This window comes from Chryseobacterium sp. BGARF1, from assembly GCF_001677955.1.
Classification (GTDB): Bacteria; Bacteroidota; Bacteroidia; order Flavobacteriales; family Weeksellaceae; genus Chryseobacterium.
On record NZ_LELA01000057.1, the window covers coordinates 57,672 to 115,342 of the forward strand.

General features: G+C 33.8%; 51 protein-coding genes (2 of these 51 cut by a window edge). 30 read left to right on the forward strand and 21 right to left on the reverse strand.

The genetic code is table 11. The features are described 5' to 3' along the window. From AB671_RS11515 to AB671_RS11525, 3 genes are all read left to right on the forward strand, one after another. A protein-coding gene (locus tag AB671_RS11515; protein WP_157444195.1) for a hypothetical protein crosses the window boundary here: on the forward strand, window positions 1–429 show its 3' portion. The gene continues 297 nt to the left of window position 1, outside the view; only the last 429 of its 726 coding nucleotides appear in the window; its start codon lies beyond the left edge, outside the window; its stop codon occupies window positions 427–429. Window positions 430–468: 39 nt separating this feature from the next. Then, window positions 469–1,203 carry a LytR/AlgR family response regulator transcription factor gene (locus AB671_RS11520; RefSeq protein WP_066676126.1) on the forward strand — a complete coding sequence of 245 codons (735 nt, stop codon included), beginning with the start codon at window positions 469–471 and terminating at the stop codon, window positions 1,201–1,203. Window positions 1,204–1,709: 506 nt separating this feature from the next. Continuing rightward, complete coding sequence (locus AB671_RS11525; protein WP_066676128.1) at window positions 1,710–2,249, forward strand: lipocalin family protein; 540 nt, start codon at window positions 1,710–1,712, stop codon at window positions 2,247–2,249. A gap of 141 nt (window positions 2,250–2,390) precedes the next feature. On the opposite strand, the gene AB671_RS11530 is transcribed toward AB671_RS11525, so the two are convergent. Beyond that, window positions 2,391–2,867 carry a hypothetical protein gene (locus AB671_RS11530; protein WP_066676130.1) on the reverse strand — a complete coding sequence of 159 codons (477 nt, stop codon included), beginning with the start codon at window positions 2,865–2,867 and terminating at the stop codon, window positions 2,391–2,393. Between the two features lie 117 nt (window positions 2,868–2,984). Here AB671_RS11530 and AB671_RS11535 point away from each other — a divergent pair, with 117 nt between their 5' ends. Continuing rightward, on the forward strand, window positions 2,985–4,235 hold the full coding sequence (locus AB671_RS11535; protein ID WP_066676131.1) for a CinA family nicotinamide mononucleotide deamidase-related protein: 1,251 nt from the start codon (window positions 2,985–2,987) through the stop codon (window positions 4,233–4,235). Between the two features lie 180 nt (window positions 4,236–4,415). Further along, window positions 4,416–6,470, forward strand: a complete 2,055-nt coding sequence (locus AB671_RS11540; protein WP_066676132.1) for a M13 family metallopeptidase — start codon at window positions 4,416–4,418, stop codon at window positions 6,468–6,470. Between the two features lie 116 nt (window positions 6,471–6,586). Here AB671_RS11540 and lipA read toward each other — a convergent pair whose 3' ends face one another. Further along, window positions 6,587–7,453, reverse strand: coding sequence for a lipoyl synthase (gene lipA, locus AB671_RS11545; protein ID WP_066676133.1), 867 nt, complete (start codon window positions 7,451–7,453; stop codon window positions 6,587–6,589). A 107-nt stretch (window positions 7,454–7,560) separates the two neighbouring features. On the opposite strand from lipA, the gene AB671_RS11550 reads away from it, so the two are divergent. Continuing rightward, window positions 7,561–8,193: a hypothetical protein gene (locus AB671_RS11550; protein WP_066676135.1), complete on the forward strand. Its 633-nt coding sequence runs from the start codon at window positions 7,561–7,563 to the stop codon at window positions 8,191–8,193. A gap of 48 nt (window positions 8,194–8,241) precedes the next feature. Here AB671_RS11550 and AB671_RS11555 read toward each other — a convergent pair whose 3' ends face one another. Further along, window positions 8,242–8,802, reverse strand: coding sequence for an RNA polymerase sigma factor (locus tag AB671_RS11555; protein ID WP_066676137.1), 561 nt, complete (start codon window positions 8,800–8,802; stop codon window positions 8,242–8,244). A 294-nt stretch (window positions 8,803–9,096) separates the two neighbouring features. On the opposite strand from AB671_RS11555, the gene tyrS reads away from it, so the two are divergent. Then, window positions 9,097–10,392 (forward strand): tyrosine--tRNA ligase, encoded by a 1,296-nt coding sequence (gene tyrS / locus AB671_RS11560; protein WP_066676139.1) that lies wholly within the window; start codon window positions 9,097–9,099, stop codon window positions 10,390–10,392. Between the two features lie 71 nt (window positions 10,393–10,463). Here tyrS and AB671_RS11565 read toward each other — a convergent pair whose 3' ends face one another. Both AB671_RS11565 and AB671_RS11570 read right to left on the reverse strand, forming a co-directional pair. Next, window positions 10,464–10,877 (reverse strand): hypothetical protein, encoded by a 414-nt coding sequence (locus AB671_RS11565; RefSeq protein WP_066676141.1) that lies wholly within the window; start codon window positions 10,875–10,877, stop codon window positions 10,464–10,466. A 241-nt stretch (window positions 10,878–11,118) separates the two neighbouring features. Further along, on the reverse strand, window positions 11,119–11,538 hold the full coding sequence (locus tag AB671_RS11570; protein WP_066676143.1) for a hypothetical protein: 420 nt from the start codon (window positions 11,536–11,538) through the stop codon (window positions 11,119–11,121). Window positions 11,539–11,733: 195 nt separating this feature from the next. On the opposite strand from AB671_RS11570, the gene AB671_RS11575 reads away from it, so the two are divergent. From AB671_RS11575 to AB671_RS11585, 3 genes are read left to right on the forward strand one after another with little or no spacing between them, the layout of a single operon-like run. Beyond that, window positions 11,734–13,719 carry a sensor histidine kinase gene (locus AB671_RS11575; RefSeq protein ID WP_066676145.1) on the forward strand — a complete coding sequence of 662 codons (1,986 nt, stop codon included), beginning with the start codon at window positions 11,734–11,736 and terminating at the stop codon, window positions 13,717–13,719. Beyond that, complete coding sequence (locus AB671_RS11580) at window positions 13,706–14,347, forward strand: response regulator (protein WP_066676147.1); 642 nt, start codon at window positions 13,706–13,708, stop codon at window positions 14,345–14,347. Before AB671_RS11575 ends, AB671_RS11580 begins: the two co-directional genes overlap by 14 nt. A 36-nt stretch (window positions 14,348–14,383) precedes the next feature. Then, window positions 14,384–14,989 (forward strand): hypothetical protein, encoded by a 606-nt coding sequence (locus tag AB671_RS11585; RefSeq protein ID WP_066676149.1) that lies wholly within the window; start codon window positions 14,384–14,386, stop codon window positions 14,987–14,989. Between the two features lie 347 nt (window positions 14,990–15,336). Here AB671_RS11585 and AB671_RS11590 read toward each other — a convergent pair whose 3' ends face one another. The 5 genes from AB671_RS11590 to AB671_RS11610 all read right to left on the reverse strand — a co-directional run bounded on the left by AB671_RS11590 (window position 15,337) and on the right by AB671_RS11610 (window position 21,584). Next, window positions 15,337–16,914, reverse strand: a complete 1,578-nt coding sequence (locus tag AB671_RS11590) for a DHA2 family efflux MFS transporter permease subunit (RefSeq protein WP_066676151.1) — start codon at window positions 16,912–16,914, stop codon at window positions 15,337–15,339. Window positions 16,915–17,249: 335 nt separating this feature from the next. Beyond that, on the reverse strand, window positions 17,250–18,353 hold the full coding sequence (locus AB671_RS11595) for an HlyD family secretion protein (RefSeq protein WP_066676153.1): 1,104 nt from the start codon (window positions 18,351–18,353) through the stop codon (window positions 17,250–17,252). A gap of 19 nt (window positions 18,354–18,372) precedes the next feature. Further along, window positions 18,373–19,686, reverse strand: a complete 1,314-nt coding sequence (locus AB671_RS11600) for a TolC family protein (protein WP_066676155.1) — start codon at window positions 19,684–19,686, stop codon at window positions 18,373–18,375. Beyond that, window positions 19,670–20,296 carry a TetR/AcrR family transcriptional regulator gene (locus AB671_RS11605; RefSeq protein WP_066676157.1) on the reverse strand — a complete coding sequence of 209 codons (627 nt, stop codon included), beginning with the start codon at window positions 20,294–20,296 and terminating at the stop codon, window positions 19,670–19,672. The genes AB671_RS11600 and AB671_RS11605 overlap by 17 nt, the downstream gene beginning before the upstream one ends. A gap of 169 nt (window positions 20,297–20,465) precedes the next feature. After that, the gene (locus tag AB671_RS11610) at window positions 20,466–21,584 is read right to left on the reverse strand and encodes an ATP-binding protein (RefSeq protein ID WP_066676158.1); all 1,119 of its coding nucleotides are present in this window, start codon (window positions 21,582–21,584) and stop codon (window positions 20,466–20,468) included. Between the two features lie 215 nt (window positions 21,585–21,799). On the opposite strand from AB671_RS11610, the gene AB671_RS11615 reads away from it, so the two are divergent. From AB671_RS11615 to AB671_RS11625, 3 genes are read left to right on the forward strand one after another with little or no spacing between them, the layout of a single operon-like run. Next, entirely contained in the window at window positions 21,800–23,074 is a 1,275-nt protein-coding gene (locus AB671_RS11615; protein WP_066676159.1) for a hypothetical protein, read from the forward strand. A gap of 2 nt (window positions 23,075–23,076) precedes the next feature. Then, complete coding sequence (gene lptC / locus AB671_RS11620; RefSeq protein ID WP_066676160.1) at window positions 23,077–23,673, forward strand: LPS export ABC transporter periplasmic protein LptC; 597 nt, start codon at window positions 23,077–23,079, stop codon at window positions 23,671–23,673. A gap of 3 nt (window positions 23,674–23,676) precedes the next feature. After that, entirely contained in the window at window positions 23,677–24,726 is a 1,050-nt protein-coding gene (locus AB671_RS11625; protein ID WP_066676161.1) for an anhydro-N-acetylmuramic acid kinase, read from the forward strand. 29 nt (window positions 24,727–24,755) lie between these two features. Here the strand turns inward: AB671_RS11625 and AB671_RS11630 are convergent, their stop codons facing one another. Then, window positions 24,756–25,145 (reverse strand): orotate phosphoribosyltransferase, encoded by a 390-nt coding sequence (locus AB671_RS11630; RefSeq protein WP_066676163.1) that lies wholly within the window; start codon window positions 25,143–25,145, stop codon window positions 24,756–24,758. A 29-nt stretch (window positions 25,146–25,174) separates the two neighbouring features. On the opposite strand from AB671_RS11630, the gene AB671_RS11635 reads away from it, so the two are divergent. Then, window positions 25,175–25,786: an NUDIX hydrolase gene (locus tag AB671_RS11635; RefSeq protein ID WP_066676165.1), complete on the forward strand. Its 612-nt coding sequence runs from the start codon at window positions 25,175–25,177 to the stop codon at window positions 25,784–25,786. Here AB671_RS11635 and AB671_RS11640 read toward each other — a convergent pair. Both AB671_RS11640 and gldJ read right to left on the reverse strand, forming a co-directional pair. Then, window positions 25,779–27,050, reverse strand: coding sequence for a UDP-N-acetylmuramoyl-tripeptide--D-alanyl-D-alanine ligase (locus AB671_RS11640; protein ID WP_066676167.1), 1,272 nt, complete (start codon window positions 27,048–27,050; stop codon window positions 25,779–25,781). The genes AB671_RS11635 and AB671_RS11640 overlap by 8 nt on opposite strands. Window positions 27,051–27,195: 145 nt before the next feature. Beyond that, on the reverse strand, window positions 27,196–28,797 hold the full coding sequence (gldJ, locus tag AB671_RS11645; RefSeq protein WP_066676169.1) for a gliding motility lipoprotein GldJ: 1,602 nt from the start codon (window positions 28,795–28,797) through the stop codon (window positions 27,196–27,198). Window positions 28,798–28,962: 165 nt separating this feature from the next. Here gldJ and porU point away from each other — a divergent pair, with 165 nt between their 5' ends. From porU to AB671_RS11660, 3 genes are all read left to right on the forward strand, one after another. Next, window positions 28,963–32,859 (forward strand): type IX secretion system sortase PorU, encoded by a 3,897-nt coding sequence (gene porU, locus AB671_RS11650; RefSeq protein ID WP_066676170.1) that lies wholly within the window; start codon window positions 28,963–28,965, stop codon window positions 32,857–32,859. Between the two features lie 56 nt (window positions 32,860–32,915). After that, window positions 32,916–34,082, forward strand: coding sequence for a type IX secretion system outer membrane channel protein PorV (porV, locus tag AB671_RS11655; protein ID WP_066676172.1), 1,167 nt, complete (start codon window positions 32,916–32,918; stop codon window positions 34,080–34,082). 168 nt (window positions 34,083–34,250) lie between these two features. Further along, window positions 34,251–36,515, forward strand: coding sequence for an FUSC family protein (locus tag AB671_RS11660; protein ID WP_066676173.1), 2,265 nt, complete (start codon window positions 34,251–34,253; stop codon window positions 36,513–36,515). Here AB671_RS11660 and AB671_RS11665 read toward each other — a convergent pair. Further along, window positions 36,496–37,110 (reverse strand): 4'-phosphopantetheinyl transferase family protein, encoded by a 615-nt coding sequence (locus AB671_RS11665; RefSeq protein ID WP_066676174.1) that lies wholly within the window; start codon window positions 37,108–37,110, stop codon window positions 36,496–36,498. The two genes, AB671_RS11660 and AB671_RS11665, sit on opposite strands and share 20 nt — an antisense overlap. Window positions 37,111–38,051: 941 nt before the next feature. Continuing rightward, window positions 38,052–38,582, reverse strand: coding sequence for a HugZ family protein (locus AB671_RS11670; RefSeq protein WP_066676175.1), 531 nt, complete (start codon window positions 38,580–38,582; stop codon window positions 38,052–38,054). A gap of 162 nt (window positions 38,583–38,744) precedes the next feature. On the opposite strand from AB671_RS11670, the gene ahcY reads away from it, so the two are divergent. From ahcY to AB671_RS11705, 7 genes are all read left to right on the forward strand, one after another. Further along, a complete protein-coding gene (gene ahcY / locus AB671_RS11675; RefSeq protein ID WP_066676180.1) occupies window positions 38,745–40,058 on the forward strand; it encodes an adenosylhomocysteinase in 1,314 nt (437 codons plus the stop codon). 358 nt (window positions 40,059–40,416) lie between these two features. Continuing rightward, window positions 40,417–40,809 (forward strand): inner membrane protein YiaA, encoded by a 393-nt coding sequence (yiaA, locus tag AB671_RS11680; protein ID WP_066676182.1) that lies wholly within the window; start codon window positions 40,417–40,419, stop codon window positions 40,807–40,809. Between the two features lie 71 nt (window positions 40,810–40,880). Next, entirely contained in the window at window positions 40,881–42,446 is a 1,566-nt protein-coding gene (locus tag AB671_RS11685) for a BspA family leucine-rich repeat surface protein (RefSeq protein ID WP_066676184.1), read from the forward strand. Window positions 42,447–42,465: 19 nt separating this feature from the next. Further along, window positions 42,466–44,238: a BspA family leucine-rich repeat surface protein gene (locus AB671_RS11690; RefSeq protein WP_185114068.1), complete on the forward strand. Its 1,773-nt coding sequence runs from the start codon at window positions 42,466–42,468 to the stop codon at window positions 44,236–44,238. 19 nt (window positions 44,239–44,257) lie between these two features. Continuing rightward, window positions 44,258–45,808, forward strand: coding sequence for a BspA family leucine-rich repeat surface protein (locus AB671_RS11695; protein ID WP_082987293.1), 1,551 nt, complete (start codon window positions 44,258–44,260; stop codon window positions 45,806–45,808). A gap of 89 nt (window positions 45,809–45,897) precedes the next feature. Beyond that, window positions 45,898–47,406, forward strand: coding sequence for a BspA family leucine-rich repeat surface protein (locus AB671_RS11700; RefSeq protein ID WP_066676189.1), 1,509 nt, complete (start codon window positions 45,898–45,900; stop codon window positions 47,404–47,406). Window positions 47,407–47,425: 19 nt separating this feature from the next. Continuing rightward, the gene (locus tag AB671_RS11705) at window positions 47,426–49,141 is read left to right on the forward strand and encodes a BspA family leucine-rich repeat surface protein (protein WP_066676190.1); all 1,716 of its coding nucleotides are present in this window, start codon (window positions 47,426–47,428) and stop codon (window positions 49,139–49,141) included. 103 nt (window positions 49,142–49,244) lie between these two features. On the opposite strand, the gene purE is transcribed toward AB671_RS11705, so the two are convergent. Further along, the gene (purE, locus tag AB671_RS11710; protein ID WP_066676194.1) at window positions 49,245–49,748 is read right to left on the reverse strand and encodes a 5-(carboxyamino)imidazole ribonucleotide mutase; all 504 of its coding nucleotides are present in this window, start codon (window positions 49,746–49,748) and stop codon (window positions 49,245–49,247) included. A 138-nt stretch (window positions 49,749–49,886) separates the two neighbouring features. On the opposite strand from purE, the gene AB671_RS11715 reads away from it, so the two are divergent. Both AB671_RS11715 and AB671_RS11720 read left to right on the forward strand, forming a co-directional pair. Next, the gene (locus AB671_RS11715) at window positions 49,887–50,795 is read left to right on the forward strand and encodes a DMT family transporter (RefSeq protein WP_066676195.1); all 909 of its coding nucleotides are present in this window, start codon (window positions 49,887–49,889) and stop codon (window positions 50,793–50,795) included. A 39-nt stretch (window positions 50,796–50,834) separates the two neighbouring features. Beyond that, on the forward strand, window positions 50,835–51,422 hold the full coding sequence (locus AB671_RS11720; RefSeq protein ID WP_066676812.1) for a hypothetical protein: 588 nt from the start codon (window positions 50,835–50,837) through the stop codon (window positions 51,420–51,422). Window positions 51,423–51,613: 191 nt separating this feature from the next. On the opposite strand, the gene AB671_RS11725 is transcribed toward AB671_RS11720, so the two are convergent. Together AB671_RS11725 and AB671_RS11730 are read right to left on the reverse strand one after the other, a co-directional pair. Then, window positions 51,614–52,723, reverse strand: a complete 1,110-nt coding sequence (locus tag AB671_RS11725; protein WP_066676810.1) for a 5-(carboxyamino)imidazole ribonucleotide synthase — start codon at window positions 52,721–52,723, stop codon at window positions 51,614–51,616. Window positions 52,724–52,761: 38 nt separating this feature from the next. Beyond that, a complete protein-coding gene (locus AB671_RS11730) occupies window positions 52,762–53,310 on the reverse strand; it encodes a DUF1543 domain-containing protein (RefSeq protein WP_066676808.1) in 549 nt (182 codons plus the stop codon). Between the two features lie 87 nt (window positions 53,311–53,397). Between AB671_RS11730 and AB671_RS11735 the strand changes: the two genes are divergently transcribed. Both AB671_RS11735 and AB671_RS11740 read left to right on the forward strand, forming a co-directional pair. Then, window positions 53,398–54,228: a sulfite exporter TauE/SafE family protein gene (locus AB671_RS11735; protein ID WP_066676806.1), complete on the forward strand. Its 831-nt coding sequence runs from the start codon at window positions 53,398–53,400 to the stop codon at window positions 54,226–54,228. Next, the gene (locus AB671_RS11740) at window positions 54,225–54,608 is read left to right on the forward strand and encodes a DUF1634 domain-containing protein (protein ID WP_066676804.1); all 384 of its coding nucleotides are present in this window, start codon (window positions 54,225–54,227) and stop codon (window positions 54,606–54,608) included. The genes AB671_RS11735 and AB671_RS11740 overlap by 4 nt, the downstream gene beginning before the upstream one ends. A gap of 68 nt (window positions 54,609–54,676) precedes the next feature. On the opposite strand, the gene AB671_RS11745 is transcribed toward AB671_RS11740, so the two are convergent. Next, complete coding sequence (locus AB671_RS11745; protein ID WP_066676802.1) at window positions 54,677–55,054, reverse strand: VOC family protein; 378 nt, start codon at window positions 55,052–55,054, stop codon at window positions 54,677–54,679. A gap of 7 nt (window positions 55,055–55,061) precedes the next feature. Next, a complete protein-coding gene (locus tag AB671_RS11750; RefSeq protein ID WP_066676800.1) occupies window positions 55,062–55,499 on the reverse strand; it encodes a nuclear transport factor 2 family protein in 438 nt (145 codons plus the stop codon). A gap of 117 nt (window positions 55,500–55,616) precedes the next feature. Here AB671_RS11750 and AB671_RS11755 point away from each other — a divergent pair, with 117 nt between their 5' ends. Further along, window positions 55,617–56,699, forward strand: a complete 1,083-nt coding sequence (locus AB671_RS11755; RefSeq protein WP_066676798.1) for an endonuclease/exonuclease/phosphatase family protein — start codon at window positions 55,617–55,619, stop codon at window positions 56,697–56,699. Between the two features lie 26 nt (window positions 56,700–56,725). Here the strand turns inward: AB671_RS11755 and AB671_RS11760 are convergent, their stop codons facing one another. Next, window positions 56,726–57,412 (reverse strand): phosphatase PAP2 family protein, encoded by a 687-nt coding sequence (locus AB671_RS11760; RefSeq protein WP_066676796.1) that lies wholly within the window; start codon window positions 57,410–57,412, stop codon window positions 56,726–56,728. Between the two features lie 154 nt (window positions 57,413–57,566). On the opposite strand from AB671_RS11760, the gene AB671_RS11765 reads away from it, so the two are divergent. Continuing rightward, a protein-coding gene (locus AB671_RS11765) for a hypothetical protein (RefSeq protein WP_066676794.1) crosses the window boundary here: on the forward strand, window positions 57,567–57,671 show its beginning. 315 nt of this gene lie beyond the right edge of the window; 105 of the gene's 420 nt are visible here — the first part of the coding sequence; the start codon lies at window positions 57,567–57,569; its stop codon lies beyond the right edge, outside the window.

The window sequence follows — 57,671 nt, forward strand, 5'->3', positions numbered from 1 at the left end:
ACAGAATTTGACTCTGACGCCATTATGTTGGATAGTTTTACAATAGATACAGGTATTTACAAGCTTAATTCTACTATTCGTGCTTTTGGTATTACTGCAAATTATCGAGGAAGCAGCAAGCCCAATCCTTATTCATCTTCCGATATTTCATTGTATTATCCTGAAGGAAAAACCTTTAAAAAAATTCTTGATAATTATAATCTGAGAACGTACAGAGGTGAATGGGATATGAATTGTTCTGGAGAAGTTGAAGAAGATAATTCTGTTATTATTTTAGATAAAGCAGAGACCAATGGTTTTGCTAATCTTAAAATTAAAACAGAAAATATAAAGAAGTTTACCAAAGAAATTAATGGCGAATGTAGCGAGTATAAAACTTCTAAAATATCGTATAAAACCTTGAAATTTAAAAAATCTGTTTACCAATAAATCCTGCTTCCTAAAATCTGCAACCTAAAACCTAGAAAGATGAAAATAAGAGCTATAATCGTAGACGACGAAAAAATTGCAAGAGAAGTTCTGAGGAATTATCTTACAAAATACTGTCCGCAAATTGAGATTTTGGGTGAGGCTGAAAATATCAAAGAAGCGGTTCCCTTGATTGCTGAAACGCAGCCGCAACTTGTTTTTCTGGATGTTGAGATGCCATTTGGAAATGCCTTTGATGTTTTGGAAGCAACACAGGAATTTTCTTACGAAACCATTTTTATTACTGCATTTTCACAATATTCTCTGCAGGCTTTAAACAAATCTGCGAGTTACTATATTTTAAAACCTATCGACATTCAGGAATTGATCTTGGCAGTGAATAAAGTAGCAGAAAGTATTGAAAAGAAAGACGAACTCAACCGAAACAAAATCCTCCTCGAAAATTTAAAATTAAAACCCGAAAAACAGCAGTTAATCCTCCCCACATTACAAGGTTTTGATGTTGTAAAAACGGAAGATATTGTAAGACTTCAGGCTGATGGAAATTTTACGCAGGTTTATCTTACAGACGGTTCAAAGAAGATGGTTTGCAGGTTTTTAAAGCATTTTGATGATTTGCTGGAAAACCCTTTCGTGAGAGTTCATCGCTCACACATCATCAATACTCATTTTGTAAAATCTTATCATAAAAGTGGCACGGCAACTTTATCAGACAATTCTGAGATTGAAGTTTCAGGAAGTTTCAAAGACCAGTTTTTGAAAGTTTTTTCATGATTTTTGAGCAGTAATTTGAGCTATTTTTATTTTTAGGGCAGCTTTTCCGCCTTCCACTCCCGCTTTTTTGTTTCACAAAAAGAGCTCCGTTCAAGTCGGGCTGCAGAGATTAGGCGTTGGAAGGTTATTTTTTGATGACTCAAGTACTTGAAAATAATCAATAATACACCTTAACAACATAAATAATTGACTGTAAGCCCTTTTTTGGTTATCCATAATATGTCATAATTGAAAACTATTGTTATTAAACACTATTATTTTATAACACAAGGAACATCACAAAGCACACAAGTATTGTGTGCTTTGTGAAATTTCTTAGTACTCTTAGTGATTAAATTAATATTATGATAAAATACGGATATATAAAAAGTCTTTTATCTACTTAATTTAATAATATATTTTTGATTTTTAGCATATAGAATTTCAGTCCATCAACTAACAACTGAAAACCATCAACTAGTTTAAGGCATCATTTTTGAATTTTTACAGCAATAAAATATTTCAACATGAAAACCTTACACAAAATAGCCATTCCCGTTTCTTTAGGTATTATCGGATTTTTAATATTCAATTCCTGTTCGGTCGGTATTCCCAAAGACGCAACAGCCATCGCAAATTTTAATTCAGAAAAATATCTTGGTAGATGGTACGAAATTGCCCGTTTCGACTATAAATTCGAGAAAAATATGGATAATGTGACCGCCAATTATTCACTTAATTCCGACGGAACAATCAAAGTGCAAAACAGAGGCTACGATTACGTAAAAAAAGAATGGAAAGAATCCATCGGAGAAGCAAGATTCGTGAATGATCAATCTGAAGCAAGACTGAAAGTTTCTTTTTTTAAACCGATTTGGGCTGGTTATAATGTGATCGATATTGATGATGATTATCAAAATGCTCTGGTCGTAGGAAACAGTACAAAATACATCTGGATCTTATCCCGAAACAAAGAAATTCCAAACAGTATCAAAGAAAGATTCTTAGCAAAAGCCCAGAAATTAGGTTATAATACCGATAATTTAATTTGGGTAAAGCATAACTAGTCATTGAGAGAAGCAAAGCGACAAAGAAATCTCAAAATAATTTAACATTCAGTTTGTCATTCTGACGAAGGAAGAATTTCTACAATAAAAAAAAGATTCTTCACTCCATTTCATTGCGTTCAGAATGACAAAATGAATTATTTAGTTTAAGCTTTTGTACTCTTTCCATTCCTGAAAACGATAATCGATAATCTGCTTCATCAGATCATAATTTTCGTAGGTATCTTCAATATGATAAAAAGTTTCGTATTCAAAATCGCTTTCTTCGGCAATACTGTCAAAAAGATTCACATAATCGGTAGCAAACGAACTAAATTTATTAGTAAAGTCTGTTTCATCTTCATAATAATCTTTGGCAAAAGCATTCCCTAAATCGTTTAACATATAATCGGAAAATTTTTCATCAAAAGCATCAATTAAAATTTCAGCTCCCGTTATTTCTCTCCTTTTTAAACTTTCAATCTGTTCATTTAAATCTTCTTTTACTTCTTCCGAATGTAAATCATTATTGATACACCAATTTAAAAACATTCCAATATGTGTCGCACCATTTTTCGTTGGAAGATTTTCAGGAAATTCATTTCCGTAATGCCAAGAAGCATCATCATATTTAGACATAAAATATTTTAATTATAATTTTATACAGTAAAGTTCAAAGATATAAAAAATCATTTTCTTTTGTTCACCACAGAGATTTTCACGTCATTTGTATTGAATTTATTCAAAATTAAACGCATGCAAAACGCAGTTCTTATCACCATTGGTGACGAAATTCTTTCAGGAAATACGGTTGATACCAATTCAAATTTTATTGCTACCGAACTTAAAAATATAGGCATAAAGGTTTCTCAAATTATTACCATTTCAGACGAAATAGAAACCATAAAAAGTACATTGAAGTCGGCTTTTGAAATGGGCGATCTAGTGATCACTACAGGTGGTTTGGGTCCAACACGAGATGATAAGACCAAAAAAGCTCTGGCTGATTTTTTTGATGATGAAATTGCTTTGGATGAAGCTACTTTCGACCATCTTAAAGCATATATGGAAAGACGTGGCCGCATAGAAATTTTAGAAAGAAACCGCGAACAGGCTTTTGTGCCTACAAGATCTACGGTTTTTCAAAATCATTTCGGAACAGCGCCTTGCATGATGATGCAACAAAACGGAAAACTTTCTTTCAGTTTACCCGGCGTTCCGTACGAAGTAAAACCTTTGATAAAAGACCAGATTATTCCTTATTTAAAAGAAAAATTTGATCTCAATCATATTTCTACAAGAATCGTTTCTGTCGTTGGAATTCCCGAAAGTATTTTAGCAGACCAGATTGAAGAATGGGAACTTGCTTTACCGGAAAACCTTGCCTTGTCTTATCTTCCTGTCGGAACGAGAGTGAAACTGAGATTGACAGCAACCGGAACAGATGAAAATCTGTTGCAAATTCAGCTGGAAAATGAAATTCAAAAACTATTTCCGATTATCGGCGAAAACATCATTGCTACTTCTGAAGATAAAATTGAGAAAATTTTAGGTGAAATTTTAAGCGAAAAAAAATTAACTATTTCAACGGCCGAAAGTTGTACAGGAGGAGAATTGTCTCTTTTGATTACATCAAATCCTGGAAGTTCTAAATATTTTATCGGAGGTATAATACCTTATGCAACGCAGAAAAAGATAGATATTCTTCATGTTTCAGAAGGGATCATTGAGCGTTTTACGGTTGTAAGCGAAGAAGTTGCACGCGAAATGGCAGACGGTTGCCAAAATTTATTTAAAAGTGATATTTCTCTTTCTACAACAGGTGTTGCAGGACCTGGAAAAGGTGAAGATGGAAAAGAAATAGGATTGGTTTATTATACAATAAAAGTGAAAAATGAATCTCAAACTTTTAAATTGTATATGCCTCATTTAGAGCGACAGGATTTTATTTACTTCGTTTCTCAGAAAATTCTTCAGGATTTGGTGGGAATCTTAATCAATAAATAATTTTATTTTATAATTAAGAAGAATTTTCATCACAAAAGACAGCATCAAGATAGCATTGCAACATAAAATGCTCAGATTCTTTTATGATGAAAATCCATCTAAATTCGATAGATAAAATAAATTAACTTTACCGTAACAAAATTTAAATTAAATATACATATTGTGTAAATTATTATTACAATGAAAAAATTAACACTTTCTTTGTTTTTATTAGCTGGGGTTTGTTCACAAACTACATTGAACGCTCAGACTAAATCAACCAAAATGGCAACTACAACAGATAACGGTTTAGACATTAGCTTGATGGATAAATCGGTTCGTCCACAAGATGATTTTTATAATTATGTGAGCGGAACTTGGATGAAAACTGCCAAAATCCCTTCTGATAAACCAACTTGGGGAAGTTTCAACAAATTGGCAGACGATACCGACAACAATTCGATGACCATCTTAAACTCTCTTTTGAAAGATAAATTCGCAGAAGGAAGTGAAGGTAAAAAAATCCAGGATCTGTACGCAACGTACATGAATATGGAGAAGAGAAATGCAGACGGAATAAAGCCTATTCAAGAAAACATCAACAAAATTGATGCAATCAAAAATCTTACTGATCTTCAGAATTATTTAGCTTCAGTTACCAAAGATGGAGAAAATAATTTCTACGGATGGGGTGTTTATTCTGATTTGAAAGACTCTAATATGAATGCAGTTTACCTTGGTGATGCTTCATTGGGAATGGGTAGAGATTACTATCAAAAAGTAGATGCTAAAAATACTGAAGCTCTTGTAGAATACCAGAAGTATGTAGCGTCTATGCTAAAAGAATTAGGATATAAAAACGCTGATGCTGCTGCAAAAGGAATTGTAGATTACGAAAAAAACATTGCTAAACATTTATTAACGAATGAGCAAAGCCGTGATAATACACTTCAGTATAATCCTAAAACTATGGCTGAACTTAAAGCTTTGGTTAAAAATGTAGATCTTCCGGCTTATCTTAAAAAAGTTGGAGTAAATACTGACAAAGTAATCATCGGTGAATTAGAATATTACAAAAACTTCGATCAGTTGGTAAATGCTAAAACACTTCCTGTGATCAAAGATTATCTGAAATTCCATATGATCAGCGGAAGCGCTTCTTATTTGAGTGAAAAATTAGGAGATGCAAAGTTTGCTTTTTATGGTAAATATTTAAGAGGTCAGCAAGAGCAGAGAGCTTTAAACAAAAGAGGATATGAGTTGATCAATGGTTCTTTGGGTGAGGCTTTCGGTAAATTATATGTTGAAAAATATTTCCCGGCTGAGGCAAAAGCTCAGATGGTAGAATTGATTGACTATTTAAAGAAAAGTTTTGCAGTTCACATCAACGGTTTAACGTGGATGTCTGCTACAACTAAGGAAAAAGCAATGACCAAATTGAATAAATTTACGGTAAAAGTTGCTTATCCTGATACATGGAAAGATTATTCTAAATTGGTGATTACTCCAGAATCTAAAGGTGGAAACTTATACAAAAACCTTCAGAATATCGGTGAATGGCAATACAACCGTGAATTGGCAAAAATCGGAAAACCTGTTGATAAAACAGAATGGGGAATGACTCCACAAACTGTAAATGCATATTACAATCCGGTTTACAACGAGATTGTTTTCCCTGCTGCGATTCTTCAACCGCCATTCTTTAATCCTAAAGCCGATGCTGCTGTTAATTTTGGTGGAATTGGTGCCGTTATCGGTCACGAAATTTCTCACGGATTTGATGATTCAGGGGCGCAGTTTGATGCAGACGGTAACTTAGTAGACTGGTGGACTCCGGAAGACAAAGCAAACTTCGAAAAAGCAACAAAAGCTTTGGCTGCTCAATACGATAAATATGAGCCTGTAAAAGGAACTTTCGTCAACGGAACGTTCACAAACGGTGAAAATATTGCAGATTTAGGTGGTGTAAACATTGCTTATGATGCACTTCAAATGTATCTTAAAGATAAAGGAAACCCTGGAACAATCAGTGGTTATACGCAAGATCAGAGATTCTTCTTAAGCTGGGCAACCGTTTGGAGAACCTTATCTAGTGAAAAATACATGGTAAACCAAGTGAAAACAGATCCGCATTCTCCTGGATATTTCAGAAGTTTCGGACCTTTAATGAATGTGGATGCATTCTACAAAGCATTCGATGTGAAACCTGGTGATAAATTATACAAAAAACCGGAAGACAGAATTAAGATCTGGTAATCAGTATTTAAAATATTAAAAAACCGTTCAGAAATGAGCGGTTTTTTTATGGCTTTAGAATTAATCAAAAAAAAATCCGTCTCACATTTTAATTGTGAGACGGATTTTATATGTTTTTAATGAATATGTTTTTCTGCGTGATAAGAACTTCTCACCAAAGGCGAACTTTCAACATGCCTGAAACCTAAGCTTCTCGCAAAATCTCCGAATTCATCGAACTCTTCAGGTGTAATGAATTTCTTTACAGGAAGATGCTTTTTTGTAGGCTGCAAATATTGTCCCATTGTAATAACGTCAACATTGGCATTTCTAATGTCTTCAATCGTTTGGAAAACCTCATCTTTTTCTTCACCCAAACCAAGCATTAATCCAGTTTTCGTTCTGTTTTGTCCAGCTTCTTTTAAATATCTTAAAACCTCAAGGCTTCTTTCGTATTTAGCCTGAATTCTCACTTCTCTTGTCAAACGTTTTACCGTTTCCATATTGTGAGAAATTACTTCAGGAGCAACATCTACCAATCTGTCTAAATGTTTAGTCAAACCTTGAAAATCAGGAATCAGAGTTTCCATCGTGGTTCCCGGAGAAATTCTTCTTACTGCATTTACAGTTTCACCCCAAAGAATAGAACCCATATCTTTCAAATCGTCACGGTCAACAGAAGTTAAAACTGCATGTTTGATCTTCATTAATTTTATTGAACGAGCTACTTTTTCAGGTTCATCCCAGTTTACATCCATTGGTTTCCCAGTTTTTACACCACAAAATCCGCAGCTTCTGGTACAGATATTTCCTAAGATCATGAAAGTTGCCGTTCCTTCTCCCCAACATTCACCCATATTTGGACAGCTTCCGCTTTGGCAAATTGTATTTAATTTATATTTATCAACCAAAGTCCTCAATTCTCTGTAATTCTTTCCGGTAGGAAGTTTCACACGAATCCATTTTGGTTTTTGAACAGTAGTATCTTGAACTAAATTCTCCATTTATCTCTCAAATTGAGGTTCAAAGTTAGTGATTTTTTTATCGAAACAATCAAAGACAGACATTGATGAAACAGATAATTTTGTAATTTTAAGATTCAATATTTGTTATGAAGACTACAGTTTGCTTTCTATCCCTAATTTTCAGCACATTTTGTTTTGCTCAAAAAGAATTTCAGCCAAAAAATTCCACAGTTAATGAAACTCTTGACGGAGATTTGGATGGTGATAAAAGTCCGGAGAAAGTAATTGTTTATGATATTGCGTCCAACAATGATTATGGTGACATTCGAGAGATTCAGATTTTAAAGAAAATCAATAATAAATGGACAATATTAGAAAAATCCCAAAAGGCAATTTTAAGAAGTAAAGATGGCGGAATGATGGGTGATCCTTATATGAGCACAACCATTGAAAAAGGTATTTTAAACATTACTCATTATGGAGGAAGCAGCTGGAAATGGGGAGGAACAGATAAATACAGATTTCAAAACGGACATTTTGAATTAATAGGATTTTCTTCAGAAAGCGGAAAACCTGAAGAATATTGGACTACCGTAGATTTTAATCTTTCAACCGGAAAACTAATTTTTAATAAAGAAGTTGTAAATACAAAAGAATATGGAAAATCTAAAAACGAAATTTCCATTAAAAAAGGAATGAAAATTAATCTTCAAAACAGAAATCAAGAAAAACAAAGAAAAATTTTTCTTCCTAAAACGAAGGAGAATGTTTATTTGTAAACATTTTTCGAAAAGCCTTGTCAAGGTTTTGAACCTGGATAAGGCTCATTAATTATCCTCAAACTCATTATTTTTCAACAGCTCAGCTAAAACTTTTTTCGCTCTCATTACACGAACTTTCGTATTGGCAACAGAAATACCAAGCTCTTCAGCAATCTCTTTAATACTTTTTTCTTCAAAAAATCTCAATCTAATAATATCCTGATAATTAGCATCTAAAGATTCAATGGTTTTAATGATTTTCTTTTGTTCTTCCTCAGAAATCATCAGTTCTTCCGGAGATTTTGCGTAATGATTTTTTACTTCATCCAGATTTTCGGTAGGATCTTGATTTTCACGGCTTTTTCTACGCCAGAAATCAATAATCGTATTTTGAGCAATGGTTAACACCCAGGTTTTAAACTGAAAATGAGGATCGTACAAATCAAGCTTCGACAAAACTTTTGAAAAAACATTCACTGTAATTTCATCTGCATCATTTTCGTCGTGTACTTTCTTCATCACAAAAGAAAAAACGTCTACCCAAAAAACATTAATGAGTTTGGTCTGCGCTTTCTGGTCTTTTTCCTTCGCTTTTTGGATGAGAGGAAATAATTGCTCGTCTTTCATTATTAACAAATATAATTGAATTTTGCTAATGAAACAATAAGGGCTGGAAGTTGGATGATGGGTGTTGGAAGTTTACAACTTTGAAAACAGAACTCAAAAAGCTTTAACATCAATCTAAAAACAATAATTGCTGGAAGATGGAAATTAAATGGTGGAAGTTTACAGCTTTGAAAACATCGCTCTAAAAGTATTAACATCAATCTTGAAACTCGAAATTTTGAACTCGAAACTCGAAACCCGAAACTCAAGTGATTTTCTTATCTTTGCGTATTAAATTTTAAACTGAAAAAAATAATGAACTCTTTTATTGAAGAACTGAAATGGCGTGGGCTTTTTGCCGATATGATGCCCGGAACAGATGAACAACTGAATAAGGAAATGACAACTGCCTATATCGGTTTTGATCCTACCGCAGATTCTTTACATATCGGAAGTCTTATTCAGATCAAAATTCTGGCTCATTTTCAGCAACACGGTCACAAACCTATCGCTTTGGTAGGTGGCGCAACAGGAATGATTGGTGATCCTTCGGGAAAGTCTGCAGAGAGAAATCTTTTGGATGAAGCAACACTTTTACACTATGTGGACTGTTTACAAAACCAACTTTCAAGATTTTTAAATTTTGATGGAAATGAAACCAACAAAGCTGAATTGGTCAACAATTACGACTGGATGAAGAAAATTTCTTTCCTTGATTTTGCTAAAAATGTTGGAAAAAACATCACCGTTAATTACATGATGGCAAAAGATTCTGTAAAGAAAAGACTTTCAGGGGAAGCCGGTGTTGACGGAATGAGTTTTACAGAGTTTACTTATCAATTGATTCAAGGATATGATTTCCTACATTTATATCAAAATAACAATGTAAAACTTCAGATGGGTGGTTCTGACCAATGGGGAAATATCACGACAGGTACAGAATTAATCCGTAGAAAAGCACAAGGAGAAGCATTTGCTTTAACAGTTCCTTTAATTACAAAAGCTGACGGTTCGAAATTCGGAAAGTCTGAAAGCGGAGAAAATTATTGGTTAGATAAAAAGAAAACTTCACCTTACAAGTTTTATCAGTTTTGGTTGAATGCAACCGATGATGATGCTGAAAGATTCATAAAATTCTATACATTCCTAGGAAAAGAAGAAATTGAAGCTTTAGTTGAAGAGCACAAAACGGCTCCTCACGAAAGAAAACTTCAGAAAAAATTGGCTGAAGAAGTTACCGTTTGGGTTCACGGAAGAGAAGAATATGAAAGAGCTTTGAAAGCATCAGAAATTCTGTTTGGAAAATCTACTGCAGAAGATTTGGTAAGTCTCGATGAGGAAATTTTCCTGGAAATCTTTGATGGAGTTCCTCAGAAAGAAGTAGCTAAAGCTGATGTTTTAGGAATTAATATTGTTGATTTGCTTTCTGAAAAATCTGGTTTCCTAAAATCTAAAAGTGAAGCGACAAGAGAATTGAAAGGAAATGCAATCTCTGTAAACAAAGAAAAAATCAATGAAGTTTACACCGCAAATGAAACCGATTTGATTGACGGTAAATTCTTATTACTACAAAAAGGAAAGAAAAGTTACTTTATTGTAAAAGTGATTTAATCTTAAAAACATAAAAAATAATCCGACTCAGTTTTTGAGTCGGATTATTTTTTTATCAAAGTGGATGGTTTTTAAAATGTATAACTTGTTGAAGCCGATAAAGTCAGCCCGCTTGAGACACTTTCTTTTTTAAGCTGGCCATCTACCCAAATCTGAACTTTTAAAGTAGATGCCGCATCAACTCCTGTTGCATTTACCACAACATTAGAATTATAAACTACGCCTTCTGCAGTGATTTCCGGGCTCGTCCATGTTGTTCCGCTCAAGCCAGTTACGGTAATCGGATTTCCGTCGATTCCGTAAACGGCTTTACTGATATTAACTCCGGATGACCCCTCTGCCTTGAAGACTACTTTTTGTGTCTTAATCTCTTCAGAAGTATCATCATTATCTTTGCGACAAGATTCAACAAGACTCAAAATCATTACTGTTATTAAAGCAACAAATACTCCTTTAAATACCTGATTCAATTTTATTTTTTTCATAAATTTATTTTGTTAATATTTTTCGGAATCTCCTTGATTTAGCATCCGCAAAGATATTATAGACTAAAAATACTGTCAATCCTCAAATTTAAAAAAAATATTCTACCCTATTTTAGATATTTTTCAGTTCTGTGTTTCATAGAATTATTTTCGTTAATGGCTATGAAAGAATATGGTTTGTTCTACCAAAAAAAGTCCGACTCAAAATTGAGCCGGACTTTTTTTTCATCATTAGTTTATATTAGAATGTATGACTTGCTGAAGCAGATAAATACTGCCCGCTTGAAGTTCCTTCTTTTTTAAGTTCACCGTCTACCCAGATCTGAACTTTTAAAGTAGATGAAGCGCTCGCTCCTATCGCATTTACGGCAACATTTGCATTGAAAGCTCCTGCTTCAGTTGTGATTTCAGGGCTCGTCCATGTTGTTCCGCTTAAACTGGTTGCAGTAGTAGGATTTCCATCAATCCCGTAAACTGCAATATCAATATTACTTCCTGAAGATGCTTCTGCTTTGAAAACTACTTTATGCGTTTTGTTGGTTCCAGGAATATTGTCATCGTCATCATTATTGCTGCAAGATGTGACAAAGCCAAAAACCAACGCTGCCATCACCATTACGAATGAGCCTTTCAATACGTTTTTCAATTTCATTTTTTTCATAATTTCTCTTGTTAAATATTACTGTTAATTTTAATTTGTAATCTTTCTGATTTAGTACCTGCAAAACTATGACTGTCTGAAAAGGCAATCAATCCTTAGAATTAAGGAAAATATTCTACCTGATTTTAGGTATTTTTCAATTCTGAATTTTTCACTAAATTGTCGAGTTTTATTTTAAATAATGAAATTGAGACAATGAAGAACCACCTTATCACCATCTGTGTTTTTTTATCTACTTATATACACTCGCAGCAACTCATTCGGCTTAATGAGAAAGCCTATTCAGACAGTCTGAAAACGGTTGTAAACAGTAAGGTTGACAACAATGCCAAAGCGAATTCATATTTCTTATTATCAAACTTTTATAGAAATACAGACTCACTTTTAAGTAAAAGTTATTTAGAAAAAGGGAAAGCTTTAAGTGCGAAAACACCTTTAAATACAGCGAAATATCATTATTATGAAGGTTGGCATTTTTTAGAAAGCAACAAAGAAAAAGCAGCAGTCTCATTTCAAAAAGCCATACAGGAATTTTCTAAAATTAAAATTGAAGAATCTGATTTTTTTATTGCTTCATCATGGTACAATTACGGTGTAACCCAGAAAAACAAAGAAGGCTATCCTTTTTTGGTGAAAATTCTGGTTGAAAAAAGCATTCCGCAGATTGAAAAATATAAGCATAATAAAACTTTAGGACAATTCTATTCTCAGCTAGCCATCATTCTTACGTATAACGCCGAGTTTGCAAAAGCTTTTGAATACAACACAAAAGCCATCAAAATATTAGAAAAAAATGCACCCCACTCTCCGGAATTGTTTTTTGCTTACCTAAACACTGCAAGTAATTTTTGTTATCAGGCAAAAGGTGACGAGGCAAAAAAATATTTAGATAAAGCCGAAAAACTCATTCAGCCTTATCCGGAATCGAATTCAAACGCCTCTTTTTATTATGGAAAAACACTTTACTTCATCACCAAACAGAAAAATGAAGAAGCACTTCCAATGATTGAAAAAGGCTTGGTTTATGCTAAAAGATCCCGCCAAAATCTGTTAACACAGATGTTTTACATGAATAAATATGATATTTTAAGGAAGCAAAATAAACTGAATGAAGCGAAAAATGTTCTGGAAAATATCTTATCAGAAAAGACACTCATCATTGATGCAAATAACAGAAAAGCTTTTTACAACCAGCTTTCAAGCCTTAATGAGCAAATGGGAAATCTTAAAGAAGCTTTGATCTGGGAAAAGAAATATTCAAAATTAAATGACAGTTTAAATTCTGAAAATGTAAAGCTCGAGCTCAATACACTGGAAACAAAATTCAGAACTGCAGAAAAGCAAAAAGAAATTGCTAATCTGAATACAGAAAAAGCGCAAAAAGAACTGGAAATCAACAAGAAAAATCAATATTTATGGTTATTGGTTTTTGCATCACTATTCCTTCTTATTTTAATTATTTCCATTTATTTCTACACTAAAAAATTAGCCAAAGAAAAAGAAATCAACCATTCTCAAAAACTGAAAGAAATCGCTCAACAGGAAGAATTAAAAATAACAAAAGCGATTCTGGAAGGTGAAGAAAAAGAAAGAGAAAGGGTAGGAAAAGATCTTCACGACGGACTTGGAGGAATGCTTGCAGGCGTGAAAATAAATTTTTCAGCGTGGGCTTCGCAAAATTTAAATCCCGAAAACAAGCAAAACTTCAATCAAATTTTAAATCAACTGGATTATTCGGTAACCGAGCTTAGAAATATTGCCAGAAATCTGATGCCTGAATCTCTTTTAAAGTTTGGTTTAGAAACGGCTTTAAAAGACCTTACCGAATTTTACGCCAGAAAAGATCTACATATTGACTTTCAGCCTATTGACATTAACACCAATCTTCCTTTGGCGGTACAGATTAATATTTTTAGGATCGTACAGGAAATTTTAGCTAATGCAGTGAAACATTCTGAAGCAAAAAACATATTGCTGCAATGCTCTCAATCTGAGGACGTATTTTTAATTACCATTGAAGATGATGGCAAAGGTTTTTCACAAGATCCTTCACCAACCAAAAGTATGGGACTTCACAATCTAAAAACCCGCGTGGATTATTTAAAAGGCAAAATGGAGATCAATTCTGATGATGAAGGAACGGCAATCAATATAGAACTCAATACGCATGCAATCTCATAAAATCAACATCGTCATTGTAGATGACCATCCTATCGTTATTGAAGGGTTGAAAATCATGTTATCTCACAAACCTTTTTTTCACATTGCAAAAACGTTTACAAACGGTGGTGAGGTCATTCAGTTTATTAAATCAAATGAAGTAGATATTATTTTGCTCGATATTTCTTTACCCGACATCAGCGGAATTCAGCTATGTGAAGAAATTAAAAAAATATCTCCGAAAACGTCGGTCATTATGTTCAGCAACCGTTCGGAAAGAAGCATTATTATGCAGTGTATACAAAACGGAGCCAGCGGTTATTTGTTGAAAAATGTTTCTTTGGAAGAATTAATGGATTGTTTTCACGGCGCCCTTTCCGGAAATATTGTTTTCTGTAACGAAACCAAAAATATCATCAGTAAACCTTCACCACAGGAATTGACCACTACTCCACGCTTAACAAAACGCGAAAAACAGATTCTACAGTTTTTAGCCAAAGGAAAAACAAGCAATGAAATTGCAGACGAACTTTTTTTAAGCCCTTTAACTGTTGACACCCACCGTAAAAATATACTTCAGAAATTTGGTGCTAAAAATTCTGCTGAGTTGGTGAATATGGCGATACAGCAGAATATGATATTGGAATAAAAAAACTACTTTAGTCTTCAATAATTGATAGTCTTTATGAAATATTTACTCTTTATTTTATTTGTTTCTTTTAATTTTTTGCCTGCACAGCAAAATATTGAATATGATAAAATTTTAAAAATCGAAAACCTTAAATTTCATGAAAAGGAAATCCGTGTTTATAAAAAATACGGAACTTCAACAGGTTTAGAACTTTTCAGATTTTATGAGGATGAGAAGGAAAATTGGAAAGCTGAATTTTATAATACAGTTGCTAGAACAAATAATAAAGATGAAGTTAAAATTTGGACAAGAAAATCAAAATTAAATTCTCTGAAAAATTTTGAGATGTTGTGGCTACAGTTTTTGGATACTAATATTATTCATCTTCCAAAATGGGAAGTTTTTGAATATAAACTTAAAAAGGTGAATAAGGATTATCAAATTGAAGATGGTGAAATATATTCATCTACATCAAGACTTTCTGTACTTGACGGTCAATCTTTTTACGTACAAATTAAACGAGGAAAAGCAGAAAACCAATTTAACTACTCTAATCCTGAATCATATTTAGAAAAATATCCAAACGTAGATGAGTTGCTTTCTTTTAAAGAACTTTTAGATTTAATCAGAACTGAATTTAAAGTTTTTGAAAAAGATTAAAGCGCATTTTCTTCCTAATAGATTTTGATATAAAAAAAGACACATTTGTCCCATCCTGTTTTGGTTTACTCTAAAATCCCGCCCGACGAGGCAAACTGATTTCAAGGGAAGTAAATATGGCTGTACATTTGTCTGCCCCTAATTTGCGGGAGCTAAAACGGCCGCCTGACAGAGCAATCTTTTACAGGTTGAGCAAAAACAGTCACCAAACAACCTCACTTTTTACGAATTCCACAAAAAAACCTCTGAAATCATTCAGAGGTTTATAACTTTTAATATAATCATTACTCTAAAAATAGAATTGCATCCTATCCTTTAGTAAGCCGTCCCGTTGGGACTTTTGTAGATTAGTGCATTGCTTCACTCAAATCTATTTTTTCTTTGCTCTTCCGTTCTTTTATAAATAATATAAAAGGAATACAAATTAAGAAAGCTATTCCTAAATAGAGGAAAACATCCATATAAGAAAGCACCGTTGCCTGTTTGGTGACCGTCATATCCAAAACTTTGTAAGCGGCATTCATTGCATTATCGGGTGTCATTCCTTTGGCGATGAAATTAGCTTTTAACCCCGCGAGTCGCTGCTGTACATCAAAGCTGTCGCTATCTAAGTGGGAAATTAAATTTACCCTATATTTCTGACTAGCGTTGGCAATAAATGTTGTAATGGCAGCAATTCCGAAAGAACCACCAAGCTGTCTCATCATTCCTGTAAAAGCTGCACCCTGACCAATTTCCTGACCTTTCAATGTGCTTAATGACAAAGAGGTGATTGGAATAAATAGTAAACCAAGTCCCATTCCTCGTACGATTAGCATCCAGAAAAAGGCTTCTTTACTGGTGTCCGGTGTCAGAATTTTGTAGCCCCAGAAACTGTAAACGAAGAATATAAATAATCCCAAGGAAACTAAGATCTGTTGTTTCACCCCTTTCGTTAATAATTTACCAATAATCGGCATCATGAAAGCAGTAGTTAAAGCTGCAGGAATCATTAGTGCTCCAGATTGTAGTGCCGTCCACCCCAAAACACTTTGGGTGTAGAGCGGAACAATAAAAGTAGAACCATACAAACCAAAACCTAAAACAAATGACATTGCCGTTCCTATCCTCAGATTTCCATTTTTCAAAACCCGTAATTCTACAATCGGATATTTGCAGGTGAGCTCTCGCCAGAGGAATAATATAAATCCTAAAACGGCAGTTGTAGTGAAGGTAACAATCATTCCGCTTTCGAACCAATCTTCTTCGTGACCTCTTTCCAAAATAAACTGTAAAGATCCTACGGTAAGTGCCAATAAAGCAATTCCGAGCCAATCGACATCTGAAGCTTTACGTTTTTCGGCAAATTTGGGGCTTTTAATAAACTGTAAAGTCATTAAAGTTGCCGCAATACCAATCGGGATATTAATGTAAAAAATATACGGCCAACTGTAATTATCAACAATATATCCTCCTAATGGCGGACCTAAAGTGGGACCAATAATTACTCCCAGACCATAGATTGCCTGCGCCATACTTCTCTTTTCGATAGGATATGATTCTGTAATAATGGTTTGCGAAGTTACAAGCAACGCACCACCACCAATACCTTGGCATAATCTGAAAAATACCAGCTCCCAAATATTATCTGCATTCCCGCAGAGAAATGAAAATATGGTAAAGATTACAATGGAGGCGGCAAAATAATTTCTTCTACCGAACTGCTGTGAAAGCCAGCTCGTCATGGGAACTACAATTACGTTACCAATGGCATACGCTGTAATTACCCAACCTACTTCAGAAAGTGTAGATCCCAAATTACCCTTCATTTCGTTGAGGGCAACATTTACAATCGTGGAATCCACAATTTCAAGCAAAGCACAAAGAATCGCTGTAATCGTAATGATCACTCTTCGGGCTCCATATTCTACTAATGAATCTTGCATTGATTTTTTAATGTATTTTTAAGAAGGCTGAGGTTAATATTTAGGCTGAGTATAACAAATATCTAAAGCTTAAAATCATTATTCCTCATCTTTAAGAATTTATAAAAAGTGAATTGTCAATCGTCAATCAACATCTTTGTCAATTGTACTTCTTTATTTCCCATCTATCATTAATCATCGCCATTATCCTCATCAATCATCCTGCATCTAATTCCTCAACATTCAAAATCGACTTGCCTCAGCAAAATTGACAATTCACTTATTTCAATATTATTTTAAAGAAAGTAATCTGTAAGAGTCATTAAACTTTTTACCTTTTACTTTTTACCCGCTTCTTATTTTAAAGAAACTTCTGCTTTCACATTCATCCCTGTTCTTAATCTTTTTGCAATGTTTGGATCAAGTTTTACAAAATCGATTTTTATAGGAAGTCTCTGTACTACTTTTACAAAGTTTCCACTTGCATTATCCGGAGGCAAAATAGAGAATGTAGATCCTGTTGCCGGAGAGAATGAGCTTACCACTCCTTCAAATTCTGTATCTGGGAAAGCATCAATTTCGATTTTCACTTTTTGTCCTTCTACCATTTTAGCCACCTGAGTTTCTTTGAAGTTTGCAATAACCCATTTTTGGTCATTTTTAACCAAGCTGAATAACTGAGAGCCTGCCTGCAAAAACTGCCCTGCCTGAATAGGAACTTTCCCTACGAAACCGTCTTCTGGAGCTGTAATTACTGTATAAGAAAGATTTAATTTTGCACTTTCTACATCTACTTCTCTCTGCTTTGCTACCGAGCCGGCCACTGAAATTTGCTGAGAGCTTGCTTCTGTTTGTGAAGAAGCAATTCCTGTTTGCTGTGCAATCTGATTTCTTGTATCTACTAAAACCTGTAGTTGCTTATCTGCAGACTGCTTTGCTGCTAAAGCCTGCTCGTACTGCTGTTCTGTAATTGAATGATCTTTTACAAGAACTGAATATCTTTTTAAATCCTGAGAAGTTTTCCAAACGTTTACTTTTGCGGCTTCAATCTGTGCATTAGCGGTTGCTACTGCGGCTTGTGAGCTGTTTATGTTTTTTGAAGTTGCGTTGGTAGAAGACTGAGCAGATGAAATATTGCTTTTCGCTGTTGACAAAGCTGCCTGAGCTTGCTCCAAAGCCATCTTTTGGTCTTTGTTATCTAAAATTACCAAAGTATCTCCCTTCTTTACAAACTGATTGTCTTTCACTTTTACTTCTGCTACATATCCAGAAATCTTAGAAATGACAGGGTTCATATTTGAAGCGATTTGAGCATCATCCGTTTCTTCATGAATTTGCCCGTAAGAATAGGTTTTATATCCATAAATTCCACCTACGACAACGATCACGGCTAAAATGATTGGGAAAACTAAACTTTTTTTCTTTTTTGGTTCAGTTACTTGAGTATTGTTATTTTCCATTTTGGATATTGTTCTGTTTTTATTTGATTGTTAAAGTTCCTGTAGTCTGCAATAGTTTTCTATACGCTAATGCAGCATCTGCTTTTGCATTGATAACGCCTACATTGGCAGCAATCTGAGCCGCATCTGCATCCAATAATTCTGTCATGGTTGCAAGACCGTTATCATATTTGTTTTTTGTAATTCTGTAATTTTCGTTAGCTTGTACCGCTGCTTTTTCGAAAACTGTAATCCTCTTTTTAGAATAATCTGAGTTTTGATATTCTCTGTTGACGTCTAATTTAATATTGTCATTCAACAATTCGTTGGTTGCAGACAATTGCATTTCTCTTGCTTTAGATTGCTTTAAAGAAGAATTTTCTTTCCAAAGATTTGATAAATTGTAAGAAACTCCTACTCCAACATTCACGGCATTGTAAATTGTTAAAAATTTTGGAATATCTGCTGCAACATAACCTCCCGTAAATGCAATAGAAGGAAGGTTTTCTGCTTTTGCAGATTTCGTCCCTAATTCTGCTGCTTTTCTTTGCTGATCTAAAGCTTGCAGATCTTTACGGTTTTCTCTCGCTTCATTCAGATAAAAACTAACAGACTTCACATCATCAGATTCATCTACATAGTTTTGATCAACCTCAATTTCTGTAGTTTCCGGAAGACCAAGAAGCAAATCCATATTGATATTGGCAATATTAAAATTGTTTTTAGCTTCTAATAACTGCAGTTCAATATTTGAAGTCTGAAGATTTGCTTTTAAACGGTCATTTCTTGCAATCACTCCGTTATTTTCAAGTTTAAGAAAAGTTTCGTCTCTTTTTTGAGAAGCCGTAAGGTTTTCTTCTAAAACTTTAATCGATTGGTTGGCTTTAAACAAATTATTATACGCCTGAGCTACATTATAAGCAATGGCAACTTTATCGTTTTCGGTGCTCAATTTTGATGCTTCCACCAAATATTTTGCAGATTCGATTCCGTATTTAATTCTTCCACCGCTGTAAATAGGAACGCTAAGATTTGCCGAACCAAAAGCGACCTGATGAACTTCAGGACCACCTGCACCAGAAACGCCGGGAAGTTTGATGTCAACATTAGGTTTCATCGGCAGATACAAATAACTTGCAGAAACTTTTAATTCCGGAAGCTGTCTGTTTTTTGCTTCCAAAAGATCGGCAGTAGCTTCTTCTATTTTGGCAGCATCTATCTTTAAACTTTTACTGTTCTGGATTCCCAACTGTACCGCCTCATCAAGACTTAACTGTTTTTTTTCCTGAGCATGAGTGTACATCATCCCTGCAAAAAGGGATAGTATAATAGCTGAGTTATTTATTCTCTTCATAACCTAAAAGGTCTTTTAGTATATATTTAATATGTTCTTTGAGTTCGGAATAATATTTTTCTTCAAAAGCTTCCTCGTCATCTGTGTTATTAAGAAATTCTTTATACATTCCTTTGGCATTTGACGCATAAAATAACGTTCCGCTCACCGTTGAATGTAATAAGTAGATGGGTGGATTTTTTGTAAAAATTCCTTTTTCAATTCCACTTTCCAGAATTTTAGAATACATGGAAATGAAACTCATTTTAGTTTCTTTTAAAAACTCTACGATTTGAGGATTTTCTGTATGAAGCTGCTCTCTCTGCATGATTCTGTAAAAACATTTATGATGCCTTATTCTTCCAGCAAACTGATCAACAATTCTTTCAATTTTTTCCCATTCGTTAATATCTGTTCTTTCTAAAATATCTTTAGAAAAAAACTGTCCTTCATTCATCCTGTACTCCACCAATTTCTCGTAAAGCTTTTCTTTAGAACCGAAATAATAAGAAATCATTGAAATATTTACATTGGCAGCTTTAGAAATCTCTCTTGTAGAAGTTCCCTGAAAACCATTTTCAGCAAATAGTTTCTCTGCAGCGAATAATATATTTTCTTCTTTTGAAATCATCTTTGGTAATTTTCGGGTGCAAATGTACAACGCTTTTCTGTTAAAATCAAACGATTGATTGAATTTTTAATTTATTTTTAATTTTCTCTAACTAAAAGCCTACATTTATGTCAATAAAAAAACGTTTTCAATTTCTTGAAAACGTCTGTATCGCTCTATTATAAAACAATTATGTGCTTTTATGAATATATCTTGATAATTTTATTCCCAAATCTGTCCATACAATTTTAGGATTTCCATTTCTTGTTAAATGCAAATCTGCTGTATTTATTTCTTCTAAAATATTAATGATATTTGCCCCACTGATGAATTTTGAAAAACCCGCCCAGTTGAAGCCATTGGCATTAATTTTTTTATACACCAATTCTTCAGACTGATAATTTTGCAACAAAGCCAATCTGAAAATTTCTGAAGCATAATTGAGAAAGTTTTTTTGCTTTTCCCTATTCCAGCTTGCAATCTCTTTTGCCCAAATAATAATGTTTTTAAGATATTCCGGTTTCTTTTTTACCATAAATGCATCACGAACCCATTGTACAAATAGTTTTTCAAACTCTGGATTTTTATCTTGTGAGCTTAAAAATTTTACGGCATCATTGAGGTCTCCCTGTGACTGATGTACAATTTCCTTTCCTTTTTCAGTTGAAACATTAAATTTATTTTTTAAATAAATTTCCAGGTCCTCATCGTTAATTCTTGGAACTTCAATCAGCTGCGTTCTTGATAAAATCGTTGGTAAAATATCGTCACTGCTTTCAGCTGTTAAAAGAATGATTGTCTTTGCCGGTGGTTCTTCTAAAAATTTAAGAAACTTGTTGGATGCTGCGGTGTTCATTTTATCAGCTCGCCAAACGATGAGAATTTTGGTTCCGCCTTCAAAACTTTTTAAAGCAAATTTTTGATTTTGCTCATCAATTTCATCTGCAGAAATAAAGAATTGTTTGTTTTCAGATTCCAAAACGGCAGTCCAGTCATCAAAACTGGCGTAAGGGAAATCTAAAATCATTTCTCTGAATTCCTCAAATTTATTTCTGCTTAATGAATTTCTGTTATCAGTAAAAACCGGAAAACTAAAGTGTAAATCTAAGTGATTGAGGTGCTCTACTTTTGAGGCTGCATGCTCATTTTCACCTTTCAAAATTTCTTTTGCATACGCTAAAACCAAGGGCATCGTTCCGTAACCTTCTTTTCCTATGAAAAGCTGGGCGTGGCTCACTCTGTTTTCGGTAATGCTGTCTTGAAGAAGTTTTTTAAGGTTTTCTTGTCCGGCGATGTTTTCCCAATTCATGTTTCAAAGATAAGAATTTTTGAAAAGGGTAATATATTAAGTCTCAATTTTGCATCGCAAGTGAATAGTTAATTTTAATATCTTTAAAAAATTGACAGCAAATCTAATTCACCATTGACAATTCACTATAAAAACCCTTAACAAAATTTAACCTCAGTAAATTTTTACAATTCATTAATATTTAAGATATTTGCGCATTATTTTAAAAATCTAGAATGAAAAAAATTTTTGTACTATCATTCATTTCAGTGGGGTACTTCCTTAACGCGCAAAGTTTGAGCAACTCACCTTATGCAACTTACGGAATTGGTGATGTAAAATATGATAATACGATTGAAACGTCCTCTATGGGAGGAATTTCAACTGCTTTCATAAGTGATTTCAGCAGTAATTTTAACTTCGGAAACCCTGCGAATAACAGTAATTTTGAGTTAACAAGCATTAAGCTTGAAGCAACTAACGAAAACAATTATTTCAAAACCGACTTTAATAATACAAAGTCTACTAAACACTCTACGTATTTATCTAATATTTCTATCGCCTTTCCTATTTCATCAAAAATAAAAATGGGATTCTTGTATCAGCCATACAGTTCTAAAAGCTATGAGGTAATTCATACAGAAACTATTGGTGACACCTCATATGCAAATAAATTTGAAGGCAGTGGAACTTTAAATACAGCTCAGTTGGCATTGTCTTATAAAATTAACTCTCAATTTGCTGTAGGAGCAAGAGCTAATTATTATTTTGGAAACCTTTACGACATTAATGAATTTACTTCTTCTACTGCAGATTTGGTAAATGGTTATGAAACTAAAAACAGTATTAAAAATTTCAATTTCACATTAGGTACAAGCTATCAAAGTATAGATACACGTAATGATCATAAATTGACAATTGGAGCGACTGCTACCTTTGGTAATACCAGTAATATGACCACTAATTATATCAACAGTACCTACTATTATAGTGATGTTGATACAAAAGCTGGAGAAACAATTATTGACAGCAAAAATAAAAGCTCAAATAATCTTCTTCCTCTTCAGGCTTCAGTCGGTGTAGGATATGGTAGTGAAAACCACTGGTTCTTATCTGGACAGATTGACTATAAAAAAGGTGAATCAATTACTTATTTCGGTAATACTTTCGATTATAAAGACTCTTACAGAATCTCTGCCGGAGGTTGGTATTTACCAAACTACAACAACTTTAGAAGTTATTTCTCAAGAATAGTGTACCGTTATGGTGCTTTCTACGAAAAAGGAAATCTTGAAATTGCAGGAAATAGCATTAATAAATTTGGTATTTCGGGAGGTGTAATGCTACCATTCAAAACCAGCAGTATCACAAGAATGAGTGGTCTAGAAATTGGTGTAGAAGTAGGAAAAAGAGGAACGCTTAAAAACAATTTGATTAATCAGAATTTTGTTAACCTAAAAGTTGGTTTCAATTTTGCTGACAGATGGTTTAGAAAACAGCTTTACAATTAATAATGAATTTCATTTCACATAAAACATTCAAAAATATAGCATACCTTTTTAGTTGTGCTATATTTTTTATATTAACATCCTGCGAAGAAGACCTCACAAAGCTGAATGGAAGCGATAATAAGAACTTTCCGTCTCAGATTATACACAATGCAAAGATTATACAGAGGGATTCTGGTTTTATTACGCTAAAAGCAACCGCTCCTATTATTGAAAAATACGAATTGATTGACAGCCAGTATACTGTTGCCAAAAAAGGAATGAAAATAGAGTTTTTTGATAAAAAAAATCCTAAAAAGCCCGGTAATATTACGGCTAAATATGCAAAGTTGTACGACTATAAAAAATTCTATGAAGCAAGAGGCGATGTAAAAATTCTTACCAGTGATGGCCAAAGATTTGCCACGCAAAGTGTTTTTTGGGATCAAAATAAAAAAAGGATTTATACAAGAGATACTGTTTACGCAACAATGGAAGATGGCTCTACTCTAGTGCACGCCAATGGAATGACTGCCAAAGATGATTTCTCAGAATATAAATTTTTTAATAATTCAGGAGATCTTGATGTAAGCAAAGCTAAAATTGCCCAACCAAGACCTTAATCAATGAAAGTCTATAAAGCAATTGGGTTAATGTCTGGAACCAGTTTAGATGGTTTAGATATTTGTTTTACCAAATTTTGGACAGAAAATTCATGCTGGAAATTTGAAATTCTTAAAGCTGAAACAATTGCTTACTCACAAATCTTAGAAGAACAGCTTAGAAACTCTATCCACTTATCTTCACAAGATTTATTGGCATTACATTCAGAGTACGGTTTTTATTTAGGTAATATCACTAACGATTTCATTAAGAAAAATCAACTTTCAGATATTGATTTAATCGCGTCTCACGGGCATACCGTTTTTCATCAGCCTCATCGGAAATTCACACTTCAGATTGGTGACGGAAGAGCCATAAAGATACAAACGCAAGTTCCTGTAATTTACGATTTCCGGTCTCAGGATGTTTTACTTGGCGGAAATGGTGCGCCTTTAGTTCCCATTGGTGATGAATATTTGTTTTCAGATTACGATGCATGCCTCAATTTAGGAGGTTTCTCTAATATTTCTTTTAAAATTAATAAAGAAAGAATTGCATTTGATATTGCACCGGTCAATATTGTTTTAAATAAATTAGTTCAGGAGTTTGGTCAGAATTATGATAAAAATGGTGATTTAGCAAGAAAAGGAAGCATTAATATTCAATTATTAGAGCAATTGAATTCGCTGGATTTTTACACCTTATCTCATCCAAAATCATTGGGAATAGAATGGTGTAACGAAAATATTTTTCCATTATTTCCAGGAATTGAAAGCTTAGATGTTTTGGCAACTTTTACTGAACATGCTGCTGAGCAGATTTCTAGAATTTTCAATATCCATCAGTTTAAAAAAGTATTTTTTACAGGAGGCGGAACCTACAATAAATACCTTGTCGAAAAAATAAGAAACAAAACAAGCACAGAAATCATTATTCCCGAGAAACAGATTATTGATTTTAAAGAAGCCCTGATCTTTGCTTTTATGGGCGTTCTCAGATTGAATAACGAAACCAATGTTCTTGCTTCTGCAACGGGAAGTTTACACAATCACAGCTCTGGAATTATTGCATAAAAAAACCTTCATTTCTGAAGGTTTTCGTTTTATTTATAAGCTTCTATTTTATCGGTCAAAGCATTGATAAAATTCTGAAGCGGTTTCTCAACCATCATTTTGATAAAAGGATTAAATTTTCCTTCAAAAAGCATCTGTGCTTCAGTTTGAGTTTCGTTCAAAGGTCTTAAAGTTGCCGTAAGTGTAAAATCTAGGCTTGAGCTTGCCGATTTTAAAACAGCTTTTTCATCTGTAACTTCATCTATCTTCAATGCGATTTCAGGCATTCCCTGAAGTCCGAATTTAAAGCCATCTTCTCTGGTTTCAAACTTTTGAAGACCATCTGGCATAAATTCTTTATAATTTTCAGGAGATTTCAGCAACTCAGATAAATCTTTAGATGATTTATTGACAATAATTTTTCGTCCTTCTAAATTCATTTTTTATTTTTGTATTTAAATTATTACAAATGTATAAAGTTTTTGTGAACGAAAAAAAATTATTGATATCTAAGAACCCTGAAAACTTAGAGAAAGTCTTAAATTACGAAAGTTTCACAACTTTAGAAATTGCGCTGGATCTTCTTCAGAACACATCAACTTCTGAGCTGAATGTATATGGCGAACAAATTGATGAGATTTGGAAAGAATTTAAAAAACTTTTCAGAATTATTGAAGCAGCCGGAGGAATTGTAAACAAACCAAACGGCGATATCCTTTTCATCAGAAGATTAGGAAAATGGGATCTTCCTAAAGGCAAAATGGAAAAAGGAGAATCTCGTGAAGAATCTGCGATAAGGGAAATTGAGGAAGAAACCAATCTTCAGAATGTAGAGCTTCGGGATTTTATTAATACCACCTATCATATTTATATCGAAAGAAACGGTGACCGTGTTTTGAAACACACGCATTGGTTTGAAATGTTTTTTGACGGTGAAGACACTTCCAAACCCCAACTGGAAGAAGGTATCACAGAAGTAGCCTGGAAAAACACGACTCAAATCGAGAATGAAGTTTTTCCAAACACTTTCCAGAATATAAAATTGATTATTAATGAATTTTGGGATACAAAATCTAAATAAAATCGATTGCTTTTTCTAAAGAAATTCCTCGTGAGGCTTTAAGAAGAATGTTTTCTGAATTAATTTTATTGTCTTTTAAATATTGAATTAATTCATCTGTACTTTCAAAAGCCACAGAATTTTTGTTGACACTTTTAAATTGTTTCCCGACTGTAATAATTTCGTTAAAACCTAAGTCTTGAGCTAATTTAAGAATATTTTGATGCTCTTTTTCACTTTCATCACCCAACTCCAGCATATCGCCGATAACGATTGTTTTTGAGCCTTCAAAAGTGATAAAATTATGCAATGAAGCAGACATCGAACTTGGATTAGCATTGTAAGTATCTAAAACTAAAGTTTTATTATCTTTTTTTACAATTTGAGAACGCATATTCGTTGGAGTATATGATTCTAGCGCCGATTGTATTTCATCAAAATTTAGTCCAAAATTCAGCCCAAAACTTGCAGCAGCACATAGATTGGTAAAATTATATTCTCCCGTAAGTTTTGATAAAGCTTTTTGATTTTGATACTGTACACCCACAAAATTATGTTCTGAAAAAGCCTCAAAGTAATAATCGGAATCTACTTTTCCAAAGGTTATTTTTAGGGTATAATCCTGTGTTTTTTCTAATTGAATTGAATCATTCTCATTAATTAAAATAGTTTGATTTGTATTTTTAAGATAATCATACAATTCAGACTTACCCTTTATAACCCCTTCAAAACCTCCAAAGCCTTCTAAATGCGCTTTGCCAAAATTGGTAATATATCCAAAATTTGGTCGTGCAATACTACAAAGCAGTTCAATTTCTTTCTGGTGATTAGCACCCATTTCTATGACCGCCATTTCGTATTCTGGCTTTATAGAAAGTATTGTTAACGGAACTCCAATGTGATTGTTTAAATTTCCGAAAGTGTACTGTACATTATATTTTTTTGACAATACAGCATGAATAAGCTCTTTGGTGGTCGTCTTACCATTACTCCCAGTAAGACCAATGATTGGAATATTTAATTGATTTCTATGATGTACAGACAATTCCTGTAAAAACTCTAAAGTTGAAGGTACATAAAAAATATTTTTTTCTAAGTTTTCAAATTCTTTATTTTCAATGATAACAGCTAGAGCACCTTGGTCAATCGCTTTTTCAGCTAAAGTTGCCGCATCAAAATTATCACCTGAAAAAGCAAAGAAAATATCATTTTTCTCTATTTTTCTGCTATCAATCGTTACTTTTTCTGCCTTTAAAAAGATTGGGTAAAACTGTTCTGTATTCATTTGAAAATATATGTTTTTTTTCGGAGGTCGTATGCATGATAAAATCTATCCTAATTTTACATTTTTAGCGACATGATTCCATGGTTCAAAAATAAAAAAACCTCCTGAAAATACAGGAGGTTTTTTATAAGTATTTTGATAAATATTATCTTCTTGTTCTAGCTTTGTCGCTTACTCTCGCATCTTGTGCAACACGGAAACCGATCCAACCATAACCAGCTGACTGATTTTTGTATCTTCTCTGTCCCGGATCCAACCAATATGCTGAATCTTGCCAAGAACCACCTTTCACAACTCTGATATCATTAGAGATTGCAGAAGTTCTGTCTTTTGTATCTTTTTGTAGAATCACTCTACCATTGGTATCCACTACAAATTTCTTAGCAGGAGAATTGTACATGTCATATGATGCAGCAGAATCGCTTGCGTTTCTATAATCTAATGAAGACTGCTTGTCACCATCCATATAGTTTCTGTAATCTGCAAGAGTTTGTCTTTCGAACTGACCAGGTAAGTTTTTGTAAACTAATCTTCCGTCTGCCAAAGTATCATATTTCATATTACCTTCTTCAACCATTTTGTAAGTTCCGTCACCGTTTCTTACGATAGCTTGAGGCATATTTCCTCTATAATAATTGAAGTCGCTACCCGATTCGTCGATGATTGGTCTGTAAACATCTGCCGTCCATTCAGCCACGTTTCCAAACATACCATAAATACCGATATTGTTTGAAGGGAATTGTCTTACATCTGCTGTTTGAGCAGCACCATCATTTTTCCATCCAGCAGGACCTGAGTAATCACCTCTTCCTTGCTTGAAGTTTTCAAGGATCATTCCTCTATTTTTACCTTTGGTACCTCTAAGAAGGTCTACCTGAGGTTTTTTCTCTAAGTAACTGTTGTACTCTCTGTTTTTTTCCATACCCAAAGCAGCAAATTCCCACTCTACTTCAGAAGGAAGTCTGAATTTGGTAACCATCGCTGCATTTGGAGCTCCGTTTGCAGCTTGAATTCTTTGGTTGGTCGTTTTCATACCAGTCCTTTGATTCAATCTTTGTTGGTTGATGTACCCTTGCATTTCAGGATCATTCGATTTGAATTTATCCATATTGAAAGCGGTACCACCTTGGTTATTAGATTCGTTGATGTACAAATCTTTTGCAATAACACCTGCCTGCATCAAAGCTTTTTCGTTTGCTCTGTCTGTCAACCATTCGCAATATCTGTTTGCTTGAGTCCAAGAAACTCCTACTACTGGGTAATAATCATAGTTTTGATCTCTGAAATAAGTTTCGTTAAGATCATTTCTAGATAATTTATTATCCCATAACAAAGTATCCGGCAAAGCACCGTTGTAAATCTCTTTATAACTAGGATCACTTGGAGGGAATACATACTTCAACCATGTAAGGTATTCGCGGTATTCGTAGTTAGTAATCTCAGTTTCACCGATAAAGAAAGAGCTAACCTGCATTCTGCGAGGCGAGTTATTCCAATCGTGCATTACATCATCTTTCACTAATCCCATTGTAAAAGTTCCCCCTTCGACATATACCATTCCCGGCCAACCTTTTTGCTTCTGTTGCTTTCCTGCAAAGAACCAACCCTGTTTTTCGTTTGGTTTCCAACCTGTCTTGCTGACAAATTTTTTAGTACCCCCGCCTCCGGAAGTTCCTGAACCACCACAGCTGGTTAATGCAAGTGTAGAACTCAATGCTATTAATGAAAACAACTTTAGTTTTTTCATAGTCGATATAAATATTATTCAAAGTACAAAGAAAAAATAAATTATTCAATAAATCAAATAAAGATTTGATTTTTTTGAAATATCTTAACAAATTAATTTTATGGTATCACATATTAATTATAAAATTTTCATTTATTTTGTAATTTAGAAATTTCAAACATAAACATGAGACTTAAAATCACTCTTTTACTCATATTCTCCTTTGTATCAATTACTTGGGCTCAAAGAATAAGCATTAATTGGAACGGAGCCAAAATTCAAGATTATGGTGACACTAAAATTAATCTTCCAAGTTTTACAAATGAGGGTTTTTCTTATACCCAAAATAACATTTTCATCATCAACAGCCAAAAAGCAGGAGAAAGACAACTTCAGGTTTCAAATTTTGTGTGGGAAGCGGTTTCTAAAAAAGATTTATACGACCTAGACCCTAATTTCATTCACGAAAGTAATATGTCTGATATTGATTATTATTATATTGAAGGTGAGCGTCATGCAAGTGTACGCGTTGGTTTATTTAAAAAAACAAAAGGTAAGGTTGAAAGATTATCTTCTTTTAGTATTTCAGAAAGCAATGCGCCTATGCCAATGAATGCAAGTAAAGTTGGTACAAACCAAAACCCTTTATCTAGCGGAGCTTTTTATAAAATTAAAGTTGATAAATCTGGAGTTTTTAAAATAACAGCTCAGTTTTTAAGAGATAATGGAATGAATCCATCGAATATTAATCCTAAAAACTTCAGAATTTATGGAAATGGTGGAATCATGCTTCCTGAGTTTAACCAAGACGTGAAGTATAGTGCTTTGCAAGAAAACGCAATTCAGGTGGTAGGAGAAGATGATAATGTATGGAATGATGGCGATTATGCACTTTTTTATGCTCAAGGTCCCAATGGATACAATTTATATAATAAAGCAAACGGTAATGGCGTTAAAAGAACAGAAACTAGAAGTGATGACAGTGAAAATCTAAAAAATATTTATGAAGATTTTTCTTATTATTATATTAATTTCGACAAAGGTGCAGGAAAAAGAGTTATGCCTATTGATGTAAATTTACCTGCATCCCAGCTAATCACTAGATTTGATAATTATCAGGTGATTAATAATGACCAAAGAAACTTATTAAAGGTAGGTAGAATCTGGGTAGAAGATCAAGGATTTATTACAGATAAAGCCGTTACATTTAATCTTAATTCGCCAATACAGGGTGGTGATATCATTCGCTATAGAACGAATGTTATTGCATGGAGATCACAGAATAATAAAATAGATTTTGATATCAATGGTCAGAACCCTGATTCTCATTCACTCATATCGACATCATCTAGTCCTTTTCCTGATTTTTCCCCTCTTCGATATACAGGGACTGCCAACAACCTTTCAGGAAATCAAATTACAATAAACTACAAGCCGAACATTGCAACCAATCCTAATGGTACGTTCTATTTAGATTATGCAGAAATACAATATAAAGAAGATTTAAAATTCAACGGAACTCAAATAAGTTTCAGAGATTTTTCTTTGGCAAGTGGAACAAACATCAATTATGGTTTTAGTATTTCTAATGTCGGAAATCTGGAACAGGTTTGGGATGTTACAGATATCACCAACGCCAACAGAAGAGTTAATAAAACTATTGGAAGCGGAAATTTCAATTTTGGATACAACACTGCAGATCCCAATTTTAATAATGAATTTGTTGCCTTCAGAGCCGATGGTGCTTTTTCTCCTCAGTTTGTAGGAAGAATAGCCAATCAAAATCTTTCAGCACTACAAAATGTAGATTATTTGATTATTACTACCCCACAAATGATGGCACAAGCTCAAAGAATTGCCAATTATCATCAAACCAAAAATAATTTCAATGTTCAAATTGTAGACACCGATAAAATTTATAATGAGTTTGGTAGTGGCAGTAGAGATTTAACAGCGATCAGAGATTTTGTAACTAAGCTAAATACTCCTTTAGGAGCTTTAAAATATGTTTTTATTTTGGGGGATACATCTTATGATTACAAAAATAGACTATCAAATAACTCTAATATAGTATCAAGTTATGAAAGTGAGGAATCTGGTAACTTCGTAGGCTCTTTCGTTACAGACGACTACATTGTTATGACTAAGCCGCAAACTTCCTCCAATGTATCATTCAATCTTCCTGACTTACCAATAGGCCGTTTACCCGCAGCCAATCCCACGGAAGCAGCAAATATGATTGATAAAACATTGGCATATTACAATGCTTTACCAGGGCAGTCTTCCCCTTTCGGAGAATGGAGGATGAAACTCGATTTTATCGTGGATGACGATAATGATAATACAATTCCCTTCCACACTACAATGAATAATACGTTAACAAGTACATTTGAAATCCCGCTCGTTAACACATTAAGAGAATATAATGTGAAAAAATTGTATTTAGACTCTTTTCAAGCACAAAGTACAGCAGGTGGACGAAGATACCCACAAGTAAATCAGGCAATATCAAACGACATTGGCAACAGTTTATATCTACTTTACTTCGGTCATGGTGGTATTAATGGATGGGCTCAGGAAAGAGTTTTAACAACAACTGAGATTCAGAATTCTAATAATTTCACGAATGTTTACAGCCGTTTTCCATTTGTATCAACCATCACTTGTGAATTTACACTTTGGGATGACCCTTCTACTTTTTCGGCAGGAGAACAATTTATTAAATTAAAACAAGGAGGCCCTGCTGCGATGATTACATCCAGTAGAGCTGTATCAGTTGTCTATGGCGAAAAGTTTACTGATTTATATATAAGGGAAATGTTTAAATTAACAAATGATGATTTTAATACAATCGGAAATGCCCATCTAAATGCAAGAAAACAAAAACCTGGAGATCCAGACCATTTAAAAGTAAATGTTTTAGGCGATCCTGCAATGAAGCTTAGTAGACCCCAAAGATTATTGGTAATAGATGACATTGAAACTCCAGTTCCAGGGCTTATAAGAGGTTTAGATTTTGTAAAAGTGAAAGGTCATGTTAATAATACAAACGGAACTATAAATACCACTTTTAACGGAAGAGTAGTAATCAATATTTTTGATAAAAAATTAAATAAAAACACTCTGAACAATAGTGGCGGATTAACTCCCATCTTAAATTATAAAGAAGAAGGGAGTGCTATTGTAAAAGCTTCTGGAACGGCAGTAAACGGAGTTTTCACGGTAGAGTTTTATGTTCCAAAAGACATTAATTATACTGTAGGAGAAGGTAGAATCTTAGGATATGCTGATAATAAATCTGTTGATGTATTTAATAATCAGCCTGTACAGGTGGGAGATATTAACCCTAACGGAATTAACGATAATGAACCTCCAAAAATAAAATTATACATGAACAATACCAATTTTGCAAATGGAGGTATTACCAATCAAAACCCTATGCTTTTAGCGTGTTTGAATGATGATACTGGAATAAACTCTACAGGTTCTGGAGTAGGTCACGACATCACCGTATATTTAGATGGTCAAATTATTAACACCGTTGTTTTAAATGATTTCTTTTCTTCAGGTGAAGGAAATGGTTGTATAAACCCTGCTTTGGCAGACTATCAGAAAGGAAATGTAACCTATCCTTTCAGAAACTTGGCGATAGGGCAACATCAATTAACATTTAAAGTTTGGGATATCAACAATAATTCGACAACTGAAACGTTAAACTTTGAAGTTAAAGACGAGGCCGATCAACACTTAATTATCAACAGACCATTAAACTGGCCAAACCCTTTTACCAACAAAACATACGTTCAATTTGAGCATAATTGTGATGATATTTTAGATGTAAACGTTCAAATTTATACAATTACAGGAAAAATGGTAAGAACTTTAACAAATGTTGTAGTTGCAGAACCGTTCCTACAGGGCTTTAGAACGCCACGTCAGGCAATTGAATGGGATGGAAAAGACGATTTTGGTGACACAGTAGCAAAAGGTACGTATATTTTTAAGATATTTGCAAAAAGCCAAAATCAAGAAAAATGCAAAGGAAGTGCTACAGCTGTAGAAAAAATGGTACTTTTGAAGTAAATAAATAATTAATCGAGAATATCAATAAAAAACTGATAATATATAAAAGACAACATATGAATTTAACTACTAAACTGCTTTTAGGGATTGGTTTGAGTGCTGGTTTTTTAAGCTACGCACAAGACCTGAGTCAGGTAAGACCTGTATTAACCGGAGCTCCATTCCTTAGAATTGCACCAGATGCAAGATCAGGAGGTATGGGAGATCAGGGTGTGGTAACTTCTCCTGATGCGTTTTCTCAGTTTTGGAATGCGGCAAAATATCCTTTTAGCAGAACAAGTTCTTCTGTAGGTTTAAACTACACTCCATATATGGGAAAATTAACCAACGATGTATTTTTATTGTACGGTGCTTTCCATAAATTTTTAGGTCAAGAAGAAAGATCTACTATTTCTGCAAGTATCTATTACTTCAATATGGGGGAAGTAGAACTTACTGAGCTTGGTGTAGACAATACAGTAACTTCTAATGGAGTTTCAAAACCAAACGAAATGTCAATCGACGTGGCGTATGCTTTGAAATTATCAGATTCTTACTCAATGGCGGTTACAGGTAGATTCATCCGTTCAGATTTATCTGGAGGATTCAACACAGATACTACGCTAAAACCGGCAAATACGTTTGCAGTAGATGTTTCTGGTTACTATACCTCTCCAAAGTTTTCTAGCTTCGCAAATATGGATGGTAAATTAAATGCAGGTTTCTCAGTTACAAACTTAGGTCCAAAATTAGACTATACTGGAGATGAGGCTTCAAGATCTTATCTTCCCACAATGGCTAGATTGGGTGTTGGTTACGACATGTATCTTGATGACATGAACAAAGTGGGTCTTTCTGTAGAAGGATCAAAAATCTTAGTTCCTGGATCAGAATATGTAGGTATGGATCCAAATACAAGACAGCCAATTTATCAGGTTCCTAACGTTGGAGTAATGGCAGGTATCGGAAAATCTTTCAAAAATACCAACTCAATTATGTACAGTGGTGCATTAGAATATTCTTATGACAATGCATTTGCAGTAAGAGGAGGTTATTTCCACGAAAGTGAAGAGCAAGGAGCTAGACAGTTTGCAACTGCAGGTATTGGTTTAAAATACCGTTCTTTTGGTCTTGATGTATCTTATTTAATCAATATGTCTAAAATTAATACAGCATTAGATAACACTATTCGTTTCGGTTTAACTTGGAACATTGGTGATGACACTTCAAATGTAGATTATTAAAAAACATCCTATAAAAGTTTTGAAAAGTCTCATTTTTATGAGACTTTTTTTGTTGAAAAATTTTCAACATGTTTTTATCCGTTAATTTTAATGAAAAATTAAATAAAAATTCACAATTCACTTCCAAAGTAAAACTGCCAATTCATATTTAACCCCTATTTTTGTAGTATGAACTATTCTTCGGAGCTCAAAAAAATCGTCACCAGCCAATATGTCTATTCTTCCATAAGAATTACATTGGCAACGGTAATTCCGTGCTTAGTTCTCTCTTATTTTGGATTGCTTAAAGAGTATTTCCTTTTTCCTTTGGGAACCAGCTTTGTAGCGCTTACAGATCAACCGGGCCCCTTCATCAGACGCAGAAACTCATTAACGTTTGCCATATTCTGCTTTGTAGTTGTTGCATCAATTGCGAGTCTGGTGAAAGGAATTATTCCGCTTGTTCTTCTGGAAGTCATCGTTTTCGGAATGTTTTTCTCATTAATCGGCGTTTACGGGCAGAGATTGGCAGCTGTCGGTTCTTTGGCCTTAGTTGTTTTAGCCATTTTCATCGATGGTCATTTAACCGGAGCCAATATTCTGAAAAGTTTAGTCATTTTTGCCGCCGGATGCATTTGGTTTTTACTGATTTTCCTTATCGTTACTACGATTCAGCCATATAAACTGGCAAGTCAGATGATTGGTGAAAACTATCTTCAACTTGCCGAATTCCTTAAGATCAAAGCAAATTACTATCAGAAAAATCCTGATTTCGACAAACTTAGTTTACAAGTCATTGCAAAACAAATCGGCATTAAAAACCTCCAGGAAGAAACCCGTGAAACTGTTTTTAAAACAAGAACCATCGTTAATGAATCTACCACTTTGAGTAGATTATTAATGTTGATGTTTTTGAATTCTATGGACCTTCACGAAAAGCTGATGACCTCTGAAAGCGATTACAAAAAACTTCAGGAAAGTTTTGAAGACACTGAAATTTTAGTTAAAATACACGATTACCTTAATATTCTCTCGGATGAAATCGCCAATATTGGGATTGCTCTGCAAAGCAGCACGCGCGCAAGACCTATATTCAATTTAGATGCAAGCTTTCATGAGCTTAATGTACATTATTTCGAATTGAGAAATAAAGAAATGACTCCCGAGAACCTCGAAAATTTCATGATTTTACGCCAAATTATGATGCGTATCAATGAGATTACGAAAGAAATCAGTGAGATCTATAAAGTTTTTTCTCAGAATGTAAGATTGGCAAAAAGTCTTTCTACAGGTTTAGATTTAAAGAAATTTATGCCTAAAGAGGAAAAAATCAATTTTAAAGTTTTAAAAAGTAATATTTCTCTTACCTCATCTCATTTCAGGCATGCTATAAGAATTACCATTGCATTATTGCTGGGATATTTGGTTTCTCTACTTCCGTTTGTAGAGATTGGCCACACCTATTGGATTTTAATTACCATCGTTGCCATTTTAAAACCAGCCTACTCTATCACAAAACAAAGAAATTTTCTGCGTTTTTGTGGCACAGTTGTAGGTGCTGTCATTGCTTATGGTCTACTGTATTTCATTCATGTGAATGCAATACTTTTTGCAATTCTTCTTTTAAGCATGATTTTATGTTTCAGTTTATTGAAAGGTAGGTATTTTTGGGCGGTTTTGTTTATGACGATTTATGTTTTTATGAGTTTTAATTTCTTAAACCCTGGAAATGTAAATGTTATTTTTAAAGACAGAATTGTAGATACTTTTATCGCAGGAATCATAGCATTTCTGGTTTCATATATCGTACTTCCGGTTTGGGAACATACGCAGAATTTAGATTTAATGAAAAAATCTGCAGAATCTAATCTCACCTATTTTCATAGCGTGATGTCTAAATTTTTGAACGAAAATTTTAATCTAGAAGATTATAAAGTAAAACGTAAAAATGCCATTATTTCATTAGCTAATCTTTCTGATAATTTCCAGAGAATGATCTCTGATCCTAAAAATCAGCAGAAAAAACTCGAAGTCGTACATCAGTTTGTGGCAACTTCACACTTGATTACTGCGTACACCGCTTCACTTTCTCAATACGCTAAAAGCAATCAGGAATATCCTGAAATAGATTCTGAAAGCTGGAGTAAAAAAATAGAATCTGAAATGAATCAGGTTTCGGCAATACTTAACGGAGATAAAATTTCAGAAACCTTAAGAATGGACAGCCGTCTTGAACCTGAAGATTCTTCGATTGAAGATATGCTTCACAAAAGAAAAACCGAACTTTTAGAAAAAGAGCATTTCGATACAAGAGACCCCAATAAAATCTCTCATTTAACCGAATTAAAAAATATTCATGATATTTTAGAATTAATTTATGATGTTGCCAAAGAACAGCGAAAAGTAATCGAAAAGTACAGAAACGAAGAAAACTCTACTCTTCCACAACCGTAAAGCAGTACTCGTCAAAAAATTCTACTCTTGCTTTAAGTTCGTCTGAAATTTTATCATCGTGAACTCGGCATTTTATAGAGTGAAGATGTTTTAGTTCAAAAGGTCTTACTTCGTAATGTTTTTTCAGCGACCAGTGTTTGGAATGATGAATCTTGTACATGCTTTCCTTCACGCTCCAGATAATAGTATAGAAAACTACTTCGGTATCAAAAGGAATAAAATCTCTTTCATTTTCGTACGTAAATTTGTCGATTACTCTTAAAATTTTAGGATTAAATTTTTCTATATCAATCCCTATTTTATTTTTAGAAATGGCAATCGCTGCAAAAGGATAAGAATGCGTGATAGAAATTTCGGCATCTTTAGGAGATAAAAACGGCTCTCTTTCTTTGTACAGAATTTTCGAATTGGGTTTTAAGCTTTTCAAAAGTTTTCTAACCATTAAAACTTCCAGTAATTTTTTAGGATGATAATCTTTTACTTTTTCGGCATTTTCGGGTTCTAAAAGCTCATCAATATTGAGTTCATCATTCTCGTCGTATTTCCAGACCAGAATGGTTGCAGTATCATCAGAAAAATCTCGGTAAAGAGGCATGGGTTTGTTTATTGGGTAAAAATAGGGAAAAAATTTGGTTGGAAGATGGAAGTTGGATGCGGGAAGTTTTTACTACTAACTGTTATTTTTTAACGCAAAGATTATCAATCATTACGCTAAACTTAAGAAGCAAAGATAAATCAACAAAGTTGATTTGATGAAGCACTTTTTTATTTTCATGCTTCATAAGTGACTTGTCGAAATTCTTTGCTCCTTAAATAATACAGTTTGCAGAATAAAACTTTGCGTTAAATAATTTTCGAATCGTAAAAAGATATAAGTTGAATGTTGAAAGTTTAGTAATTATTTTTTTTAACGCAAAATTTATCAATCGTTACAACAAATTTAAGGAGCAAAGATGAATCAACAAAGTTGATTTGATGAAGCACTCTTTTATTTTCACGCTTCATAAGCGACTTGTCGCAACTCTTTGCTCCTTAAATAATACAGTTTGCAGAATAAAACTTTGCGTTAAATAATTTTCGAATCGTAAAAAGATATAAGTTGAATGTTAGAAGTTTATTAATTATTTTTTAAACGCAAAGATCATCAATCGTTACGCTAAACTTAAGGAGCAAAGATAAATCAACAAAGTTGATTTGATAAAGCGCTCTTTTATTTTCACGCTTCATAAGCGGCTTGTTGCAACCCTTTGCTCCTTTAATAATATAGGTTGCAGAATAAAACTTTGCGCTTGATAAGAAATTTCACAAGCTTTTCACACAGTTTGTCATGCTGAAAGCATCTAAACAATGTTTAAAATGTAAAATACCGAGATGCTTTCAGCATGACAAATTGACCGCTGGAATTCAGATTAAAATTAAAATTTCAAACAAAAAAAGCACTTAAATCTTTAGATTTAAGTGCTTTTCAATATTATTTAAAGGCTAAAAAACTAAAGCAGTTAGTAGTAAAACTTCCCACCTCCAGCTTCCAGCATCCTACTTAGATTGGTGATTCACCTCGTTTCTGTGTTCCATAATCTCAAGATTTTCATCTACAAAATAAGCGCTTCCGAAACCATTTACGTAAGAACCTTTCACAGGATGAAGACCGATTAAGATAAAATCTTTCATTTCAGCAATTACATCTACCACTTTTCCATGAGTTTCTTTTAATTGAGCAACTACAGTGTTCCAAGTTTCAGAATCTCTTTCAACCTGAGAAGTAGAAGCTTCAATCGTTAATCTTTCTCTTGCATAAATTTGCTTTGTAGCAGACTCATCTTCAATGAACATAATAGACGTTTTTCTTCCGTCAGCCAAATTCTTTGTATGTTTTGCCATGAAAGAAACTAAAATATAAAATGTGTTTTCTACTTGTACAAAAGGAGCGTAGCTAGAATTAGGCGTTCCTTCAGCATCTACGGTTGCCAAAATGATGCTTTTAGTTCTTTCTACCAATTCTTTTACTTTAGGTGCAAGAGGTTTTGCCTGTCTTTGAGATTCTTCCTGAGTATTTGTATGATTCATAATAGAGATTTATTTTATGCAAAAATACACTATTTAGATTTAAAACAAATAAAATTAACTCTGTATTATCTCATAAAAAGGAAGTTCAAAGCTTGTTTTTGTATCTAAATTATATGTTGTAATTTTGCACTTTATAACTAGAAATTAAATTATTCATAAGATATGAGTACAACAACACAATACGTTCCTTATAAAGTTAAGGATATTTCTCTTGCAGAATGGGGAAGAAAAGAAATTACTTTGGCTGAAGCAGAAATGCCAGGTTTGATGTCAATCCGTGAAGAATACGGACCATCTCAACCATTAAAAGGAGCAAGAATCGCAGGATGTCTTCACATGACAATCCAGACTGCAGTTTTGATTGAAACTTTGGTAGCTCTGGGTGCTGAAGTTACTTGGTCTTCTTGTAACATTTTCTCTACACAAGATCACGCTGCTGCTGCAATCGCTGCTGCAGGAATTCCTGTTTATGCTTGGAAAGGTCTTAACGAAGTAGATTTCGACTGGTGTATCGAGCAGACTTTATTCTTCGGTGAAGACAGAAAACCATTAAACATGATTTTGGATGATGGTGGAGATTTAACAAACATGGTTTTTGATAAATACCCTGAATTCACAAAAGATATCAAAGGGCTTTCTGAGGAAACCACTACTGGTGTTCACAGATTGTACGAAAGAATGAAAAACGGAACTTTGGTAATGCCTGCAATCAACGTAAACGACTCAGTTACTAAATCTAAATTCGACAACAAATACGGATGTAAAGAATCTGCAGTAGATGCTGTAAGAAGAGCGACAGACGTAATGTTAGCTGGAAAAAGAGTGGTAGTTTGCGGATACGGAGACGTAGGTAAAGGTACTGCTGCATCTTTCAGAGGAGCTGGTTCTATCGTTACTGTTACTGAGATTGACCCAATTTGTGCGCTTCAGGCTGCAATGGACGGTTTCGAAGTAAAAAGATTAGATACTGTAGTTGATAACGCAGATATCGTAATCACTACGACTGGTAACTTCAACATTGTAAGAGGAGAGCATTTCCTTAAAATGAAAGACAAAGCTATCGTTTGTAACATCGGTCACTTCGATAACGAAATCGATATGGCTTGGTTGAACGAAAACTATGGTTCTACAAAATCTGAAGTTAAGCCTCAAGTTGACATCTACACAATCGAAGGTAAAGAAGTAATTATTCTTGCTGAAGGTAGATTGGTAAACCTTGGTTGTGCTACAGGTCACCCATCTTTTGTAATGTCTAACTCTTTCTCTAACCAGACTTTGGCTCAAATCGAACTTTGGAACAACTCTGCAGCTTACGGAAACGAAGTGTACATGTTGCCTAAGCATTTAGATGAAAAAGTAGCTGCTCTTCACCTTAAAAAATTAAGCGTTGAGCTAGAAGTTCTTTCTACTGAACAAGCTGAATACATCGGTGTTGACGTGAAAGGACCTTTCAAACCTGAGTATTACAGATACTAAGCAATTAGCAATTAGCAATTAGCAATTAGCAATTAGCAAAAATAGAACGCTTCAGATTTTTTCTGAAGCGTTTTTTCATCAATATTTTTCAAACTCTCAAACCCATTCACTCTCCTACCCTCAAACTCTATTTCAAGAGCTATTTCCCGCTATCCGCTGTATCTTTTTTTCTCCAAAGCTAAACCTCCTAGGTTTTGAAAACCTAGGAGATTTCTCCAAACCCAAAAAAGGATGTCGCTTTTATCGGGGCTAATATTTTGCGAATGATTTCAATAATTTCAAACTCCAATGAAATAATCGTTAACATTAATTTAAAAAATAATATATTTGAATCAATAATAAACAAAAATAACATTTAATGAAAAAACAAGGAGTTTCAAATGCATTCGTAGCAGCATCGTGGATTGCTTTAGGAGCAGGAATGGTTGGCTTTATTGTCGGTTTGGTAAGAGCAGAAATGCTGCTTAACGAAAAAGGCTACTACTTTACCATCCTACTCTACGGTTTATTTGCCGTAATTTCTTTGCAGAAAGCAGTTCGTGACAGATTAGAAAACATCAAGGTTACCGATATTTATTACGGGATTTGTTGGTTTGCCACCATATCATCTATTGTTTTGTTGACGATAGGATTATTCAATGCAACCATTTTACCGAGTGAAAAAGGATTTTATGCCTTTGCTTTTTTACTGGCTTTATTCGGTGCAATCGCAGTTCAGAAGAATACCCGAGACAATATGACTCAGGAATAGAATAACTTATGCTCACCAAATTTGGTGAGTTTTTTTATTTTACATATCTTTATATTTCACAAAATATTGATATGTCTAAAAAACTTTTACCTTTATTTTTCTTAATTGTTTTTCATTTTCTGAAAGCACAAAATGAATTCATTACAATCTGGAAGCCCGGAATTGCATCAACACCGGTTGTAAATGTAAACGCACCATTTCAAGCCACTTCAAATCAAATTTGGTTTCCCGGTACAGGACAAAATTATACAATTCGTTGGGAAGAAATAGACTTCCCTCAACATTTTGGCGTGATGGAAAACGTAACCTCAACGGGTCAGATTTTAATTGATTTTGGCATACCTTCAAAAGAAGACGGCGCCAATACATCTTATCGCGTGAAAGTTTCAAACGGAAACGGTGTTTTTCAGCAGATAAAATTTGCAACACATCAGCCTTTTGGCTCTAGTGATGTTATTCTACCTCTATTACAAATGAATGGTAGTGCAGACAAACTTATTACCATTGAACAATGGGGAAACATTGAATGGATTTCTATGAATTCAGCATTCGCAAATTGTCAAAGAGTAGACATTACTGCTTCAGATTCACCTGATTTAAGCCACCTTACTGATGTGTCATTAATGTTTTACAGGGCAAATGCTTTCTCCGGAGGTGATTTTATGCAGAACTGGAATACATCTACAATTCAAAATTTCAGTTTTATGTTTGCACTACAACATATTCCGGGACAAATTTATGCTCCAGATTTAAATAATTTTGATCCACCTAACCTGAATAATTGGAATGTTTCTGCTGCCACTAATCTTAGTTACATGTTTACAGGGAGAGGAGTTTTCAATCAAAACCTCAGCTCATGGAATGTGACTAATGTTAAAAATGCAGCATGGATGTTTACTGCATGTTCCAACTATAATCAGCCACTTAACAGTTGGAATACTTCCAATTTTGAAAATATAAACAATATGTTTTCGGCAACAACATCCTTTAATCAGCCACTAGATAATTGGAATACTTCTAAAGTTATCAATATGAATGGTACCTTTTCTTCCAGTCAAGCTTTTAATCAGCCTTTGGAAATGTGGAACGTAAGTCGGGTAAAAAAAATGGGCTCGATGTTTAGTAATGCCCAATCTTTCAATCAATCACTTGGGAACTGGGATATTTCTTCACTTGAATCTGCAAACGGAATTTTTGGAGATTCAGGTATTAATTGTGAAAATTACAGTAAAACGCTTACAGGATGGGCAGAAAATCCCAATACATCAGATAATGTAAGCCTTACTAATCTGCAGCCGATGCAATATGCAGCCAATGTTGCTTCCAAAAGAGATATTTTAATCAGTAAAGGCTGGACATTTTTCGGAGACGGCTTAGGAAGTTGCGTCTTAAAAACTAATGAAACAGCTTTTTCAAACCATGTAAACATTTATCCTAATCCTGCATCAGATATTCTTTATTTAAAGAATGCTAAAGATGTAAAAAGCTATATTATAACAGATTTTAGTGGGAGAATTGTACTAAAAAATAATTTGATTAAAAATTTTATAAACATTCAAAGCCTTAGCCCTGGAAATTATATTTTACAAATTCTAACGAGTAAAAATGTTGAGAATTTTAAGTTTATTAAAAAGTAATCTGATAAAAGTAAAAAATATGCTAAAAAAATTATCAACTCTTATCCTATTGGTGTTTTTAGGACAATTTGCAAAAGCTCAAAACGAGTTTATTAGCATCTGGAAACCTAGTGGCATAAATCCAAATATTACAACTACTGTAATCGCACCATCACAGGCAACTTCAAACCAGATTTGGTTTCCCGGAACAGGAACAAACTATACCATTCAATGGGAAGAAATTAATTTTCCTCAGCATAATGGAACTTTAACGAATGTAACTTCTACTGGTCAAATTTTAATCAATTTTGGAACTCCTTTAAATCCAACACCAAATCAGGCGACTTATCGTGTAAAAGTAAGTAATGGAAACGGAGTTTTTAATAAAATTCAATTTGCTTCTTTCACCTTAGACTCAGGCGGAGCCAAAATCTGGTCTTACCTTGGTAATTCAGACAAGATTCTTGAGATATCACAATGGGGCAATATACAATGGGCATCGATGTTTAATGCATTTTCGCATTGCCAAAGTTTACAGTTAACGGCTACAGATTCTCCGAATTTAACGAATGTTGAAAATGCTTCACATCTATTTTTTAACGCCAGCAGCTTTACTGGAAATTCTTCAATGGCAAACTGGAATACTTCTCATGTAAAAGATTTCAGCTTTATGTTTGCTCATACAAATATGTATCAGCTTGCAGATACATTTAATCCTTCCATTGGAAATTGGAATACCTCATCAGCAACAAATTTTAAATCATTGTTTGAAAACAGAAAAGCTTTTAATCAAAACCTAAATTCTTGGAACACCTCAAGTGTTACCAATATGAGTTCTTTGTTTGCCGGCTGTACTACTTTCAATCAACCCCTGAACAGTTGGAACACTTCAAATGTTACAGATATGTCTCTTATCTTTAATAAGATTCCTAATTTTAATCAACCATTAAACAATTGGAATACTTCAAAAGTTACCAATATGAGCGCTATGTTTGAAGGCTGTACTATCTTTAATCAACCTCTTAATAATTGGAATACATCAAATGTTACCAATATGAGTTCTATGTTTGCTATATGTATTGCATTTAATCAACCACTTGATAACTGGAACACCTCAAATGTTACAGATATGAGTGCTATGTTTCATTTGATTCCTAATTTCAATCAACCTTTTAATAGCTGGAATACATCAAATGTTACCAATATATCTCATATGTTCCACAACTGCACAGCATTTAATCAACCTCTTGACAATTGGGACACCAGCAAAGTAACCGATATGAATGTTTTTTTGCAGGGAGCAACAGCTTTTAATCAAACATTAGGAAGCTGGAATCTTCCTTCACTTACTACAGCTTTGCTGGCAATTACCCAAACAGGAATAGATTGCAGTAATTACAGTGATACTCTTGCAGGATGGGCAGATAATCCCAATACAGCGAATAATATTAATTTAGGTCCTCTTATGAACCTTATGTATTCGTCAACCATTATCAACAAGAGAAATATTCTTATTAATAAAGGGTGGTTTTTCACCGGTGATATTGCGGGTGAATGTGAAAAACTTGCAGTGAATGACAGCAAGCTAAAAAATAGCCTTTCAATTTTTCCTAATCCGGCATCAGATTTTATTTATTTAAATAATGCTAAAGATGCAAAAAGTTACATCATAACAGATTCCAGCGGAAGAATTATATCTAAAGATTCTTTGACTAAAGATTTTATTAATATTCAAAGTCTTAGCTCTGGAAATTATATTTTACAGATTGTAACTGGTAAAAATATTGAGAATTTTAAGTTTATTAAAAAGTAATTTATTAAAAATAAAAAATATGCTAAAAAAATTATCCGCTCTTATCCTATTAGTATTTTTAGGACAATTTGCAAAAGCACAAAACGAATTTATTACCATCTGGAAACCTACAACCGCAATCAATATGGATGAAATGGTTGCTGCACCCCATCAGGTTTTAGCGAATCAAATATGGTTTCCCGGAGTAGGACAAAACTATACCATAAATTGGGAAGAAATAGGCTATCCTCAACACAACGGGACGATGCCCAACGTTACTTCTACCACTCAGGTTTTGATAGACTTTGGAACCGCATTAAACCCTGTATCTGATGATGTAAAATACAGAGTAAAAGTAAGCAATGGGAACGGAATCTTTAAACAGATTCGTTTTGGTTTAATATACCCCAATACAATATCAGACCCAATACCTGTATTTGAAAATTTAGGAAGCATAGAAAGAATTCTTGAAGTGGAGCAATGGGGAAATATTCAGTGGATATCGATGTACAGCGCATTTGTAAACTGTAGAAATTTGAAAATCACTGCAACAGACACTCCAAATTTAAATAGCGTCACCGATGCCTCATATATGTTTTATAAGATCCATGCGCTTACTGTAAGTACATCTATTGCCAATTGGAACGTTTCTACTATTAAAAACTTTAAAGGAATGTTTGGTGGAGTTGGTAGTTCTAATGATGATACATTTAATCCTCCAATAAGTAATTGGAATATTTCATCAGCTGAAAACTTGAGTCAGATGTTTGGAGGAAGACAGGTATTTAATCAAAACCTTAACGGTTGGAATACCTCGAACGTAAAAGATATGAGTCACTTATTTCAGGCAACTAAAGCTTTTAATCAGCCTTTAAACAATTGGAATACTTCAATGGTTACCGATATGTCTCACATGTTTTCTAATTCAGTTTTTAATCAATCTATAAACAGCTGGAATGTATCTAATGTAACTGATATTTCAGATATGTTTCATGATGCAGATTATTTTAACAAACCATTGTCATCTTGGAACACGAGTAATGTTGAAAATATGACCGGAATATTTGCTGGTGCAGACAGTTTTAATCAAGATTTAGGAAGCTGGGATCTTTCCTCACTTACCAATGCTTCATTAGCACTTAGTGGAAATTCAATAGATTGTGTTAATTACAGCTATACTATTGCAGGATGGGCACAAAACCCCAATACACCCAATAATATTTCGATATCTCCTTTGATGATGCTTTCGTATTCTCCTGATGTCGTTGTAGACAGAAATACATTGATCAGTAAAGGATGGACAATGTTTGGAGATACCTTAGGAAGCTGTCAAATCAAAGAAGGTCTTTCTACTTCTGAAACAACCAACCCCAAAATTTCTATTTACCCCAACCCGGCGCATGATATTATTTATTTAAAAAATATTTCTAATGTAAAAAGCTATGTTATAACAGACCTAAGTGGCAGAATGGTAATGAAAGATTCTTTAAGCCAAGATTCTATCAACATTCAGGATCTTACTTCTGGAACTTATATTTTAGAGCTTATATTTAAAGATAAAATACAGAGTTTAAAATTTATCAAAAAATAATATTATTTCAAAAAGAAGGTTCATAAAGAATTTAACAGTGGTTAAAATAAGAATTTCAGTTATCTGATAATATTTTCATTAAAATAATCATGCAAAAAATAATTACATTCATCATTTTTGTCATGCTTTTTCAACAGATAAAAGCACAGGATGAATTTATCATGATTTGGAAGCCATCCATTACCCAAACTTCCCCTTTAGTAAGCGGAACACCATCATCTTCTACACAGATTTGGCTTCCAGTAAGAGGAAATAATTTTAGCATTTATTGGGAAGAGATAGGCTATCCACAAAATCATTCTACCTTAACAAATATAAGTTCTGCATATCAGATACTAATTAATTTTGCTGAACCATTAAATCCTAATCCGGCAGATGCTACCTACAGGTTAAAAATCACCAATGGAAACGGAAATTTTCACAGCATCAGATTTGCAGACTCCACTTTATACCCCAATGGGACAGGTCTTGTAGGTGACAGTGACAAATTGCTCACTATTGAACAATGGGGCACAACTCCTTGGTCTACGATGAAACAAGCTTTCTCAATGTGTAGAAATATGGATATTACCGCAACTGATATTCCTAATTTGTCTAATATTACCTCTCTTCAAAACACATTTGTAGCGTGTAATAATTTAGTAGGAAATTCAAGTATGGCTAATTGGGACATTTCTAATGTAACAGATCTAAGCTTAACTTTCTCTGCGTGTCTTCTTTTTAATCAGCCTATTGGAAGTTGGAATACCAGCAACGTTACCTTAATGTCATCCACTTTTTCAACTGCAACAATATTTAATCAACCACTTTCAAACTGGAATACCTCGAAAGTTGAAGATACAGCAGCAATGTTTCTTAATGCTGTTGCCTTTAACCAACCTATCGGAAATTGGGATATGTCTAAAAACAAAAACATGGAGTTTATGTTTTACGGAACAAACTTCAATCTACCCTTAGCAAACTGGAATACTTCACAGGTTATCAAAATGTCTTACATGTTCAAAAATGCACCTTTATTTAATCAAAATATAGAAAACTGGAATACCAGTAATGTAGTGAATACCGAATTTATGTTTGAAAATTCAACAAATTTCAACCAAAATCTTGGAAATTGGAATTTAGCATCGCTTTCCACAGCGATGTTTATGCTTAATAATACAGGATTAGATTGTTTAAATTACAGCAGAACAATAAAAGGATGGTCATTAAACAGCATTACTCCAAATAATATTTATTTAGCGAATGTAAATCCATCAAAATATGCTTCAGATATAACGATTGATCGCAATAATCTTTTGGCAAAAGGATGGTTTTTTCAGGGAGATACTCTAGGATCATGTAGTGTTTTGAGTACATCTGAAGTTAATTCAAAAAATTTGCTTACAATTTACCCAAACCCGGTTACAGATTTCATTCATATTAAAAATTTAAAAAGCTCAAACTCTACATATAAAATCATTGATGCAAGCGGAAGAATTGTTTCGCAGGGAAAAGTAAGTGAAGACCAAATTGACATAAGAAATTTGGTAAAAGGAAATTACATTCTTCAGGTTAAAACACAGCAGGCAGTGAAAAATCTAAAATTTATCAAAAATTAAACCTACCAAAATCAAAAATATGAAAAAGACATTTTTTTTGTTTTTCTTTATTATCATTTCGTTTTTTGCTCAGGCTCAAAATGAGTTTATCACCATCTGGGAACCCGGTTTTACAACTAATCCGACAATAAACATCAATGCACCTTTTCAATCCAATTCCAACCAAATATGGTTTCCTGGTATAGGAGAAAATTATACTATCGAATGGGAGGAAGTCGGCTATCCGCAAAACAATGGCATCATGACCAATGTAACTTCTACCAGCCAGGTATTGATAGATTTCGGCCCTGTACGCGAAGGAAGTGCTCCTGCGACTCAGTACAGAGTAAAAGTATCCAACGGAAACGGAATTTTCAGACAGATACAATTTGCCACCCACTTGCCTTTTAATAATAATATTGAAACCAATGTTCCTAATATTCAGTTATATGGTAATTCAGAAAAGATCAGAGAGATTGAACAATGGGGGAACATTGTCTGGAGCACCATGAAATGTGCTTTTACCAACTGTCAAAAACTACAGCTTACGGCAACAGACAGCCCGAATTTAAGTATGGTCACAGATGCATCGCTTATGTTTTACAGAGCCTTTGAGTTTTTAGGAGCAAGCTCTATGCAGAATTGGGATACTTCGAACATTAAAAATTTCAGTTTTATGTTTGCAGCTCATTACAGTGGGATTAATTTTGCAACACTTCCGCTATATTTCAATCCTCCGTATTTAGGTAATTGGAATATGTCTTCTGCAAACGATCTCAGCTATATGTTCACAGCAAGAGATTTATTTAACCAAAACCTCAACAACTGGAATGTTTCTAATGTCTCGAAGATGAACTGGATGTTTGCATTTTGTGAAAATTTTAATCAGCCTTTAAATAATTGGAATACTTCAAGTCTTACAGATATGCACTACATGTTTAGTAATAACGCCGCCTTTAATCAACCTCTGGATAACTGGGATGTTTCTAATGTTAAAAATATGAATACGGCTTTCGGTGGTTGCAGTTCCTTCAATCAACCTTTGAATGTTTGGAATGTAGCAAATGTCACAAAAATGAATAATCTATTTGCTGGAACTACAGTTTTTAATCAACCTCTCAATTCCTGGGATGTAGGAAACGTCACCACTATGAATGGAATGTTCAGTTCTGCTGTGAACTTTAACCAACCGCTATCATCATGGAACGTCAGGAAAGTGACAGAAATGTCTAATATGTTCTCTGGCGCAAGTAGTTTCAATCAATCATTAGAAAACTGGAATTTGAGCGCTTTGGTTTTAGCCCATAAAATGCTTTTCAATACAGGTCTGAACTGTATCAATTACAGTAAAACACTTTCAGGTTGGGCAGATAACCCCAGCGCTCCCAATAACATCAACTTATCATCTGTAGAACCTGCTGTATACGCGGCAAATATTTTACCTAAAAGAACTATTTTGATTAATAAAGGATGGACAATCACCAACGATGTTATGGGAACCTGTATACTGTCAACTTCAGAATATCCTGGTGTAAAAGAGTTTTCAATTTATCCAAACCCTGCGACAGATTTTATTTATTTGAAAAATAGTAATCAATCATTAGATTACAGCATCTTTGAATTAAGCGGAAAAATAGTTTTACAAGGAGCGTTGAAAAATAACGAAATCAACATTAAAAATCTTAGCAAAGGCAACTACATTTTACAGGTCAAAACAAAAGATGGTATAGAAAATTTTAAATTCATCAAAAAATAAAAACAAAAGCCTCGCAAAATTGTGAGGCTTTGTTATATGTAAAGATGACAAGTCAATTATTGAGTGAAGTAAAATTCACTATTGACAATTTCTCAATCACAAATTAATTATCGTATTGATTAGGATGCTTTGCTTTAATATCATCTACCGTTCCCAAAACTTTATCTTTTAATGTATCCTGATAAACCTGTAGTTTTTCTGCAATTTCTTCGTTTCCGCTTCCTAATATCTTTGCTGCTAAAATTCCAGCGTTCAATGCTCCATTTAACGCAACTGTTGCCACAGGAATTCCGCCAGGCATTTGTAAAATTGATAAAACAGAATCCCAACCGTCAATAGAATTGCTGGAAAGTATAGGAACTCCGATTACTGGTAAAGTAGTGCAACTTGCAACCATTCCCGGAAGATGGGCAGCTCCGCCAGCTCCGGCAACAATTACCTTCAACCCTCTTTCTTTAGCTGTTTTTGCATAATCAAACATTCTTTCCGGAGTTCTGTGAGCCGAAACCACAGTCAGTTCGTAAGGAATGTCTAAACTTTTCAGAAAATTAGCCGCCAGTTCCATAATCGGTAAGTCGCTCTGACTTCCCATAATAATTCCTACCATTTTTTCAATTTTATTAGACCTCAAAGATAAGGATTTTAAAAAAGTGAATCACCAATTCTGTAACCTGTAAATTTCCCTTATTCTGTACCCAAAAGTTACGGCTCATTATCTTTATATTTGCAGACGATTCACCCTATTTTGAAAAATTACAAACTTACTGTAGCCATCCTCACTGTAGCCATTGTCTGGGGCACTACATTTTTATCCATCCGTGTGGCTGTAGAAACTATTCCGGCATGGTTTGTTGCAGGGATTCGTCAGTTTTTAGCGGCGATAATCATGTTGGTTATACTTTTCTACAGAAAAGAATTCAAATGGATCGGCTGGAAAAATCTAGGGTATCAAATTATTTTTTCAACCTTAATGCTCATTATCGCAAACGGAATGACCACCGTTGCCGAAGAAACCGTAACCAGCAGTTTGGCTTCATTAATGAGCGCCTGTTCACCCATCGCTGTCTTTTTAGGCAGTGTGGCTTTTGGATTACAAAAATTCAGCTTTCGTGCTTTAATAGGAATAATATTATGTTTCAGCGGTATTCTTTTTATATTTTGGGATGGGCTGAATGATCTCTCAAATCCAGATTATTTAATGGGCATTATTTTTCTTTTTGCGGCAATTTTAGGATGGGCATCGGGAACTATTTTCACTAAAAAACTAAACCTTCAAAGTAAAAATATCACGCTTAATCTTTTCTATCAATTTATATTTGCCGGAGTTGTACAGCTTTGTTTCGCTTTTCTTTTTTCAGAATCTTATAACTTTGAAAACTGGAGTATAAAAAGTATTTCAGCAATGCTTTATCTTGCAGTTTTCGGTTCTGTAGCGGCTTTCTTTGCATTTCATTATGCTTTAACAAAAATTTCTCCGGTACAGGTTTCAATTTTAGCTTATATCAATACGATTATTTCTATATTTTTAAGCTGGCTGATTTTAGATGAAAAAATCTCAGCTAAATTTATCATTGCAGCAGTACTGATTATCGCCGGAGTTTTTATCATTAATTATAATCCGGAACTTTTTAAAAGAAAAAAGATTGAAAACTAAATTGAATAATGCTTAATATTGAGTATCATAAATTGTTAAATGAAAAACTCGTTTTTATATTTTGCTTTTACCTTATTTATATTTATCAATTATAAATCTCAAAACTCGAATAATTTATTTGACAAGACTGTTTTTGAAGTTAAAGGAGATTTAAATAAAGACAATCTTATTGATATGGTTACTGTAAAAGAAAATTCAAAAAGCAAATACAATCCTTATCAATTAGAAATAAAATTTAAAAATGCCCTTGGAGAATTAACATCCGTTTTCTTATCTGAGAAAGCAATACCAAATAAATTTCCTTATGGTGATGAAAGAACGGAAGTCATTCTTGAAAACTTAGAAATAAAAAATGGTATTTTAATATTTAGTAATCAATTAATTCGTGGAAGATTTACTCATAAATTCAGATTTCAAAACGGAAACTTTGAACTTATAGGATATACATTTCATAACGCCAGTCCCGGATTTATCGAATATGTAGATTATAATTTATCTACAGGAAAGAAAATTTTAAGAAAAACAGCATACGAGACAGGCAAAATTTTAAGTTTAACAGAAACTTCAGAAAAAATAGATTCACTGCCAAAACTTCAGGATTTTACTCCTTTTGATTTTATGTATTAAAAAAATTATGAATAAAATTATTCCTCTATTTTTATTTTTAGCGATGATTTCATCTATTGATATATGACCCCTGTTTAGCTGGTCCTTATTTATTGTAGAATTCAACAGATAAAAAATAGACGATTGATGACCCAAAAATTAAACAAAAAAGACCGCCCAAAAGCAGTCTTTCTCAATATATTTTAAAAATCTTAAGCAATTACTCTTACCATTGCTTTTACTTGGATCAGTTTCTCCATCAATTCTTCTCTGGATTCTGCCAAAACATTGATGTGTCCCATTTTTCTTCCTGGCTTGGTCTCTGTTTTACCATAAAGGTGAATGTAGGTTTCCGGAAGCTTTAAAACGTCTTCCATTCCTTCATAAATTACTTTTCCTGAGAAACCTTCTGCTCCAACTAAATTCAGCATTCCGCTGTAAATAACGGCATCTGTATCTGCCAAAGGAAGATTTTTCACCACGCGATACATTTGTTCGAATTGCGAATTGGCATTTCCTTCCTGACTTTGATGTCCTGAATTATGAAGTCTCGGCGCGGTCTCATTAACCCAAATTTTTCCTTCTTTATCTAAAAATAATTCAATGGCAAAAAGTCCCGGAGAATTTACGGCATTCAGGAATTTCTCTGTAATTGAATCTATTTGATTTTCAATTTCTTCACTCAATAAAACCGGACAAATATTAAAGTCAAGCAAATTTAATTTAGGATCAGCAACCATTTCCGTTACAGGGAAAATTTGCGTTTCTCCGTTTTCGTTTTTGGCAACAATTACTGAAAGTTCCTTTTCAATATCAACTAATTTTTCAAGAACAGAATCCTTAATCCAAAGGTTCTTCATATCTTCATTCGTACGGATAACCTGTACTCCTTTTCCGTCGTAACCACCTGTATTCATTTTTTGTACAAAAGGAAGCGGCATTTTTATTTCGTCTGAACTTCCATCCATAATTTCAAAATCCGGACTTGGAATATTGTGTTCTTCGTAAAATTTCTTCTGAAGAATTTTCTGCTGAATAATCTTAATGATTTGAGAATTCGGAACCACTTTTATTCCTTGGTTTTCAAGCTCAGTCAATGCGTCTGCATTTACATGTTCAATTTCAATGGTTACAACATCTTTATCTTTCCCGAAATCAAGAACCGTTTCGTAATCATTAAAACTCCCTTGCGTAAAATGCGAAATATTATGACAAGGCGCATCTGCAGCCGGATCTAAAGTGTAAAATTCATCATCATACTTCAGTGCTTCCTGAATCAACATTCTACCGAGCTGTCCGCCTCCCAAAATTCCTATTTTCATTTTTACTTTTATTTTTTCTATTAGATTTAAAACTTTTATTAAATTTTATCAATTTTCAAATATCCCAATCCCATCGGATTTTCCTGATTCTCTACATCAGATTTAATTAAAACAATTGAATATTTTTTTTTCATTTTTTCAGGAAGAATATCGTTGACATTAAAAATATCATCAATATCAACACCGTGTTTATCGTCAATGTGACTTACGGCTCCTTCAAAACCCATTGTTTTATAAAAATCGGTCTGTTTTGCTTTTTTCACAATATCTGCCATTGAAGTTCCCACAATCAAATGTTGCTCATGAAATTCTTCAAAATAACCTTTCTTATAACCGCCTAAATTGATAAAATAGAGTTGATCTTCTGAAGTTTCTTCTCCTTTTTCTACGATCTTTACTTCAAAACCATCAGCAAATTTCACTTCCTGGTAACAGTCGAGATGAATTTTCCCGTCAGCTTCTTTCCAGAAATCTTTCATATCTGGAACCAGATTTTTGAGGCTTTCTGCAATCCCAAAGAAAACATCGTGTTGTTCTATATTTCTGCCTTTTGGTGTTGCACCGAGGATGATATAAAATAACTTCATTTTGAATTTTATTTTTGCAAAAATACGGCAAAAAATAATCTTGAGTTAATGTTTGCCTGAAAACCGCAATAGTTTTATATTTGTAGCATGTCGGAGATTATTATTCTTTTTCTTGGCGCTATCTCAGCCGGGCTTTTAGGTTCACTCACCGGTTTGGGAGGAGGAGTTATCATTATCCCTTTATTAACGCTTGGTTTCGGTGTTCCTATGCATTATGCCATTGGTGCTTCATTGATTTCGGTGATCGGAACTTCTTCCGGAGCAGCCGTTGCATTCGTAAAAGAAGGCTTTACCAATATGAGGATCGGAATGTTTTTGGAGATAGCAACTACTTCAGGAGCAATTATGGGAGCTTTGGTTTCCGGAATGCTGAATCCGAATACCATCGGGATCATCTTCGCAAGTATCCTTTTACTTACGGTAATTTTAAACCTTAAAGGAAAACCAGACCATCAGGAATCTTTAGTTAAAGGAAGTCTGGAAGATAAGCTGAAATTGTACGGAACGTTCCCCGATAAAGGTGTTGTGAAAAACTATGCCGCAAGAAATACGATTCCCGGATTTTTTATGATGATGTTTGCAGGAGCAATGTCCGGACTTTTAGGTATCGGTTCCGGTGCTTTAAAAGTATTAGCAATGGATAATATGATGAGGTTGCCTTTCAAAGTTTCTACAACGACCAGTAACTTTATGATCGGTGTAACTGCAGTTGCAAGTTCATTGATTTATTTCCAGAGAGGCGAAATTATTCCTGTCATTGTAGCACCTGTTTTGGTAGGTGTTGTGGTTGGAAGTTTTATAGGATCTAAGACTTTAATGGTTTCAAAAACAAAAAAACTGAAGACGTTTTTTGCCATTGTCATTACCATTCTTTCTATTTATATGATGTATAACGGTATAAGCAGCAATTTCAAATGAGAAAAGATTTTACAGATGTTGATCTTAACCGTTCGGTAGGAAATCTCCTTCGTTTGGGCGTTATTTTATCAGTTATTACCTCGCTGATTGGTTTTGTGAAACTTTTTATGGAAGGTTTTGAAATGCCAAAAAAATACAACCTTCTCAACATGGGTACTTCTTCAGATAAAGTCTGGAGCCATTTTTGGGAAACTCTTTGCAAAGGTGAAGGAATGGCGATTATTCAATTGGGAATTCTGATGCTTATTTTCACGCCTTTGATGAGAATTATTTTCGCACTAATCGGTTATCTTAAAGAAAAAGATTACGTGTATGTGATTATTTCTTCAATTGTTTTGGCAATTATGGCGATCAGCTTCTTTACGGGTTATGCGCATTAATAATAGATATTAGACTCTAGATTTCAGACTTACAACAGTAATTTAAGTCTTGAATCTGATATCTCAATTTAATTCTCATAAAATTCAAGAGGTAAATCATCCGGATCTTGCGTAAAGAAAAACTCTTTTCCGGTAAATTCATCAACTCGGATGTCTTCACAGTTTAATCCTTTTTGAATTAATTCGTTGCGTTTTTCATTAACATTTTCCACAGAAAAGGCAAGATGTCTTAGTCCACAAGATTCTGGTCTTGAAGGTCGTTGTGGAGGATTTGGAAAAGAAAATAATTCGATAACGTAATGTTCTCCAATAGCTAGATCCAGTTTATAAGATTGTCTTTCTTCTCGATACACTTCACGAATAATGTTTAAACCTAAAATTTCGGTATAAAACTTTTTTGAAACCTCGTAATCTGAGCAGATTATGGCGATATGATGAATTTTCATTTTTAAATTATTTATTACAGTTCGTTCTTCTTGTATCGATTAAATATTGAATTTTCCAGACGTTATTTTGTTTTACCAACTGAAAACTATTGGCTCCGCAATGTGAGAATTTTCCTTTGTAATAGAATTCATACGGCGTGAAAACGCTCGCAAGGTTTCCATCCATATGAATGGCTTCAAATCTAATCTTTTCGTCTGCATCATTCTTTGATAACTTAGAAAAAGAAGACAGAAAATTTTGTAGCTTTTCTGTTTTGATCTCGTTGTTTTTCGTGATTGTTTGTAAAATCGCTTCGTCAGCAAAAACAGATTTTATCATGATGGTGTCTGCGTTTTTCATCCCTATAAAAAGCTTTTCCACACTTTCTTTTACGGCATCATTTTCAGTTTTCTGTGCAAAACAGAACGAACTTAAAAACAACAAAACGATTAAAAATTTTCCCATACTATGAGTTTTAAACTTTAAAATTAAAAAAATATCTGGTTCATTACCGCTGTTTAAATTAAAACTGGCACGAAATTACCTGAAAATAACTTATTTTTATTTTATATCTTAAGAAATATGTGGGAAACTTACCTTGTTCTAAGTGCTTTATTGTTGATTTTAACCCTATTACCAAAAATACCGAGCTCGCATTGGATTTTTCGGTTTCCCGATTTTGGTAAAATTCAGATTACTTATTTTACAATCATCACTTTTGCATTAGGTTTTATCATCACAAAAACAGAATATTTCTGGTATCTGCAAGGTTTATTATTGGCAATGATCATTTATCACGGAATTACGCTGATTAAATATACTCCGCTTTATAAAGTTAAAAAGCATCCACAAACCGATCGATCTTCAAAGAAATATCATTTTATTTCCGCCAATGTTTATCAGTTTAACACCGATTTCAAAAAATTCATTGATCTCATCAACAAAAACAAGCCAGATATATTCCTGACAATGGAAAGCAACGCCGATTGGGAAAAAGCGCTACAGGTTTTAGAAAAAGATTATCCTTACCAACATAAAGTTACCCTTGAGAACACTTACGGAATGCATTTTTATTCTAAAATAAAAGTTGAAGGATCAAAAACACATTATTTTGTAGCGGATGATATTCCGAGTATTGAAGCACATTTAAAAACCGAAGATGGTTTTGAATTTGTATTTTTTGGAGTTCATCCTCCTCCTCCAAGTCCTACTGAAGAAGAAACTTCAAAAGAAAGAGACGGCGATATTCTCAGCGTTGCCAAAAGAGTCACCGAAATAAAAAAACCGGTGATCGTTGTGGGAGATTTCAATAATGTTGCTTGGTCTAAATCTTCTATTTTATTCAGAAAAACAAGTCATTTGATCGATCCCAGGGTCGGCCATGCTTTTGTATCTACTTTCCATGCAAAATACTGGCTTTTCAGATTTCCTATCGATCTGATGTTTCACAGTGAAGATATTTTCATTAAAGATTTAAAAACATTAGAAAATTTCGGTTCAGATCACCTTCCTATTTATTGTGAATTCTTTGTTGATCATCACAATGATGATCAGGAAGAACGAATAGAGCAAGCCGATCCGGAAGAAATTGCAGAAGCAGAAGAAATGATCGAAGAAGGAAAAGAAGAAGATGGCGAACGTGATGCTGTCGTAACTGAAGATTGATAATTAATTTTAAATTGAAAAAAATCTTATTGGATCTGTTTCTTTTTACTTCTAAGATAAATACTTCCTGTCAACATCACAAAGAGAACTCCAACGATGAATCCACCGATTACATCTGTAAACCAGTGTGCACCCAAATAAATACGCGAAACGGCTCCCAAAACGATCATCGCCGAGCAGATTATAGAGATCAATATTTTCCAGGATAATTTTAAAATATTTGAAGAAATAGCGATCACCATCAATGTTCCGAAAAAAGCAGTATAAAATAAAACATGACCGCTTGGAAAGCTTTGATAATGTGTTTCTTCAACAATTCTTACAAAATCTGTCGTAGGTCTCGGACGGTCGATCAATGTTTTTAAAACATAACTTACACCTCCAGACAAAAGACACGACAATACAAAAAGAGCTTCTTTGGTATATTTAAATATCAAGAAAATCAAAGAAAACATAACAACCATAATTGCTGCAACATAAACAGTTCCCAACCAACTGAAACCTTTCATCAAAACATCTAAAATAGCGTTTGGATCTTCCTGCAGTTCCTGAGAAACGAGAAGATCCCAAGACTTTGGAGAAGAATCAACCACATAAAAACTCAACAGGAGAAAAACAACGATAAAAAAAATAGAAAAACACAGAAAAAATGTTTTTCTTTTATCTTTGAGATAGGTTGAGAAATCACTCAAAAACTCATTTTTGAAACCCATATGATATGTTAAATTTGAATTGTTTTAATTAGATGGTCATTTGAGGCTGCAAATTTGATGCAAATTCTTTTACAGAAGGGAAATCTTTTTTCTATTTTAAAAAAAATAGAGGAATCTTTAACGCTACATCATATTAAATTCGTTCTTATTGAATATGAAAAAACAAATCGCAAAAGTAATAGGTTCAGGAATACTTGCCAGTTTTTTGGTAGGAACCATTTTTATGATTATATTTTTAATCATAATCGACATGCAAACT

Coding starts and splice junctions, on each gene's coding strand:
- AB671_RS11520 (WP_066676126.1), top strand. CDS start 469: ATGAAAATAAGAGCTATAATCGTAGACGACGAAAAAATTGCAAGAGAA.
- AB671_RS11525 (WP_066676128.1), top strand. CDS start 1,710: ATGAAAACCTTACACAAAATAGCCATTCCCGTTTCTTTAGGTATTATC.
- AB671_RS11530 (WP_066676130.1), bottom strand. CDS start 2,867: ATGTCTAAATATGATGATGCTTCTTGGCATTACGGAAATGAATTTCCT.
- AB671_RS11535 (WP_066676131.1), top strand. CDS start 2,985: ATGCAAAACGCAGTTCTTATCACCATTGGTGACGAAATTCTTTCAGGA.
- AB671_RS11540 (WP_066676132.1), top strand. CDS start 4,416: ATGAAAAAATTAACACTTTCTTTGTTTTTATTAGCTGGGGTTTGTTCA.
- lipA (WP_066676133.1), bottom strand. CDS start 7,453: ATGGAGAATTTAGTTCAAGATACTACTGTTCAAAAACCAAAATGGATT.
- AB671_RS11550 (WP_066676135.1), top strand. CDS start 7,561: ATGAAGACTACAGTTTGCTTTCTATCCCTAATTTTCAGCACATTTTGT.
- AB671_RS11555 (WP_066676137.1), bottom strand. CDS start 8,802: ATGAAAGACGAGCAATTATTTCCTCTCATCCAAAAAGCGAAGGAAAAA.
- tyrS (WP_066676139.1), top strand. CDS start 9,097: ATGAACTCTTTTATTGAAGAACTGAAATGGCGTGGGCTTTTTGCCGAT.
- AB671_RS11565 (WP_066676141.1), bottom strand. CDS start 10,877: ATGAAAAAAATAAAATTGAATCAGGTATTTAAAGGAGTATTTGTTGCT.
- AB671_RS11570 (WP_066676143.1), bottom strand. CDS start 11,538: ATGAAAAAAATGAAATTGAAAAACGTATTGAAAGGCTCATTCGTAATG.
- AB671_RS11575 (WP_066676145.1), top strand. CDS start 11,734: ATGAAGAACCACCTTATCACCATCTGTGTTTTTTTATCTACTTATATA.
- AB671_RS11580 (WP_066676147.1), top strand. CDS start 13,706: ATGCAATCTCATAAAATCAACATCGTCATTGTAGATGACCATCCTATC.
- AB671_RS11585 (WP_066676149.1), top strand. CDS start 14,384: ATGAAATATTTACTCTTTATTTTATTTGTTTCTTTTAATTTTTTGCCT.
- AB671_RS11590 (WP_066676151.1), bottom strand. CDS start 16,914: ATGCAAGATTCATTAGTAGAATATGGAGCCCGAAGAGTGATCATTACG.
- AB671_RS11595 (WP_066676153.1), bottom strand. CDS start 18,353: ATGGAAAATAACAATACTCAAGTAACTGAACCAAAAAAGAAAAAAAGT.
- AB671_RS11600 (WP_066676155.1), bottom strand. CDS start 19,686: ATGAAGAGAATAAATAACTCAGCTATTATACTATCCCTTTTTGCAGGG.
- AB671_RS11605 (WP_066676157.1), bottom strand. CDS start 20,296: ATGATTTCAAAAGAAGAAAATATATTATTCGCTGCAGAGAAACTATTT.
- AB671_RS11610 (WP_066676158.1), bottom strand. CDS start 21,584: ATGAATTGGGAAAACATCGCCGGACAAGAAAACCTTAAAAAACTTCTT.
- AB671_RS11615 (WP_066676159.1), top strand. CDS start 21,800: ATGAAAAAAATTTTTGTACTATCATTCATTTCAGTGGGGTACTTCCTT.
- lptC (WP_066676160.1), top strand. CDS start 23,077: ATGAATTTCATTTCACATAAAACATTCAAAAATATAGCATACCTTTTT.
- AB671_RS11625 (WP_066676161.1), top strand. CDS start 23,677: ATGAAAGTCTATAAAGCAATTGGGTTAATGTCTGGAACCAGTTTAGAT.
- AB671_RS11630 (WP_066676163.1), bottom strand. CDS start 25,145: ATGAATTTAGAAGGACGAAAAATTATTGTCAATAAATCATCTAAAGAT.
- AB671_RS11635 (WP_066676165.1), top strand. CDS start 25,175: ATGTATAAAGTTTTTGTGAACGAAAAAAAATTATTGATATCTAAGAAC.
- AB671_RS11640 (WP_066676167.1), bottom strand. CDS start 27,050: ATGAATACAGAACAGTTTTACCCAATCTTTTTAAAGGCAGAAAAAGTA.
- gldJ (WP_066676169.1), bottom strand. CDS start 28,797: ATGAAAAAACTAAAGTTGTTTTCATTAATAGCATTGAGTTCTACACTT.
- porU (WP_066676170.1), top strand. CDS start 28,963: ATGAGACTTAAAATCACTCTTTTACTCATATTCTCCTTTGTATCAATT.
- porV (WP_066676172.1), top strand. CDS start 32,916: ATGAATTTAACTACTAAACTGCTTTTAGGGATTGGTTTGAGTGCTGGT.
- AB671_RS11660 (WP_066676173.1), top strand. CDS start 34,251: ATGAACTATTCTTCGGAGCTCAAAAAAATCGTCACCAGCCAATATGTC.
- AB671_RS11665 (WP_066676174.1), bottom strand. CDS start 37,110: ATGCCTCTTTACCGAGATTTTTCTGATGATACTGCAACCATTCTGGTC.
- AB671_RS11670 (WP_066676175.1), bottom strand. CDS start 38,582: ATGAATCATACAAATACTCAGGAAGAATCTCAAAGACAGGCAAAACCT.
- ahcY (WP_066676180.1), top strand. CDS start 38,745: ATGAGTACAACAACACAATACGTTCCTTATAAAGTTAAGGATATTTCT.
- yiaA (WP_066676182.1), top strand. CDS start 40,417: ATGAAAAAACAAGGAGTTTCAAATGCATTCGTAGCAGCATCGTGGATT.
- AB671_RS11685 (WP_066676184.1), top strand. CDS start 40,881: ATGTCTAAAAAACTTTTACCTTTATTTTTCTTAATTGTTTTTCATTTT.
- AB671_RS11690 (WP_185114068.1), top strand. CDS start 42,466: ATGCTAAAAAAATTATCAACTCTTATCCTATTGGTGTTTTTAGGACAA.
- AB671_RS11695 (WP_082987293.1), top strand. CDS start 44,258: ATGCTAAAAAAATTATCCGCTCTTATCCTATTAGTATTTTTAGGACAA.
- AB671_RS11700 (WP_066676189.1), top strand. CDS start 45,898: ATGCAAAAAATAATTACATTCATCATTTTTGTCATGCTTTTTCAACAG.
- AB671_RS11705 (WP_066676190.1), top strand. CDS start 47,426: ATGAAAAAGACATTTTTTTTGTTTTTCTTTATTATCATTTCGTTTTTT.
- purE (WP_066676194.1), bottom strand. CDS start 49,748: ATGGTAGGAATTATTATGGGAAGTCAGAGCGACTTACCGATTATGGAA.
- AB671_RS11720 (WP_066676812.1), top strand. CDS start 50,835: ATGAAAAACTCGTTTTTATATTTTGCTTTTACCTTATTTATATTTATC.
- AB671_RS11725 (WP_066676810.1), bottom strand. CDS start 52,723: ATGAAAATAGGAATTTTGGGAGGCGGACAGCTCGGTAGAATGTTGATT.
- AB671_RS11730 (WP_066676808.1), bottom strand. CDS start 53,310: ATGAAGTTATTTTATATCATCCTCGGTGCAACACCAAAAGGCAGAAAT.
- AB671_RS11735 (WP_066676806.1), top strand. CDS start 53,398: ATGTCGGAGATTATTATTCTTTTTCTTGGCGCTATCTCAGCCGGGCTT.
- AB671_RS11740 (WP_066676804.1), top strand. CDS start 54,225: ATGAGAAAAGATTTTACAGATGTTGATCTTAACCGTTCGGTAGGAAAT.
- AB671_RS11745 (WP_066676802.1), bottom strand. CDS start 55,054: ATGAAAATTCATCATATCGCCATAATCTGCTCAGATTACGAGGTTTCA.
- AB671_RS11750 (WP_066676800.1), bottom strand. CDS start 55,499: ATGGGAAAATTTTTAATCGTTTTGTTGTTTTTAAGTTCGTTCTGTTTT.
- AB671_RS11755 (WP_066676798.1), top strand. CDS start 55,617: ATGTGGGAAACTTACCTTGTTCTAAGTGCTTTATTGTTGATTTTAACC.
- AB671_RS11760 (WP_066676796.1), bottom strand. CDS start 57,412: ATGGGTTTCAAAAATGAGTTTTTGAGTGATTTCTCAACCTATCTCAAA.